General features: G+C 34.1%; 40 protein-coding genes and 5 pseudogenes. 29 read left to right on the top strand and 16 right to left on the bottom strand.

The features are described 5' to 3' along the window. Positions 1-686: pseudogene (locus GWI68_RS20200) on the bottom strand (IS3 family transposase); the annotation flags it as partial. 387 nt (positions 687-1,073) lie between these two features. Here GWI68_RS20200 and arnT point away from each other — a divergent pair. Beyond that, positions 1,074-2,720 carry a lipid IV(A) 4-amino-4-deoxy-L-arabinosyltransferase gene (gene arnT, locus GWI68_RS00280; RefSeq protein ID WP_166539057.1) on the top strand — a complete coding sequence of 549 codons (1,647 nt, stop codon included), beginning with the start codon at positions 1,074-1,076 and terminating at the stop codon, positions 2,718-2,720. Positions 2,721-3,180: 460 nt separating this feature from the next. Here the strand turns inward: arnT and GWI68_RS00275 are convergent, their stop codons facing one another. The 7 genes and pseudogenes from GWI68_RS00275 to GWI68_RS00245 form a co-directional block, all read right to left on the bottom strand. Continuing rightward, on the bottom strand, positions 3,181-4,530 hold the full coding sequence (locus GWI68_RS00275) for a TolC family outer membrane protein (protein ID WP_208105076.1): 1,350 nt from the start codon (positions 4,528-4,530) through the stop codon (positions 3,181-3,183). Between the two features lie 2 nt (positions 4,531-4,532). Next, positions 4,533-5,858 carry an HlyD family type I secretion periplasmic adaptor subunit gene (locus GWI68_RS00270; protein WP_166539056.1) on the bottom strand — a complete coding sequence of 442 codons (1,326 nt, stop codon included), beginning with the start codon at positions 5,856-5,858 and terminating at the stop codon, positions 4,533-4,535. A 16-nt stretch (positions 5,859-5,874) separates the two neighbouring features. Then, the gene (locus tag GWI68_RS00265; RefSeq protein WP_109409417.1) at positions 5,875-7,614 is read right to left on the bottom strand and encodes a type I secretion system permease/ATPase; all 1,740 of its coding nucleotides are present in this window, start codon (positions 7,612-7,614) and stop codon (positions 5,875-5,877) included. Between the two features lie 163 nt (positions 7,615-7,777). Then, positions 7,778-9,205, bottom strand: a complete 1,428-nt coding sequence (locus GWI68_RS00260) for a serralysin family metalloprotease (RefSeq protein ID WP_166539055.1) — start codon at positions 9,203-9,205, stop codon at positions 7,778-7,780. A gap of 334 nt (positions 9,206-9,539) precedes the next feature. After that, positions 9,540-11,330, bottom strand: a complete 1,791-nt coding sequence (locus GWI68_RS00255) for a M10 family metallopeptidase C-terminal domain-containing protein (RefSeq protein WP_166539054.1) — start codon at positions 11,328-11,330, stop codon at positions 9,540-9,542. A gap of 140 nt (positions 11,331-11,470) precedes the next feature. After that, positions 11,471-12,633: pseudogene (locus tag GWI68_RS00250) on the bottom strand (nucleoside permease). Positions 12,634-12,717: 84 nt separating this feature from the next. Next, on the bottom strand, positions 12,718-12,945 hold the full coding sequence (locus GWI68_RS00245; protein WP_347877514.1) for a hypothetical protein: 228 nt from the start codon (positions 12,943-12,945) through the stop codon (positions 12,718-12,720). A gap of 85 nt (positions 12,946-13,030) precedes the next feature. Here GWI68_RS00245 and GWI68_RS00240 point away from each other — a divergent pair, with 85 nt between their 5' ends. Beyond that, on the top strand, positions 13,031-14,227 hold the full coding sequence (locus tag GWI68_RS00240) for an ROK family protein (RefSeq protein ID WP_166539053.1): 1,197 nt from the start codon (positions 13,031-13,033) through the stop codon (positions 14,225-14,227). A 272-nt stretch (positions 14,228-14,499) separates the two neighbouring features. Then, entirely contained in the window at positions 14,500-15,384 is an 885-nt protein-coding gene (locus GWI68_RS00235) for a helix-turn-helix transcriptional regulator (protein ID WP_072070687.1), read from the top strand. On the opposite strand, the gene GWI68_RS00230 is transcribed toward GWI68_RS00235, so the two are convergent. Then, on the bottom strand, positions 15,378-16,634 hold the full coding sequence (locus GWI68_RS00230; protein WP_166539052.1) for a M20 family metallo-hydrolase: 1,257 nt from the start codon (positions 16,632-16,634) through the stop codon (positions 15,378-15,380). The two genes, GWI68_RS00235 and GWI68_RS00230, sit on opposite strands and share 7 nt — an antisense overlap. 753 nt (positions 16,635-17,387) lie before the next feature. On the opposite strand from GWI68_RS00230, the gene GWI68_RS00225 reads away from it, so the two are divergent. Further along, entirely contained in the window at positions 17,388-17,900 is a 513-nt protein-coding gene (locus GWI68_RS00225) for a DUF4225 domain-containing protein (protein WP_166539051.1), read from the top strand. Further along, entirely contained in the window at positions 17,872-18,327 is a 456-nt protein-coding gene (locus GWI68_RS00220; protein WP_166539050.1) for a DUF4225 domain-containing protein, read from the top strand. Before GWI68_RS00225 ends, GWI68_RS00220 begins: the two co-directional genes overlap by 29 nt. Positions 18,328-18,594: 267 nt before the next feature. Here GWI68_RS00220 and GWI68_RS00215 read toward each other — a convergent pair whose 3' ends face one another. Further along, a complete protein-coding gene (locus GWI68_RS00215; RefSeq protein ID WP_166539049.1) occupies positions 18,595-19,068 on the bottom strand; it encodes an Hcp family type VI secretion system effector in 474 nt (157 codons plus the stop codon). Positions 19,069-19,477: 409 nt separating this feature from the next. Between GWI68_RS00215 and GWI68_RS00210 the strand changes: the two are divergent. The 5 genes and pseudogenes from GWI68_RS00210 (at position 19,478) to GWI68_RS00190 (ending at position 25,021) form a co-directional block, all read left to right on the top strand. Then, a pseudogene (locus GWI68_RS00210) lies at positions 19,478-20,355 on the top strand (ParA family protein). 96 nt (positions 20,356-20,451) lie between these two features. After that, entirely contained in the window at positions 20,452-21,804 is a 1,353-nt protein-coding gene (dnaB-PI, locus tag GWI68_RS00205; RefSeq protein WP_166539048.1) for an SPI-7-type island replicative DNA helicase, read from the top strand. Continuing rightward, positions 21,794-23,206, top strand: coding sequence for a ParB family protein (locus GWI68_RS00200; protein WP_166539047.1), 1,413 nt, complete (start codon positions 21,794-21,796; stop codon positions 23,204-23,206). The genes dnaB-PI and GWI68_RS00200 overlap by 11 nt, the downstream gene beginning before the upstream one ends. Before the next feature lie 88 nt (positions 23,207-23,294). After that, positions 23,295-23,819 carry a DUF2857 domain-containing protein gene (locus GWI68_RS00195; protein WP_166539046.1) on the top strand — a complete coding sequence of 175 codons (525 nt, stop codon included), beginning with the start codon at positions 23,295-23,297 and terminating at the stop codon, positions 23,817-23,819. Continuing rightward, positions 23,819-25,021 carry an STY4528 family pathogenicity island replication protein gene (locus GWI68_RS00190; RefSeq protein ID WP_166539045.1) on the top strand — a complete coding sequence of 401 codons (1,203 nt, stop codon included), beginning with the start codon at positions 23,819-23,821 and terminating at the stop codon, positions 25,019-25,021. The genes GWI68_RS00195 and GWI68_RS00190 overlap by 1 nt, the downstream gene beginning before the upstream one ends. Positions 25,022-25,774: 753 nt before the next feature. On the opposite strand, the gene GWI68_RS00180 is transcribed toward GWI68_RS00190, so the two are convergent. Next, complete coding sequence (locus tag GWI68_RS00180; protein WP_166539044.1) at positions 25,775-26,224, bottom strand: hypothetical protein; 450 nt, start codon at positions 26,222-26,224, stop codon at positions 25,775-25,777. Positions 26,225-26,452: 228 nt separating this feature from the next. Here GWI68_RS00180 and GWI68_RS00175 point away from each other — a divergent pair, with 228 nt between their 5' ends. From GWI68_RS00175 to GWI68_RS00160, 4 genes are all read left to right on the top strand, one after another. Further along, on the top strand, positions 26,453-26,716 hold the full coding sequence (locus GWI68_RS00175) for a hypothetical protein (protein ID WP_166539043.1): 264 nt from the start codon (positions 26,453-26,455) through the stop codon (positions 26,714-26,716). A 439-nt stretch (positions 26,717-27,155) separates the two neighbouring features. Beyond that, positions 27,156-27,713, top strand: a complete 558-nt coding sequence (locus tag GWI68_RS00170; RefSeq protein WP_166539042.1) for a recombinase family protein — start codon at positions 27,156-27,158, stop codon at positions 27,711-27,713. Positions 27,714-27,950: 237 nt separating this feature from the next. Beyond that, positions 27,951-28,919, top strand: a complete 969-nt coding sequence (locus GWI68_RS00165; RefSeq protein ID WP_166539041.1) for a DUF2971 domain-containing protein — start codon at positions 27,951-27,953, stop codon at positions 28,917-28,919. 719 nt (positions 28,920-29,638) lie between these two features. Beyond that, complete coding sequence (locus GWI68_RS00160; protein WP_166539040.1) at positions 29,639-29,917, top strand: hypothetical protein; 279 nt, start codon at positions 29,639-29,641, stop codon at positions 29,915-29,917. A 355-nt stretch (positions 29,918-30,272) separates the two neighbouring features. Here GWI68_RS00160 and GWI68_RS00155 read toward each other — a convergent pair whose 3' ends face one another. The 3 genes from GWI68_RS00155 to GWI68_RS00150 are packed head-to-tail and all read right to left on the bottom strand — an operon-like array spanning position 30,273 to position 33,065. Further along, positions 30,273-31,133 (bottom strand): HNH endonuclease, encoded by an 861-nt coding sequence (locus GWI68_RS00155; RefSeq protein ID WP_166539039.1) that lies wholly within the window; start codon positions 31,131-31,133, stop codon positions 30,273-30,275. Further along, positions 31,126-31,779 (bottom strand): AAA family ATPase, encoded by a 654-nt coding sequence (locus GWI68_RS20125; protein ID WP_243733270.1) that lies wholly within the window; start codon positions 31,777-31,779, stop codon positions 31,126-31,128. Before GWI68_RS20125 ends, GWI68_RS00155 begins: the two co-directional genes overlap by 8 nt. A gap of 20 nt (positions 31,780-31,799) precedes the next feature. Then, positions 31,800-33,065, bottom strand: coding sequence for a hypothetical protein (locus tag GWI68_RS00150; protein ID WP_208105074.1), 1,266 nt, complete (start codon positions 33,063-33,065; stop codon positions 31,800-31,802). A 249-nt stretch (positions 33,066-33,314) separates the two neighbouring features. Here GWI68_RS00150 and GWI68_RS00145 point away from each other — a divergent pair, with 249 nt between their 5' ends. From GWI68_RS00145 to GWI68_RS00120, 6 genes are read left to right on the top strand one after another with little or no spacing between them, the layout of a single operon-like run. Continuing rightward, a complete protein-coding gene (locus GWI68_RS00145) occupies positions 33,315-33,869 on the top strand; it encodes a PilL N-terminal domain-containing protein (protein ID WP_166539038.1) in 555 nt (184 codons plus the stop codon). Continuing rightward, a complete protein-coding gene (locus GWI68_RS00140) occupies positions 33,866-34,570 on the top strand; it encodes a TIGR03759 family integrating conjugative element protein (protein ID WP_166539037.1) in 705 nt (234 codons plus the stop codon). The genes GWI68_RS00145 and GWI68_RS00140 overlap by 4 nt, the downstream gene beginning before the upstream one ends. Further along, positions 34,552-35,097 carry an integrating conjugative element protein gene (locus GWI68_RS00135; RefSeq protein WP_166539036.1) on the top strand — a complete coding sequence of 182 codons (546 nt, stop codon included), beginning with the start codon at positions 34,552-34,554 and terminating at the stop codon, positions 35,095-35,097. The genes GWI68_RS00140 and GWI68_RS00135 overlap by 19 nt, the downstream gene beginning before the upstream one ends. Next, positions 35,094-37,160 (top strand): type IV conjugative transfer system coupling protein TraD, encoded by a 2,067-nt coding sequence (traD, locus tag GWI68_RS00130; protein WP_166539035.1) that lies wholly within the window; start codon positions 35,094-35,096, stop codon positions 37,158-37,160. The genes GWI68_RS00135 and traD overlap by 4 nt, the downstream gene beginning before the upstream one ends. 14 nt (positions 37,161-37,174) lie before the next feature. Beyond that, entirely contained in the window at positions 37,175-37,915 is a 741-nt protein-coding gene (locus tag GWI68_RS00125) for a TIGR03747 family integrating conjugative element membrane protein (protein WP_166539034.1), read from the top strand. 41 nt (positions 37,916-37,956) lie between these two features. After that, positions 37,957-38,163 carry a hypothetical protein gene (locus GWI68_RS00120; protein WP_115370429.1) on the top strand — a complete coding sequence of 69 codons (207 nt, stop codon included), beginning with the start codon at positions 37,957-37,959 and terminating at the stop codon, positions 38,161-38,163. A 434-nt stretch (positions 38,164-38,597) separates the two neighbouring features. Here the strand turns inward: GWI68_RS00120 and GWI68_RS00115 are convergent, their stop codons facing one another. Next, positions 38,598-39,368 (bottom strand): phosphoribosyltransferase, encoded by a 771-nt coding sequence (locus GWI68_RS00115; protein WP_166539033.1) that lies wholly within the window; start codon positions 39,366-39,368, stop codon positions 38,598-38,600. A gap of 360 nt (positions 39,369-39,728) precedes the next feature. Here GWI68_RS00115 and GWI68_RS00110 point away from each other — a divergent pair, with 360 nt between their 5' ends. From GWI68_RS00110 to GWI68_RS00070, 9 genes and pseudogenes are all read left to right on the top strand, one after another. Beyond that, the gene (locus tag GWI68_RS00110) at positions 39,729-40,043 is read left to right on the top strand and encodes an RAQPRD family integrative conjugative element protein (RefSeq protein ID WP_166539032.1); all 315 of its coding nucleotides are present in this window, start codon (positions 39,729-39,731) and stop codon (positions 40,041-40,043) included. Further along, a complete protein-coding gene (locus GWI68_RS00105) occupies positions 40,036-40,272 on the top strand; it encodes a TIGR03758 family integrating conjugative element protein (RefSeq protein ID WP_166539031.1) in 237 nt (78 codons plus the stop codon). Before GWI68_RS00110 ends, GWI68_RS00105 begins: the two co-directional genes overlap by 8 nt. A 35-nt stretch (positions 40,273-40,307) precedes the next feature. Then, complete coding sequence (locus tag GWI68_RS00100; RefSeq protein ID WP_166539030.1) at positions 40,308-40,676, top strand: TIGR03745 family integrating conjugative element membrane protein; 369 nt, start codon at positions 40,308-40,310, stop codon at positions 40,674-40,676. Positions 40,677-40,684: 8 nt separating this feature from the next. Then, the gene (locus tag GWI68_RS00095) at positions 40,685-41,071 is read left to right on the top strand and encodes a TIGR03750 family conjugal transfer protein (protein ID WP_166539029.1); all 387 of its coding nucleotides are present in this window, start codon (positions 40,685-40,687) and stop codon (positions 41,069-41,071) included. Beyond that, positions 41,058-41,714 (top strand): PFL_4703 family integrating conjugative element protein, encoded by a 657-nt coding sequence (locus tag GWI68_RS00090; protein WP_166539028.1) that lies wholly within the window; start codon positions 41,058-41,060, stop codon positions 41,712-41,714. Before GWI68_RS00095 ends, GWI68_RS00090 begins: the two co-directional genes overlap by 14 nt. Then, positions 41,714-42,508 carry a TIGR03749 family integrating conjugative element protein gene (locus GWI68_RS00085; protein WP_166539027.1) on the top strand — a complete coding sequence of 265 codons (795 nt, stop codon included), beginning with the start codon at positions 41,714-41,716 and terminating at the stop codon, positions 42,506-42,508. Before GWI68_RS00090 ends, GWI68_RS00085 begins: the two co-directional genes overlap by 1 nt. Before the next feature lie 3 nt (positions 42,509-42,511). Then, positions 42,512-43,927, top strand: a complete 1,416-nt coding sequence (locus tag GWI68_RS00080; protein WP_166539026.1) for a TIGR03752 family integrating conjugative element protein — start codon at positions 42,512-42,514, stop codon at positions 43,925-43,927. A 9-nt stretch (positions 43,928-43,936) separates the two neighbouring features. Then, on the top strand, positions 43,937-44,338 hold the full coding sequence (locus GWI68_RS00075) for a TIGR03751 family conjugal transfer lipoprotein (protein ID WP_109402675.1): 402 nt from the start codon (positions 43,937-43,939) through the stop codon (positions 44,336-44,338). After that, a pseudogene (locus tag GWI68_RS00070) lies at positions 44,338-44,913 on the top strand (TraC family protein); the annotation flags it as partial. The gene GWI68_RS00075 and the pseudogene GWI68_RS00070, both read left to right, overlap by 1 nt. 15 nt (positions 44,914-44,928) lie before the next feature. Here GWI68_RS00070 and GWI68_RS00065 read toward each other — a convergent pair. Then, positions 44,929-46,097, bottom strand: a pseudogene (locus tag GWI68_RS00065) (IS3 family transposase). Positions 46,098-46,168 lie beyond the last annotated feature (71 nt).

Genomic DNA, 46,168 nt, shown 5'->3' with positions numbered 1-46,168 from the left:
AAAACGATGATGGCTTAAGGTTGTTCGATGATAAGCCCGTTTATTAGGCACCAGTAACTGATGTTCTTTCAATAAAGAAAATAGCCGATCACGACCAATAACCATCTGTTTTTGCTTTAAAATAAAATGTAATTTACGCCCACCCAGTCGAGGTTGTAAGACTCGTTCAGATTTAACAACATCAATAATGGCCGAATCTGCTTTCTTTCGTTCCTCAGTTCTATCCAGCCTCTTGTAATAAGCCTGTCGGCTGATCTGCATAAAACGGCAAGCAATTGTTACGGTGAGGTTTTTAACCGTTTTTTCTTTAATAACTCGGCTTTGCGCTTTTTTGACAAACGAACTCCAAAGTCTCTATCCATGACTTTAACCACAGCTTCGAAAAAATCGGATTTAAGCCGAGCTTCTTCAAGTTCCTTTTCAAGGATCTTAATGCGTTGTTCCGGCGTTTGTTGTTTAGAAGATTGGGTCATAGCTGAACCTCTATAAAAAGTATCAGGGGTACCGTTTGACCAATCTAACCTACCATGCTTACGAAGCCAAACTAAAACAGTAGAGCATCCTTGTATACCATAGTGATCTTGGGCTTGTTTATAGGTTATTTCGCCTTTTTCAACTTGGTCAACAAGCTGTAATTTAAAAGCGAGAGAATAATCGCGTTGAGTCCGTTTAGTGATTGGTTTCATTACATTCTCCAATTTCAGATTGGAAAAGTGTCAACCTTATTTAGGACGGGTCAAACTAAAATAAAAAGGCCAGAATAAGTTCATTCTGGCCTTTTTATTTCTTATAGCTTGTTTATTTTTTGTTTAAGTTAAAAGTAGTGAAATAAAAATATCTATTATTAAAAATAGATTAATAATAAATTAAAAAATGATGAATTAAAGCAATCAACTCTATCAGTATATATATGTTTTGTTTTATAAATTGTAATTATTTCAATGTGTTGCGTGTCATTGTTGCTGTGTTTTAGTTAATTATAAATTAATGAATAATAATTGAATTTTTTATAATATAACCATTCTAACTAATTAGTTTTTGTAAGGTGAGTTTTCTATTTTAATGAGGAATGTATGAGCGTCAGTTTTATAGAAAGATATAAATGGTTTCTACTTTTTATTTTTATATTATTAACTTATTTCATTCCTTTAGAAACGCGGCTATTGTGGCAACCAGATGAAATTCGTTATGCCGAAATTAGCAGGGAAATGCTGACATCAGGTAATTGGTCTGTGCCTTATTTGCTCGATATTCGCTATTTTGAAAAACCGGTTTTAGGGTATTGGCTAAACAGTATTGCACAATGGTTATTTGGAGGTGGTCATTTCTCCGTTCGCATTGTTGTTGTCACCTCAACGTTATTAACCAGCCTATTTGTTTATCGAGCTGCTTTGTTAGTTTGGCATAATCAATCTCTGGCATTTAATGCATTAGTGGTATTTTTATCCTCTTTTCTTGTGTTGTCTATTGGCACTTATAATATCCTTGATCCTATAGTGACTATGTTTGTTACTATGGCAATGTATTATTTTTTAAGCGGATTATTGACAACAGATAAAAAATCAAAAATTTATGCTTCCTTTTTAGTCGGTATTTTTTGCGGTTTAGGTTTTTTAACTAAAGGATTTATTGCAGTTGTTTTACCCACATTAGTCTTTATGATTACAGCAATTAGCTTATCTCGTTTTAAAGAAGTCCTTTGTTATGCGCCAATAGCGCTTATCTCTATGTTTATTATTGCAGGTCCATGGGTAATTTCAGTTGCACTTCAAGCCCCAGATTATTGGCATTACTTTTTTTGGATTGAACATGTACAGCGTTTTATAGCAAAAGGATCAGCAAGATCACAACCTATGTGGTTTTACTTACCTATTATTGTTTTCGGCATTTTACCTTGGTTAGGGTTTCTATTCGGTACACTTAAATCTGCGCTTTTTTTGAAAAAAGGCACTCTCTATTTTTCATTTTGGCTATTTATCTTTTTTGCGTTCTTTTCAGCCTCTAGTGGCAAGTTATTAACTTACATGTTGCCTTGTTTTGTTCCGTTATCCATTTTGATTGCGAGTTACATGGAAGAATTGAAAAATAACCCAAATGAAAAAATTCATACTATTAACGCAATAATAAATACAGCCTTTGGAATAACAGGTGTTTCTATTATTATTTATTCTCTTTATTCATCTCGATTTACACTATATGAAGTAGATGAGCAGCATAAAGTGATGCTGGCGATAGGGGGATTTTTTATATGGAGTCTGATGGGAATTGCTTCATTCTTTAAATCAACACGTTTGCTAACTTTATTTTGTTCTGTTGGATTAAGTCTTGCTATTGGATATGCGATCCCACATAAAATTGAAAGTAAAAGCACTCCTGAAAAAGCAATTAATCATTATTATAGTGAGCTAGCAAATAAGCCTTATATTTTAGCTGATGAAGTCGGTATTGGAACGTCACTAGCATGGGGATTGAAACGTACAGATATTCGTCTAACTGAAACGAGAGGAGAGCTTGCCTATGGTTTAGCATATCCTGATGTGCAAAATAAATATTATGATCTTAAGCAACTGGTTAACTTAATTGAAAAGAATAACTATCAAGGTATTGCTATTGTTTTGGTCAGACCTGAGCGCAAAGACATATTATCCGTTATAAGCCAATTAAAGATAAAACCTATTGTAGAAAAACAGGGTGATCTAACATTTGTTTTCTTTAACTGACTGATTTTTAAATCTATTTATATGTTTTAAATGGGGGGCTAAAATGTTATTCAAGTTTGTCATGACTTAGATTTGATTTTTTGTGTTGTTTTTATGTGTTCTAAGTTAAAAAATAGATTTTGTTGATGAATTTATTTTGCTCTTTTCCGTTTTAATGGTAGGTTTAGATTGTGTCCATTAAATCGGAGTTAGCTAAGCAATATATGACAAGTCACTTTACTTTATCAGAACCCCCGCCCAAACAAAATGTACTTATGAATGGGGGTAATTTATGCTGATTTTCCTAGCTGAATGTTTTATCGGTCTAGCATCAATTGCTCTTACTCACCGTGTATTAACGTTGTACGGTACTAAAAAGAAGTGATGGCTCCCCGCTAGCTAAAATAAGTAATCAATGATTACTTATAATGTAAAGTCCTATATCCAACATGATGTAGGACTTTTTCGTTATATTAATATATTATTGAAAATAGCCTTCAATGAGTTTTATTTTTTCAATATCCAGAGTGTTGGTATATTGATGTAATAATGCCCAAGCTTGAATATAATCATATTTAGCTTTAATTAAATCTTGTTGAGCACGATATAATAATTCTTCAGCATTAAGAACATCCACCATGGTTCGTTGCCCGCCAATATAGCTTTTTTGAGTTGCATCTAATTGTAATTTAGCGGAGGAGACAGACTGTTCATATGCATTCAATTTTATATTACTGGTCGTACAAATTTGATATTGATGACGTAACTCTTGTGTAATTTGCTGAATAGTAGCATCCCTTTCAAAAGCACTCATCTGATACATCGCGGTAGATTGACGCATTGATGCTGTCGTTTTTCCGCCATTAAATAAAGGTAAACTGACATAAAATCCAATATTGGCAGATTGATATTTCTGATTTACCGTATTATTACTATCGGAATCACTATTAGAATAAGAAGCATAGAGTTGTACTGTTGGAAAGAATTCACCTCTGTTTTTTTCTACTTCTTGTTTCGCTATTGCCATTTCATAGCGTGCAGTTTGAATATTGAGGTTATTTTGCATCACTTCCATTTCCCAATCTTCATAATTGCTGGGGGTGATGGATTGTAATATAAATTTTTTGCTATTTAATTTTGCAATATGCTCATTATAAGGAAGTGGAGAACCAATCATTGAGCTTAGTTTATTTTTGGCATTTTCTAGTTCAAGTTGAATATCTGTGTATTGAGACTGAGTTAAATATAATCGCGTTTGGATTTCTGAAATATCTGTTTTTGTTCCTTCACCTAACTCAAATAAACGTTGGCTAGACGTAAGCTGTTTTTTATAAATTTCTTGCTGAGAAAGATTTAATAATAATTTATCTTGGGCATAGGCTAATTCAATATAATGATCAACCAACCTAATTACGAGTTCAGAGAATTTTACTTGAAAACGGCTATCTGATAGTAACGTTTGTATAACTGATGATTTGTAGTCACTAAAAGCAGTGTAATCAAATAGAGGTTGGCTAATAATCGCACTGACAGAGTGGCTTTGGTAATTTTGATATTCTGTTCTCTGTAATTCTCCTTGGCTAGTATTAATCGGATAAACTTTACGTTGCCAATTTCGTGGATTATTTTGGTAATTAACATGAACACTAGGAAGTAATTGGGATAATCCAATATTTTCATACTCTTTGCCTGCAACTTGTTCTTTGATTGCAGCATTAAAAGTAGGATCATTTTTTACAGCTAAAAAATAGAGATCAGACAATGTGATAGCAAAAGTATGAAAACTGAACATCCATATCAATATAATAGTAGAAAGTTTTTTTATTAGCATAATTACTCTTCCGTTAAAGAAGTATGAACTCTATCTAATACAGGTTTAAAGAGATAATTGAGTAATGAACGATCGCCTGTATTAATAAACACATCAACGGGCATACCAGCCTTTAATTTATTTTTATTATCAGCAAGAAGTGTATTATCTTTTACATTAATAAATACTTGATAATAGGGTTCCGTTGTTCTGTCATCAATAAGTCTGTCTGCTGAAATTAAAGTAACTTCACCCGGAATTTTAGGTGTTGTATTTTGATTAAAAGCACTGAACATTAAATCAACAGGAAGTCCGGGAGTTACTTTGTCAATTAAATGAGGAGCTAAACGAGCCTCAATAATTAATTGATGATCTTGAGGAACAACTTCCATCAATGTTTGTCCTGTTCTAACAACACCGCCTTGTGTAAAAACAGATAAATCCATTACTGTTCCTGAAATAGGGGCAGTAATTTGCATTTTGGCCAGTTTATCCAATTCAATAATAAGTTGTTTTTCAGTTTCACTTATTTGTAATTGAATTTGATTAAGCTCAGTACGTGCTGATTGATAAAAGTTAGCATTACGTTGTAATATCTTCTGTTCATACTCTAGTTTTTGTTTTTCTAAGGTACTAATTTGTCCTAAGGTATCATTAAGATGATTATTATTTTCAGCAAGTTCACGCTCAACCTCTTGATAACGATGACGGGGAATATAGCCTTCAGTAGCAAGAGTGCGTAAATCTTTTATTTGACTCTGCAAACTATTAATTTGGTTTTGTTTGTTTAGTATTGATCTTTTTAGATGAATTAAACGATTAGAAATACCATCAATAATGGCGTTATAACCATTTATTTCACTATGCAATTCAATATATTTTTCATTAAGTAATCTATTTTGTAGTTGTAAGTGTTTATTTAAGCTCTCTGATGATGAATAGTATTTTTCGGTAGAGTCTAAAATAAACTCTGTTTTTTCATTGAGTTGAGCATAAAGGCGTTGTTGAGTTATAAGTAAATTGTCATATTGATCTGATAGGGATTTTACTAAGGCTTTTGATTGAATGGGGCTTAATTGAATAAGTGTTTGGCCTTCAGTCACACTATCCCCATTCTTCACTAAAATATCCGTGATAATGCCTTCCACGGATGCTTGAACACTTTTTTTGTTGCCTGAAATGGAAACATTACCTGTGGTGGAAACCCCTTTGTCTAAAGGTGCAAATGCAGCCCAAAAAATAAAGACAGCTAAGCCTAAAAGAATAACAGACCATCCTATTATTAAGAATTTTTTAGGATCATCGGAAATGTTTTTGACTATATTAATTTCATTTTTCTCTGTGATCATTGTTATTTTCTCAATATTAAGAATTACTTTGAGTAATAGGTGTATTTGATGGTGTTTGGGTGTTTTTTATTATTGATGAGTTATTTAATTCAGCAATAACGGCGGTTGTGGAACCAAATAATTTAGTGTGTCCATCAAAAAGAACTAAGAGTTTATTGGTCACTGAAAGCAATTGCTTTTGATGAGTAATTAAAATAACTGTTTTTTTATTTTTCTTGAGTATTTGAATTGCTTGTATTAATGCTTTAATACCCAAATCATCTAAATTAGAGTTAGGTTCATCTAAAACGACTAATGTAGGATTGCCATATAATGCGCGAGCTAATGCAATACGTTGTCGTTGCCCTCCAGATAAACCTTCACCATGAGCACCAATAAGAGTTTCATACCCATCAGGAAAACGTAAAATCATTTCATGAACATTGGCCATTGTTGCAGCCTGAATAACTTTTTGTGAGTCTATTTCTGAAAATCGGGCAATATTTTCAGCGATAGTGCCTGGAAAAAGAGCAATTTCTTGAGGTAGATATCCAATATATTGGCCTACTTCATTTTTATTCCATTGATATATATCTGCATTATCAAGGCGAATTGAACCTGTTTTAACTTCCCATATACCAACAATAAATTTAGCTAAGGAAGATTTACCTGAAGCACTAGGACCGATAATTCCTAACACATCACCAGGAACTAGTGAGAAATGTATATTATTTAATAATACTTGTTCAGTTTGGGGATATTGTGCCTGATTAATGTTAACTGTTAATTCACCTTTAGGTGAGGGTAATGCCATTTTTTTATTTTCTTCAGGGTAGGTTTTTAGTAATGTCGTCAATCTTTTATAGGCTTCTTTACTACTGTCCCAGTTTTTCCATACACCAATAACTTGTTCAATCGGTGCTAAAGCACGACCTAATAATATTGATCCTGCAATCATCATTCCTGGGCTAATTGTATTGTCTATTGCAAGCCAGCCACCTAATCCTAGCATTAAGGATTGCAATGCCATACGAGTGACTTTCGTTATTGCATTAACTCCCGCTGCGTTATCACTTGCCTGAGTTTGTGCTTGTAGATATTTAAAGTGGGTAATTTGCCATTGTGTTCTTAAATAATTTAACATTCCCATTGCTTCAATGGGTTGTGGATGTTCGAAATGATGGCCTTGTATGACTTGTGCTTGATTAGCAAATTCATTAGCTTTTTTTAATGATGTTCTAGACAAGTATTCATTAAGAATAGCTAATGAAAATAAAATTAGCGCACCACATAATGCAAATAACCCTAACCAAGGATTAAATAAAGCAATAACAAGAAGGTAAATAGGAAACCAAGGTAAATCAAAAAAGGCAAAAATAGCATGGCTTGTAATAAATTGACGAATTGTGACTAAATCATTAAAAGCTAAAGAAGAATTAATACCCGGTGTTTTATTTAATCTAGCTTGATATGCGGCGGTATAAATACGCGAATTAAGTGATAAATCAAGCTTGTTACTCATCCTAATTACAATGATACTTCTTAAATATTCTAGTCCACCCATAAAAATAAAGAGAGCTAACATAATAAGTGTTAGCATCAATAATGTCATTTCATTACCAGAAGGTAATACACGGTCATACACTTGCAACATATAGATTGAAGGAACTAGCATTAAAATATTTATTAGTGCTGTAAATATTCCAATGGAAAGAAATACTTTTTTTCTCTCTTTTATAATACTGGTTATTTCATTGTTATGTTTGCTTTCTGGCATAATATTATTCCTGATTTTATTTTTATCTACTTATTTATACTTGTAATTTTTTATCTATACGCATGATAATTTATATTTATTTTTTTTAAAAAATATAAAAATAACTCCATGTAAGTAAAAGAGGGCAGGAGAATACTATTTCTCCTACCCAATAAATCACGACTTAAACAATAAAATCAGTTTCGTAATTAACAAATCCTACAATATCAATTTTGAAATCAGCGCTAGAGTCATAACCATAAGCATTAATAGCGAGTTCACTTGAGTTTGTTGATTGATCATATTTAATGGTTGCCTCACCTGAGCGACCTGTAAAATTATCAACAAAATTAAGGAATTTATGACTGAAGGTATTTTCGATTAGCTCTGATAGATCAATCTTATCAATGCCTGATTTGAAATCCATAATCTTGTCCGCGGCTGAGACTAGAGAGTCGGAGATTTCTTTATAAACAAAGGTATTGCTACCTGTACCGCCCCATAATGTATCTTGGCCACCGCCACCATACAGTATGTCGTTACCACCACCACCGATGAGAATATTATCAGCATCATTTCCATAGATAATATCATTACCAGAGCCACCGATTGCGTTTTCTATTGTAACGCCTTGGGCAATAGAAACGTTTTTCTGTAGTCCGCCAACATCAGAGAAATGACCCTCACGTAAATCAATCACTTGATCTTGATAATATCCTGAGAAGTCAAATGTATCGTTACCACCACTGTCCCAAACGGAGAATATTAATTTATCGTTACTGCTTGTTGCAGTGTAATAATCAATACCTGTATTTGAGTTGAAGCCGTAAACATCATCACCTGTTCTGGTTGTTGTATTTGCACCATAGAGGTATTGCATTGCTGAAATATCATGAAGTAAAGGAGCACCCGCATAAGCACCTTGGAAGTGTGCACCAGTTTCATATTCATCCCAATAACTCATTACAGTATATTGGCGACTATCTTCAGCATAATCAGATTTTAAATAACCCGGTACGTTTTCTCCTGCGTTATAGTCTCCAGGATGCATTAAACCAAGTGCATGACCAATTTCATGAATAATAGTTAAGCGACCATAATTGCCTAATTCAGGCGTTGTATTACCCGCATAATAATAATCACTAAACCAAGCTTGGCCTGAAACATCACGCCCATAATAATCATAGGTATTTGGTAATGTTGCATAAGCTTGGAACTTGCCATATGGATCAGTAATGTTCCCAAAAGTAATGTCTGATTTTACATTTGGGCTTACTTCTGTAAATTTAATATTTGCGATATCAGACCATGCATCTAAAGATTGTCTTGCATGTTCTTTCTGTGTTGAATTAAATCCATAGGGATTTTTATCACCAAAGTCATTAAATTTTTTACCGGCCCAAGTTGGGAACGAATACGTTACTTCTGCCGCTTGTCCAATAACATATTTCCCATTCCATGTGGAATTTTCGCGTGCGATATGTTTTCCTGCGGTATCATAATCAAAAGAAGGTAGAGTCTTAGCTGAGAAATTATAAAAAATTCCACTCTTATCTAATAAATCAGAAACATTAGATAATCCTACTGCTTTTTTTAATAAAGAAGAACCCATAATATCCTCCGGATATCAAGTTTAGGTTAAGTTTATTTTCATATTGAAAATAGTTTAATTATCTGGTGAGTACCAGCGATAATAAAGATAGCTATTTATTGATATTAATCTAGAGGGGGAAAATATGTTTTTAAATAATTGTGAAGTGAGATGTGTTTTAAGTCAGAATAATTTAATGAAGTAAATAGATCATGGGTTATTTTATCTTTAGGTATTTTTTATAATGTTATTATATGATTACGTCATGATTTTATCATATTATATATTCCATTTTGTTATTATAAGGCTTAAAATTTTTAAACCTTATAATGTATTTATATTATTTTTAAATGTATTAAACATTGTTTAGAAAAAGATCTTCATAACTAAAATTACCCATAATATCTATTGTCAATTGATTATTTATTAGTTTGTCATTATTGGTTATTTCTAATGTGGTTTTCTTATTGTTATAAGAAATATTTATTTTATGATTTTCATCAGAAAACTCTTTTGTTAATGATGGTTTTATTAATACTTTATCTTTTGGTAATTGAAATAAAATGGCGTCTTCATTTTTGTTAAAATCATAAATAATGTTATGACCATAAGTATTATTCTCTAAGCTAAATATAAAAATATCCTTTCCTTGGCTACCAAACAATTTATTGTTACCCCCTTTGATAATAAAGGTATCATCATGGTATCCACCATCAAGAATATTGTCGCCTTCTATAGCTATTAATACGTCATTACCTGAGCCGCCATAAAGAATGTCCTGACCTCTTCCACTAAAAAGAGTATCATCTCCTTTTTCACCAAAAATAAGATCATCGCCATCGTCACCGTAGAGGGTATCATTATCAATGCCCCCATAAAGAGTGTCATCTCCATCCCCCCCATAAAGGATATCATCGCCTTGCTCACCATAAAGAGTATCATCACCTTTTTTACCGCTTAAGGTATCATTTCCCTTATTTCCTTTAAGATAATTATCAACTTGATTACCTAAAATATAGTTGTCTTTTAATCCACCTAATGCATTTTCAATAACAGTCCCGAAAGCAATTGAAATATTATTTTCTAATCCGCCTATACTAGAAAAAGCACCTTCATTAAGATCTATTTTTTGTTCAACATCATATTGAGAAAAATCTAGTGTATCGTTACCACCTGCATCCCAAATACAACTGATTATTACATCTCTATCTGTATTGAGAGTATAGGCTTTTCTTTCAGTGTTTGAATTAAACCCATATACAGTGTCACCTGTTCGAGTTGAGGTATTTTTACCATAAAGTTGTTGAATTAAATAAATATCAATAAGCATTGGGCTCATTGGGAAATTATCATGAAAATCAGCATATTCTTTTTGTGGCATATTGTATGCCATGACTGAATACTGGAAACTATTTTCTTTAATATTGAGATTGTTATTATCATTAAATGTATGTGGTAATCCTAAAGCATGGCCTATTTCATGTATATAAGTATAAAATTTATATGTTCCTTTTTTAGATGGTTCTAAATTATTTTCTAAGTGAGAATTAGCATTTAAATTTCTAAATAAATGAATATCATCTTCATTTTCAATATAATAATAATTTATATTATCGGATTTTTTCATGAAAGCATCTATTTTAGGTTTTCTTACTGGTGTAATATGTGATTTATTAACTGTTTTTATATATTTTGTTTCAGAAATATTTAACCAAACCTGCCCTGGTTCGCTATAGTCTGAAATGCTAGAGATTTCTTTTTCTGGGTGTTTTTCTTTTGTAGGGTATGTTGAAAAACCGCCTATTTTAAAAGAATGTTTTTCATAATATTCAAACACATTATTATAAAGACCAATTCTTATATCAGTATCATGTCCAGCTTCTTTTTCTATGAATTTAATATTAGTGATATCAGCCCATAACTGTAATATCTCTTTTGCTAAAGCTTGTTGAGGTTTGTTTAGTGTAGTTATTGTATTATATTTATCTGTTCTTAATTCAGTATATGTTGGAAAACTAAATGATATCTCTGTAAATTTATGGCTAGGATGTGATTTTTCCCATATAGCAATATCAATTCTATTTTCTTTCATTACATCAATGATAGAGTAAAATGCTTTTGTTTTTTTTATAGTAGATGAACTCATGGATATAATTCCTTTTACATGAAGTGTAAAAGAAATTTTATATTACTATGATTTTTAATCTTTTAAAATAAGACCAAATAAAAATGGTAATAAGTTTAAAATTATCTTACTACCATTTTCTAAAATAGAAGTGGAATTAATTAACTATGAACTAAATTTCTTTTCTCTTTAAAAGCAAATACAAAAATAATTGCTAGAATTAATGTATATGAAGCAAATATTAACCAAATAGAGTGCCAGTCTTTTATTCCATCGATTGTAAAATGATCTACGACCATGCCACTTAAAATGGAACCCGCGTATGCACCAACACCATTGACCATAGTCATAAATAACCCTTGAGCACTGGCTCTTATTTCAGGTTTTACTTCATTTTCGATATAAATAGAGCCTGAGATATTGAAAAAATCAAATGCACAACCATAAACAATCATTGAAAGCATTAGCAACACAAAACCCCAAGGAGAGGGATCACCATAAGCAAATAATCCAAAACGTAAAGTCCATGCAATCATACTAATTAACATGACTTTTTTTAATACCAAAACGTTTGAGAAAGAAGGGAATTGCTAAGATAAAGGCCACTTCAGCCATTTGTGATACTGATAATAAAATTGATGGATATTGAACAATTAAACTATCAGCAAATTCAGGGTTTTTAGCAAAATCATGAATAAAAGGACTACCAAATGTATTAGTAATTTGAAGTACTGCACCTAATAGCATGGCAAATAAAAAGAAGACGGCCATTATAGGCTTTTTAAATAAAACAAAAGGAATAGAGTGCCAAACAAAGCGAAGCGACTGATGCAATATATAGTTGAGTGTTGCTGAGTTCTAATTTAAGTAAGCTAACACACCACATGGCGATAATAAAACCTATCGTGCCAAAAACACGAATAGGGGGGAAATTAGCAACAGAATCTAATTTGTGTTTCTTTAAACAGAAATAGCCAATTGAGTTTGAAAGTGCAATTGTTGGCATAAAAGCTAATGCATTAATGAACATAACCCAGAACATGATGGTAGGATCAGTCACTGATGCTGAAAAAAATAAAGCAATAGCACAAATAATATGACAGATAATATATAAACGATTAGCGGGAATAAATTTATCTGCAATTATTCCGAGTAAACCAGGCATAATGAGGGCGGCAATACCTTTTGAGCCATAAACTAACCCCACTTCAACCCCAGTGAAATGTAATGTTTGCATCATGTATGCACCTAGGGTGATTAACCAACTTCCCCAGATAAAATATTGCATAAACATCATGCCTTTGAGCTGTATTTTTATTCCCATAACAATCTCCACTGTTGGGGGATAGGATTAGAGTGGAATATAGGCAGCTATCTATATTCCACTTTTTCTTTAATTGATAAAAAGTTATAAACGTGCGATCACTTCACTAATAAGTTTTAAGAAGGTAGATTTTACGCGCTCTGCGGTTTCAATCACTTCATCATGGCTAAGTGGCTGTTCTAAAATCCCACAAGCCATATTGGTTAAGCATGAAATACCTATGGTGTCTATGCCTGAATGGCGAGCAATAAGTGCTTCTGGTACCGTTGACATGCCAACGGCATCAGCACCCAATGTTCTTATCATGCGAATTTCAGCCGGTGTTTATTACTTTTTTTACAGTAAGATAGCGATATTCCTCTTTAACTAGCGAAATAATTTAATAAAGGAAATAGCTATGCTATTGAAAAATTTAAAAGAACTTCAGTCTTCTAAGACATCAAAAGCATTAAAACTGAAAAGCCTTTATAAATTAATCGCAGAAAATGGCCCGATAAAAACAGAAACGCTGACTGAGTTAGCACAAATGAAACCGGCGACTTGTGCCCGATTACTTGACGAATTAAATGCTCTTGAATTAATTACAACTGCAGAATTAGGTGAGTCAACCGGTGGACGAAAACCTATTTTGTATAATATAAATACAGAAGGGGTGTTTTTAATCGGTATTGAACTAAGCAAGGTCTATTCAACAATTGTCTTAATGGACCTAAAGCTTAATATGTTAGATAAAATTAAAATCTCACCTGAACCTTATTTGTCTGCCTCTGAAATGACAGACAAACTATTGCCTAAAATTGATGCTTTATTATTAAAAAATAAAATTAATTATGAAAAGGTGCTGGGATTAGGGATCTCTATTGAGCATGTTGTTGAACATCAACTAGCTTCTGAATCTCTTGATGAAGAATTTCGTGAGTTAGAGATATTATTGCGTAAAAAAATTCCTACTTACGTAACAGTAGGGAGTGGCGTACATTTTGCTGCATTAGCTGAGTTTCGTTTATATTACCGCCAAAAAACACAACGGTTTTTATTTACATCTTGTGATACCGAAGTCAGAGGTTGTGCAATTATTGCTAACCAGTTTTTAACTGATACATCAGTAACGATGAATTGTTTTGGCCATATGACAATCGATGTAAAAGGGACTTTGTGTGAATGTGGCTCTTATGGTTGTTTAAATACACTCTGTTCTTTAGATGCTATAAAAAATAACGTTATTCATCAAATAAGACGAGGAAAAACCTCCTTATTAACATCGCTTGTTAGTGTTGATGATGAAATTAATTATCACACTATTTTTCAGGCAATTGAAATGCGTGATCCTTTGTGTATTGATGCATTAGAAGAAGCTGCTTATTACTATGGATTGGCTATTGCAAACTCTATTTTAATGCTACAACCTGATATAGTTGTGTGTGGCGGTACGTTAATTCCTAAATATACATTTTTTGATACCGTGAAAAAGACGATTGAAACTAAACTCCCACTTATCCCAAATATAAAAACAGAAGTTTATCCCGCAAGTCACGCTTATGAAATCGTGTCTCAAGGTGCAGGAGCAATGGTATTGGAACATTTAGTCAATTAATAAATGAAAAAGGCGCTGTAATATCAATTACAACGCCTTTTAGTTTTTTATTGTTGTTTGTTTTTACTGCTTAACCCTGGTGAGGTTACCTGCTAGGAGACAGGTTTATTGATATAGACTAACTTTTTACTGCAAACTTCTTTTATTTACCTCATTGTGAGGAAGGTGATTCTTTTTATTTTTGGTTTAATTTAAACTATCTCAACTAACATCCTATTGTTGTGACGTTACTTTACCCTGGTACTTTGTGCATTTGGGAGCCAATTATAAATATGCCTTACATACCTAGAGAAAAAATAGATTATCAGTCCATTGGCTATCGACTACGAGCTTACCGTATAGCCTCTTCATTAAAAGCTGAAGATGTTGCAGAAAGCTTAGGTATTTCTCGTGCTGCCGTATATCGATTAGAAAAAGGCGAAATTGTTAAGATTGAAACTCTCGATAATCTTGCTAGATTATTAAATACTTCATTAACGAGTTTATTAGGTATTAATACCGAATATTACTCAAGTGCGAATGGTTTTTTCGAACGAATGCGCCAACTTGAGACTCAATCTTCACATATTTATACTCACTTCGAACCCTTTTCTTATTTATTAACTTCAGATTGTTATGATAAAACATTGGTTGAAATGCTAACAGAAGCATCACCTTTAAATCTTTTATCTGAAAAACAACAAGAAGTTTTATCTATTTTAAAAGAGCGTAAAAAACATCAATCCTTGCATTCACCTCATATTTATAACCTTATTAGCCAACAACAAATCGAGAAATTTCTTTATGTTGGTATGCTAGGTTCAGTTAATTTAACGAAAACATTGCAACAAGAAAGAAAACAGCGAGCAAAAAGCGAAATTCTTCATTTAATTGAAAAGCTAGAGCAAAAAAATAATTATCTTAATATTGCCATTATTTCAGATACTATGCCGTCTTTAACTTTCCAACTATTTTATCAAGATAAAGTACCTCTTTCTTTAGCCGTTAGCCCGTTCCGTTTAGGTGAATTTCCTAATGTCAGTACGGGCATTGCCACCGTAACTTCTTCAACTGAGGCGATATTTCAATATCAATCTCTCTTTGATAAATTATGGTTAAAAGCGACCAAAGGGGATGATGCAATTAACCTTTTAAAACAAATAGTCAGTCATTATTGATTTGCTAATGTACCTAATGTTTCTGCTAATAAATCTGCAGCGACAGCAATATCACTAAACTCGGTAAATTCATCAGGATGATGACTAATACCAGCAACTGAAGGTGTAAAGATCATCGCAGTTGGATAAAGCGACGCCATATTCATTGAGTCGTGGCCTGCACCACTTAACATGGTCATATAGTCGATATTGTGTTTTTGGCATAAGCTTTCAATAACTTGGCAAATTGAATCATCTAATTTAACTGGCGATTCAGCAGAAATTGGTTGAACATCAATAGCAACACCAAAATCTTTTTCTGCTTTTTCAACACTGTTATTTAAACGTTGTACAACACGCTGAATACTTTCAGTATCAATACCACGAATATCAACAGAGAATTTTACTTGTCCTGGAATGACGTTCATGGAGTTCGGAATAACGTTGAGTTTACCCACTGTACCTACAGTGCCATAAACGGCTTCAGTACAGGCTGCACGGTTGATATCGGTAATAATCCCCGCACTTGCCACTAATGCATCTTGACGTTGATACATTGGTGTTGCACCAGAGTGATCTGCATGACCATTAACAGTGACTGAAAAGCGTGTCGGTGCTGCAATACCATTAACAATACCAATGGTTTTCTTGTCATTTTCAAGGCGTTTACCTTGTTCAATATGAAGCTCAACAAATGCACTATAACGATCTTCTTTGACTAAACAACTATCCAAATTATCGTGCTGATAACCTAATGATTTCAAAACTTCAAAGAAGTTATTGCCATCATCATCTCTATTTTGCTCCCAGCGAGCTTTGTCAATTTTTCCTGTTAATACCTTACTGCCAATACATGAAAAGCCAAAACGGCTAGATTCTTCAGCACGAAAAACAACAAGCTCAAGGTCGCGTTTAAGTTGCTGTGGTTTGTATTGCATTAAGGCATAAAACCCAGCAATCACACCCAAGGCCCCGTCATAAGCACCACCTTGAGGTACGGTATCAAGGTGAGATCCAGTACCTACTGCAGGTAGTGAACGATCTTTACCTGGTAAGCGTGCGTAAAGTGTACCAATACCATCACGATAAACTTCAAGACCGGCTTCTTTCATTAAACCCGCAAGATACAGATGCGCGGCTTCATCTTCTTCGCCATAGGCAATACGAGTGACCCCTTTGACACTGTTATCTTTTTTATAAATTTGCATCGTTTCAATTAACGCTTTCATATCATTAATTGAATAATGAGTTGCTGTATCTTGTTGAGTCATAAGATAATTCTCCCGTGGTTTCTGTAATATCCCCTTGTCTAAAAAATGAGACAATTTAAGGATTAAAAAAGCCATCTTCAAAGATGGTCACTGTTTTTATGATCATTGCTTATTATATTTACTGCTGAAGCTATATTTCGTCAATGACAATTCAGGTGAATTTCATATTCTGTGAGATAGGTATTAATTAAAAAGAGATATATAGCGGGAGTATTTCTAAAATGAATTTAAATTGTATTATAAATGTTATAAAAGCGATCGCTTTTTATATTAAGCATATTTAAAATTATACTTTTAATTTAAAAATGAAAATAAGAATTATTATTAGTGGTGAATTTTTTATTTTAAAAATTACTTAAGTTATGATTTATATACTAATAATAAAGATGATTAAAAATATTCCTAACTTTTTTTATATTAATAAAGATATCAGTTTTTATATTAAATAATATTTATAACATTATCAGGTAAATGTTGGGTTTTTCTGTAAGTATCATAAATATCGTGTAAATATATAGAGGTATTTATATAAATTCAATTTTCCAATTGTTAAAATAGATAATGTCTTATCTTATATATCTGGGTTTATAGTCTATTTATTTTATTTTTTAGTTAAATGAATTTTTACTTCTCTAATAAGTAGAAAACCAAATATTCACTATTGATAAGGATTGTTAAGCATTACACTATAGTAGTCGATAATTCGGATGAGATATCACTTAAGTTTTTATTTTCAATAAGGATGTGAAAGAAATGACTGAGTATGAACTAGACTATAGTTATAGTGATGTGTATAGAGATACATTAAGAAGAGAATCCAGTTATTTAAGAAAAATAGCAATGAAATTTGCCTATCAATATATTGGTGATTCTTTTTCAAGAATGATGTTCTTAAATGATATAGAACAACTGATTGCTAGAACAGAATTAGAGGTAAGTAGTTATTGCTTAAGTTTATCAGCAGGATTAGATAATATCTCCGATGAAATTGAAAGGTTAGAGTTACAGGATAATTTACTAAAAAATCGAAGCATAATGCAATATGCGCTTTTTGAAATAATGCGTAAAAAAGAAGAAAGTGAGGAAAATAATAAATTAATACTCAAACAAGTAGGTTTTGTCAGCGGAGCAATGCAAATATATGGAGGGGGAGCTTCTTGTGTGGGATCTATCGGAACATTATGCAGTAGATTAGGGGTTGGAATGGTATCTCAAGGTGTAAATAGTATGATTGAAAATGGATATTATTTATTATTTATTATTTAGAGAGGAATATAGTGGACCTGTAAAAAACGGATATAGAGCAGCATTTAAAGCTTTAGGTTATGGCGATAATGAAGCGGATATATTTTATAATGTGGTTGATTTAAGTTTATTTGGTGCATCACTACTAAAACCAGTTCTTAAAGAAGATACATGGAAGTTATTTCATTATATTAAGAGTGATTTTATAACATCATGGAAAACTATGGATAGGGTGCCTCTTATTTCAGAGATTTTTTTGACGGTATGGCTATTTATTCTACATACGATTTATATGAAGAGGAAAATAAAAGTGAATAATTTTGATGTGTTATCACCTTTTCCTTTGGGCTGGTTGGGGATTTTTCTATTTTATCTATCTTCATTATTTTTATTTTTTATTTTATATAAAACTCAACTCTATATTCTTTGTAAAAAAATAGATTTTTAGATCTTATTTATCTTGCAGTTGTTGGTTTATGTGGAAGTTGTTGTCTTATTATATTCAAATTTGATGATAAATTTTTTATTAGCGAATTATTTATAAGTTCTGGTAATAAAGATATTATTCGCTATAGCTGTCTTTTTTTTGCACTTTACCTTTGTATCTCACTAACATTTGGCAAAAAAAAGTAATTTATCATATTGATATTTTATGAAAAATAAATTTAATTAATGGTGAATAAAGATATTAAATTCACCATTAAATTTTTACTGATTAACTTAGTTCAGAAATACTATATCCAGACGTTCCTGCCATTATATGGTTACAGGTAATACTTTCATATTGTATAGTGATAATTTCGCTAGGTAATGAATTACTTTGAGTTAAGGTACTTGCATGTATTTGTGAGTAATTGACAATAGAAGCATTTGTTAAAACAATCGTCATATATTTCTCTTGGGCGCCGGTATGAGAAGTTCTATAGTAATCAATTTCACACTTTAAAATTTCGTTATTTGTAATTGCCGTAATTAGTAATGGTGTTGATTTATCAACATGTTTGGTTATAGAAAGAGGGGCATGACTTAAATTTTGTCTTCTTGATATATCAAATGTGGACGCTATAACTAATATTTCATTTAAGTGAGAGCTTTGGTATTTATTGCCAAGTGAATCGTAAGAAGAGCATCCAGCTGAAATATTTCCTTGAACATTTCCATTTATTCTTAAATAAATATTATTAGACATTAATTATTTTCCTTTTTGTATAATTAAACTTCATGTTCACCTAAAGCCAAATTTATTCTAATGTTAATTACATTAGATTAATTTAAGAATTCATTATATTAAAAAGAGAATAGATTGCTATCTAAATACTATAGCAATTCACATGAAGTAATTATTAGATATCAGAAGCATAAAGAAAAAATAATATTTTGAGTGAACAAGTTAAGAATCAAGGTAGCAAGGCAGACTTTAAGAAAAGGAAACTCAAAAACTTATAAAGCGCAGAAAGCAAAAAACCAGCCCTAAGGTTGGTTTTTCTAAAGATGTAGCTCGAACTCGGAATCGAACCAAGGATACGGGGATTTTCAATCAGTTATGAGAAAAATATATTTGGCATCTGTCACTGATAATACTTTATCAGGTAACTTATATGCATGTAATTTCAGTTATTTCTACAAAAGGTGGAGAAGGTAAATCCACTCATTCTGCAAATCTTGCAGGAATATGTGCTGATGCAGGGTTAAAAACACTGCTTATTGATGCGGATTACGCACAGCCAACCGCTTCTAGTTATTACTCTTTACTTTATGAGGCTCCTTGCGGTCTCTATGAATTACTAATGCAAACAGTAGATCTTAATCATCCAGAGCGATTAATTTCTCATACTTGTATTGGTAATCTCGATCTTATTATCTCTAATGATCCTCATGAACAATTAAAAACGGCCATGATGCATGCTCCTGATGGTCGAATTCGTCTGCGTAATCTATTACAACACCCACTTTTTACTGCTTATGATGTGATTATCATCGACTCACAAGGTGCTCGTTCTATTATGTTGGAATTGGTACTACTCGCAACTAACCATATTGCTGTTGCGATGGTTAAGCCTGTATTGCCCGATGTTCGAGAGTTTTTGCGAGGAACGGTAACACTAATGGAAGAACTGTTACCGTATCAAGGTTTTGGTATTGAATTGCCACCGATGAAAATTCTGATTAATTGTATGGATTATACAGTCTTAGCAAGAAAAGCCCTTAAGGCACTAACTGCGATTATTCATAACAGCTCATACAGTCAAAAAAAATCCCACCTATCTCATTACTGCAAACCCAAGTTTATGATCTCGATATTTACAAATTAGGTCATAGCAAAGGACAACCGGCACATCGCCTAGAGTATCAAACAGATCGCAAAAGTTTACCTGCTGCACAAACAATGCATAACTTAGCTTGTGAATTATTCCCTCAATGGGAAGCGCGTTTCGATTTGGTTTTAAAGCATCAACCAAAGGAGAATGCACTGTGAAATTTTATTGTGTAATACTGAATATGCCGAACTCCCTGTGTCGAGGTGATGATTTATTTAATTCATCACATATATTCAATGCAATGGGAGATAATAATGAGTAATCAAAAACAGAAATTACCTCATCATTCTATTCATGCCGAGCAAGCTATATTAGGTGGACTCATTCTTGATAATGAACGTTGGGATGATATTTCATCGATCATTTCTGCGGACTATTTTTACTCTCGCCCTCATAAAATTATTTTCTCTGCAATACAGTCATTATTTCAACAAAATAAGCCCGTTGATTTGATTACATTAACTGAATCAATGGAACAGCAATCTATTCTAAATCAATGTGGCGGTTTTGGTTACCTTGCGGAACTTTCTAAAAATACACCTAGCTCAGCCAACATTGTGGCATATGCAGAGCATGTCGCCAATTATAGCCAAAAGCGTCAATTGCTGGCATTAGGATATGAACTTGTCACTCAAGCGAGTGATGTGAGTAGTGATTTATCTGGACTGTTAGAACAAGCAGAAAAACGTATTTTTAATATCACTGAGCAACAACATTTAGATGGCAATGTGGATCTCCCTTCATCAATTGAAACCTTTCTCAATGAACTAGAGCAACGTTGTAGCAATGAAAATTTGATCACGGGAACACCTACGGGATTTGAAGAATTAAATGATATGACCTGTGGTTTCCAGCCTAGCGATCTAATTTTATTGGCTGGTCGTCCATCAATGGGGAAAACTGCATTAGGTCTTACTTTCTGTGAAAGTGCATTGAATGAATGTGTTGATAAAACTGTACAAATTTATAGTTTAGAAATGCCAACCACGCAGTTATTAATGCGCTTTACATCCATGTTAGGGCGAATACCTTTACAGCATTTGCGTAACGGCAATATGCAAGATGAAGATTGGGCAAGAACCAGCAACGCAATGAATGTATTGCTTGATGAATGGAAAGGGCGACTAATTATTGATGATTCAAGTTATATGACACCAACAATATTGCGCTCTAGAGTTAGAAAAAATATTCGAAAATACGGTTATCCCTCACTTATTTTAATTGATTATTTACAGCTTATGCGATGCCCAAATCAAGAAAACCGCACTCAAGAAATCGCTGAAATCTCTCGTTCGTTGAAAGCATTAGCCAAAGAAATGGGATGCCCTGTTGTTGCTCTTTCTCAACTTAATCGCTCATTAGAAAGTCGAGTAGATAAACGCCCTAACAATGGTGATTTACGGGATTCAGGCGCATTAGAGCAAGATGCTGATTTGATCATGTTTATTTATCGAGATGAAATTTATCACCCTGATAGCACAGAAAAAGGGATCGCTGAAATTATTTTAGGGAAGCAACGTAATGGCCCTATCGGTACGATAAAAGTGCAATATCAGGCAAATATCACACGTTTTGAAGATAGATTGAGTGGGCATTATGCAAGCTGAAAAAGTAATTTCTTTAGATGAAAAAATGCTTCAACGAGGTAGATCACCTAAACAGTTGGTATCAAAAAGTGTATTAACGGTAAGTGAAATACCGATAGTGTTGACTTTAGAGCAACTTCGTCCTAATCCAGATAATCCACGCACTTCACGTAATCCTAAATATGATGATATTAAAGCCTCAATTCGTGCTCGTGGTTTAGATTCCGTTCCTAAAGTCACCAAAGATCCTGATTGTACCGACGATATTTATATTTTTAGTGATGGGGGCAATACACGTTATGCCATTTTAACAGAACTCTATGCTGAAACAGGGGATGAACGTTTTCATTCACTTCAATGTATTGTGAAACCGTGGCCTGGTCGATTGCAATGTATGATTGGACACCTTGCTGAAAATGATATGCGTGGAGAGTTATCTTTTATTGATAAAGCATTTGGCATAAAGAGTACGCACACAATTTATGAAGAACAACTAGGTCGTGAAGTAAGTCAGCGAGAGCTATCCGAACTTCTCAAAAATACGGGATATCCTGTTCATCATTCCAATATCAGTCGAATGTTTGCAACAATTGAATATCTTTATCCTTGGATCCCCAATTTACTGAACTCAGGGATGGGAAGGCCTCAAATTACGCAGTTAATAGCATTACGGACATTGGCTGAAAAAGCATGGAAAATCTTTACTCAAAAGATAGTGTTATCACCAAAGCAAAGCTTTAATGATGTTTTTGGGCAAGTTTGTCACTCTTTTGATAATGCTGAATATTACTCAATAGAACTTCTAAAAGATGATTTGATTAACTCATTATTAGAGGTTATTCCTGATCCTTCTATTACTTATGAGAATTGGTTGATCGAGTTATCATCTAAAACTCAAAGCTCTTCTTCAGAGATTATCACTACGTCAATTAGGGATGATTATCACCAAGAAAACCAGCCTATTAAGCAACCTGAAAAATCGAGAACAAAAAAGCGAGAGATAAAACAAGAGCCTCAATCTCAAGCTATGCCTACTGTAAACGAATTAGAGTCTGTCACAGATATCTGGCATATCTCTGCATTACACGATGATATTGAGCATCTTCAAGATATTGCCTTTCGTTTAGCGTTTGAACTAGCCGAAGTGATGGGTGTTGAATCTACCATTCAAGAAAATAAATCAGCCTTAAGTGCTGGGTTTTCGCTTTCACACAATACTCAAAATGGACTTTTTGTCGCTTTAAGTGGTGATGAATCGAACACAACTTTAGCGCCATTTATGGACGCATTAATAGGAAATGAGAATTTACTTGGTGAGCCGTTGTTTGATGATGCTTACACGATGAAATTTCTGCGATTAATAAGGATTACTCGGCGATTACGCGAATTACAACGAAAAAATTCTGCTGAGATAAATGAATGAACCAACCAATAGTATCAAGGCTGATTGTGTTGTTATGTTTTGTTGTTTGGACGATCAATATTGTGATGATTTATGGAGGAATAACACAATGAATGCACTATTAACGGAAATCGTGATGAAACTAAAAGCAGGAAAAATTCGTCACATTGAATCAATGGGATTAACACTGGAGGAGATACAAGCGCTCGATAAATTGACGGTAGAAGATCTCTATTATCTTGTGAATACTCCTGTGCCATTTCTGACGTTAAATATCAATCATTGCAATTTTAACATGATGTTGAAACAAGCTCAGCAAGAGCAAAAACGGATCAAGTATATGAGTCGAGCATTAGCATTACAGGGTTCTATTGAGTTAATGCAGCACTTTTTTGGGCTTACTGCGATTGAGGTAAGTTCTCGACGTCGATTGGTAGGCATTGTTGCTAAACAAGGGCGCAATATCAATCCAACGGAAGAGCAGGAATTATTGATATGGCAACAATGGAAAATAGCAGAAATCCAGAATATTGATTCATTAGAGGCATTAGAAGTGATGATGGATATTGCTGAGCAACAAAAAATTCCGCTTGCTGTCGTCTGGTCACTAACTAAAGAGTGGAGTGCAATCTGATGGCAACTATGCCGGTCGATAATATTATTCAACAAACACTAACAAAGATGCAGGATCGGATTGAGCAAAAGGCGCAATCTGGCGATATGAGTAATGAGCAAAGTGGATTGCTGTTTTTAGGTAATGTACATGATGCTATTCCTCGTCGGCTATTTTTAGATAGCCGATTATCGCCATTAGATAAAATGGCTTGGGTCATGATCAGACTTTATGCTCAACAGAATGAGGGGGCTATTTTTCCAACCTATGATGAGTTACAAAGCCAGCTTGCATTACCTCATTCTGATAAAGCATCCCGAGAAACAATCAGTAGAGCCTTGTTGATGTTACGATTAACCGGTTGGCTAAGTTTATGCAAAAGAGTCAGAGATAAATCAGGACGTATTCGAGGTAATATTTATGCACAACATGATGAACCATTAGGTGTGTTTGAGTGTGAATATTTTGATCCCAGTTGGCTTGATACCGTTGCTCAAGCATGTAGCCATAGCAATAAAACAGTACGCTTAACAGCAATTGCCGTTTTACAAAGTATCAAAACCGAGAAACTAATGCGTCACCGACATGCTCGTGTCGCTCTTATCGAAGCGCGTTTATCATCACCACAAACACCACAACAAATGGTGACGGAAAAGCAGAAGAAAACAACCTCTTCTAAAATCGAACTCAGTTCAAAAATCCCTAGTTCGGAAACCGAACTCAGCAATGAAAACACCACTAAAATACCAAGTTCGATTTCCGAACTAAGCCGTAAATCAAGGGATTGCGACCCAGTTCGAAAATCGAACCGTTACGTACGTAGTTTTACACAAAGTGTAAAAGATACGTATACAGCAACAAACTCAGAGCTGTTTTGGTCAACTCAAGTCACTGAACGACTCAATCCAGAGGACAAAATGATGCTAGAGAGACAACTCAAGGCATTACCTGATGGACTAGGGCAACGGCTCCTTGATGATTTAGTCGATAGAATGAAAAAAACAACAGTCAGAAATCCCACTGCGTACCTGTTAGCCAACCTCAAACGCGCCCGAGAAGGACGATTTAATTTGGGCAACAGCGCTACCGATAAGCCATTGGAACAAATACAGCCAAAGCCTCCTGAAACCGTGTTAGTGGCAGAAAAAAGAGTGATTAAACGTGCAAGAAGAGAATATGTGTCAGGAGTTATGGCAGAGCTTAGGGAGGCCTATTTTAGGTAAGGAAAGGAGTGTTGACAGTGTCAACATGTGGGAAAAAGAAGTGGTAATGATAAACAATATTTTAAGGAAAACGGTTTAATTTATTATTTAAAAACAAATTTATTGTTGTTTTCGATGTGGAATTTGTATGTAATGAATGGGTTCGTTGTCGGTATCTTTATGTTTTAATTGGTTTATGTATATTATTTATAATAATTAAAGGTGTGTTATTTATAGACTTATCTTTTGCCAAGCCGGGAATTATTAACTGTCCACTTCTTATTAATTAATAAGAACGCTGAATTAAAAAATTTAAATGTTCATATTGAGGAGGCTTATTTTGTTATACAAACAAATATCTAAAAAGAAAAACGAAAATGTTGACTATGGTGCTATCAAAGCTTAAAAGAACGAATTGCTCCAGCGTTTTCAGCATGCTAAGAAGAAAGCAGAACAAGATAATCAACTTGTAGTGAAATAAATTTAATTTAGTAGACCTTTGAGGTTACTGTGAATAGCCACTAATTCCTAGCGATTCAACAACAAGGGGTAATGTAATGTCAGAGAAGCCAGACAAACATTAGATGATCTATAGATTGGTCGTGATACAAATGGAAAGGGTATACAGTTATATCAAATGCAGAATGTTACTTTATTTTGCATAGAGAAAATAAAGGCTCGCCCCATTAAGGGTAAATTTAGTTATTGGTGAAATAATTCTATTGCCTCAGCACATGTACAATTAACCCCATAGTTCATTATCACAATTGATAACTATCGACTACTACAATAATATTCGAAAGACTTACCATAGAAACTTCCAAAGCTCACTCCAGACCAAAGAGTATTGCGCTCCAATTTGGAGCTGAGTAGGTCACTTTTGAACTTATTATCTTCTGTGAAAATAAGTGCATTATCTTTGTAATACTCAGTGCTTGATAGCATCATTTGTCTAGTTTTGCAGTTCATATAAACATGTCTAATGGTCGCATCAAACTTAAATTTATTCCCAAAAGGGTCACTATAATCACTCAATTTATTCCCTTGATTAACATCAAAAAAAGGGGCATAAACAATACCATTCGTCTCAATATTCGGTTTTTGAATGAGGACCCACATATCTTCACCATTACCTATAATATGTTTTTTCCAAGGGGAGGAATGAACAGAAAATGAGGTGAAAATAATGAATGCAAATAAAATTAAAATGTACTTGTTTTTCATTTAATTTTCCTGTGAATAATATAGGTTGAATTAATTAATATCATAAATTATGTGAATGATAATATTCCCTTAAGATAGATTGGGCAATATTCGTTTTCCGAGAGTTAATTGATGTTTATATTAATTAACTATATTTACCTACTAAGTAGGAAATGTAAGTTTGATAGAGAAGAAGTTTGTACTAAATTGATTGAGATTTGAGTTTATATAACCGTTTATGGAGTTGTTATGAAAAAACCTAAAGTTACATGTGATTTAATCCTTGACCCATTTGCTGATTATAAAATGGAGTGGTGTCATGACCAAACTATTAGGAATTTCGAATCAGTCAAAGGATGGATTTATATTGGTTTAGATAATTGTGTACCTAACCGAGCAAAAGTAGGCCTGACAATGGATGACCTAGGATCTAGATCCTCTTGTTCGGGTAATCCTGATTATTTTTTGTTTTGTGCATTTAAATGTAAGCATGACATAACTAGCTCTCAATAACGATGATAGAGGCTGATTTGCTAACAAGGCTAGACCTGTATTACACAAGAATTAGGCATTTTGATTCACAAAGGTTATCTGAATGGTATGGTGGAATTGATACTCTGGTATTTTTACAGAGTGTTCCACAACATCCTATATACATACCATCACAATTATTTTCTTGTTAGCCAATTTGAAAATGAAGCAGAGGGTATTGAGGGGAATTTTCTTGATTGTATATTTAATGATATCTATACAATAGAGCAAGAAATGTTCTTTATAAGAAATATTCTAGAATGGTAATTCACGTTCATCCAATTTTAACGTACCAGGTTTTGGTTGTCTTATAAGTTATAATATTTCGGACGCTTAAAAATAATATAAAAAGAGTGTCTATTAATTCGATATTTTCAATTAATAGACACTTGTTGTCTGATAATGATTTAGGAGACATATTTTGCGCCTATTTGGTTATGCTAGGGTATCTACTAGCCAGCAATCTCTCTATATTCAAAAGAAAGCGTTAATTGATGCTGGGGTGGCAAAGCACCGTTTATTTAGCGATAAAGGATCAGGGAGTCATATTAACCGTGATGGATTGCAGTTACTTAAAATTAAAGTTGAATGCGGTGATATTATTCTTGTGAAAAAACTCGACCGCCTCGGACGAGATACCGAGGATATGATTCAGTTGATAAAAGAATTTGACTCCATGGGTGTAGCTGTTCGATTTTTGGATGATGGTATAAGCACAGAAGGGGCAATGGGAAAAATGGTGGTCACCATTTTATCCGCGGTGGCAGAAGCAGAAAGGCAAAGAATTTTGGAACGGACAAATGAGGGTAGGCAAGAAGCTTTGCTTAAAGGGGTAAAATTTGGACGTAAGCGTTCAGTGGATCGTGAAAGAATTATTGAGCTAAAGCGAAGTGGGTGGGGAGGAACCGCAATAGCCAAAGAAATGAAAGTTGCTCGTTCTACAGTCTATAAGATCCTGAATGCAGAAACACAAAAGTAGTGTATGAGTACTGAGATAGCAGTAATGCAAAAATAAATCTAATTTAATAGATTGCAATGTACCAGAAGGAGACGTTGATATTAATATAAAATTAAATAATGGAATGAAAATAAGTACCATTTTAGTGAATTACTATATATACAAAACTTATTTTTTTTATTAAAATTAAATAAGATATATCGACAATTATGTTTTGTGGTTTTTATACGAGTTTATTATATAGAATCGAAGGGAAATATGAATAAGCAAAAAAGAATAAAAAATCTAAAACGAAAAAATAAGTATCTTACACTAAAAATAAAAAATCTAATTAAAAGTAATAGAAATGATACTGGAGTAAAGACTGAAATTAATGAAAATCCTATTGCATATTACAAATATACATCTCAAAAAGTATTTTTACTTTTATTGAAAAATAAAACAATTAAAATTACAAATCCACTTAAATTTAATGATCCAATGGACTCAACAGTTCCTACCATCGAAGTTAATAATGATTGGATAAAAAAAATAACAAATTCAATAATTAAAGAACAATATCCTGAGTACTATAATGAATTTAAATCTGAATTTAATGAAAAATTTGGCTCAGAATTTAATAAGTTAAAAAAAGAATTTGAAATTATTAATAATAAATTAATGGCAGAGTGGCCAGAATTGATTAGTAATTTTAGAGTACTTTCTTTAACAACAAAAGAAAAAAATCTATTGATGTGGTCACATTATGCTGATGAACACAAAGGAGTAGTTATTAAGTTTAAACAGAAATCATCTTTAGGAAACCCTATTAAAGTTGATTATTACAATGGGTATCAAAGTTTGAATAATTTCTTTAAAAAAACATTTGCATATATAGCAATAAGAGAAATGAATAATGAAATTTCAGAAAAAAATATAGATAATATAACAAATATAATGATAAAAATAATGCTGAATTATTTTTTTATGAAAATGTCAGAATGGAGTTATGAGAATGAATATAGAATTGTTTATGAAAAGGAACATGAAAAGATAAAAAAAATTAACAACAATCTTGATGTTCTAAATATTTCAGATGAAGACATAGAATGTGTTATAATTGGAGCATCTGTATCTCCACTTCGGATCAAACGACTAAAGTTTGTGATCAATAAAAGATTTCCAAATGCTCAGATAAAACTCTTTCGTAGAGAAGGTTGGCATTTAAAAAGTGAACAATTAAATTAATACGTAATGCAAATAGTTTAAAGAGTTATCAGAGAGATACATATTATTCTTGAATAAATTTGTTTGTTTGCGAAGAATCTTAATAAGATAATGTTAAGTAGAATTGTTATAATTATAACTAAATTAGTTGTATAGAATGGGAATTATTGGTAACTGTAAATAATAATCAAGAATACTATTATAGTATTCCAAATATTCATTATAATAAGATGTTTTTTCTGCCGTGAGAAATTTTTTAGGGTAGTTAGGTTAATCGTAATAGGCAGAACGACTCGCTTTCATTAATTTGTAATGAGCATCTGTATGGATAATTGTCCTTCTTTTCTAGGAGGGCACTGATTTTTTAAGAGTTTTTTCTCCATATTATAAGTTCTTTATTTGTTAAGCCTTAATAATTCCATTTTGTATTATAATTCAATCTACCACCGAATTTATTATCTTCGAATTTAGATTTCTAGTTAATAAAGTGATTTATCCTCGATTCCCAAAGACGAAATGACTTTTGGTGCTGAACAGCCTTGTTTGGTGACTATACGACGGCTTCTAACTTGAAGTCGGTTGTATAATTATTATGATCCATTGTGTTACTTAATATCTAAATAATATAGATTATACCCTTTTATTAAAGTGCCTTGCTTGATTAAAGGAGAGCAATTATTTGAGTATTATTTTTATATTCAGTATCATTGGTGCTTTACATTGTTTGAGTATGAGTGTAAATGAGAATAATAATTGATGATTGTGACTTTAGTTTGAGCTGTATTTCACCTTCGACTAGAAATAAATATCTTGGAGTTTATTTATTACAAGGGATCGATGACAACTTAGCTAAATTCGCGGGTGATACGATAGAAAATAAGGTGTATTTCGATGTCAAAGTCTTAGATCAAGAGCGTTTAGTGCTAGTTGGTGAGAACTGCTTGTTCAGTAATCTTAATGTTCTCAATAAAACATTAAAACTGACGGTTAACTGGGTAGAATATTCACTTATTGACTAAGTCGATATCCTGTAAAAATCCCGGATTCTCAGCATAGACTAATTCCGAATAGAGTCCTTTTTAGTTACTTCTATCAGTAATTATACATTTTTTCTGTACAGAGTCCTGTTTTTCCTTCTGATTATGCCAATTATATAGGATAGCTTCGAATATTACTTCAGCTTGTACAACTGCGGATGCCATCATGTTGTAAGAGGGCTATAATTAAACTAGTATTTAATCCGCAGATTGGCTGATCATTTAAATTGGTGGATTGAATTACACCAGAATGTACGTAAATATGACATCAATATTATTACTCAATTTCTTTAATGCATAAAAATAATTATTTTATTAATTAATTTCTCTCAAAAAACTATTGGTAGCCTTTATTATTACAATAAATTCTAAATGCAGAACTATTTATTAACCCAAGGTATAATATTTGCTCCCAGTGATTTGTCCCAAAAATAATTTTATTATTATTAACTGCATCTAAAGCAGAGTTTAGTGCGGAAGAAAGCGATATATTAAAATTCTCTATATTTGAAATTATGATATTTTCAAATTGTGTTATTTTTTCATTTGACTTTAATTTGAATCTATTTAATAAATCAAGATTGGTATAATGTCTTTCAATTAGCATGAAAATATCTTCATTAATATTATTTTCATTTCTTAATTCAAAGTTAACATTGAAAGTATTACCAATTAAATTAATATTTGCAAAAAGATATTGTAAATTAGGTAGGTCATGAGAATATAAGTTTATAAACTCAAAGTTATTATTATTATCTAACCATTTCTTTGATTTTTTGCTGTTGCATTGACTACAAGCTGGAAATAAATTTTTAGGATGTACTGCATATTCAGGATACTTCTCTTTAGGAATAATATGATCTAATGTATTTACACTATTTAAAGTGCAATACTGACAAGTATCCATATCTCTACCATTTGGTAATTTTAATAATTTATTCTTAAAAATTGTAAATGGTTTTGAACTATAATTATATAGTTTGAGTAAATCTTCTTTTTCTAAATCTGAAAAAATAAGCGATTGTTGAATAAGATTTAAAGTATTATTATCAAAAGATGTATCATAACTTTGATAATATGGATTTAATGGGTTAAATAAGTTAGATATTCTATCTTTATAATCTCCTCTATTTTTTGAGTTTATAATTGAACGTAAAAAACAGATACTAGGATCAGAATATGGAGTTAAATTAATCATTATTTTTTTTCTCCATGTTTTGTAATAAAATTGAAAGATTTAAACTAAGAGGAACTCCATCAGATTGAATAGATTTTCTAATATCATCAATACTATATCCAATTTTAATTTGATCTTCTATTTTTTTTCTAAAATATTGAGGTGTGTCTCTCGCACCGAAAATATCATCAGTAATTTTTGACAAGTTTTCACCGAATGTTTCCAATGATGGATGTGTTGCACTTAATACTTGATTTTCATTTTTCATGACAAATATATTTTTAGATAAAATTCCTTGGACAATGATTGGAGAATGGGTTGCTATGATACAGTAGGATTTAAATTTATCAGCAAGAGAATGAATGCTATTAATTAACTGAGATATGGCATTAGGGTGTAAGTGTGTTTCTGGCTCATCAAAAATTATTAATGAATCATATCTTATATTAGCAATAATTTCAGTCATAATATATAAAAAAACAGCTTGTCCTGAGCTTAGTTTTTTTATTGATTTCTCTAATTCAATACGATTAATTTCATAACCAATATTATTGTTTGATAAATCTGATATGGGTTTTATCCAAGTGTTTATTAATTCAGGAGTAAAGAACTCATTATTAATATATATCCAATTTATTAATCTTTCTTTATATATAATATTTTTCATCGAATTGAAAAAACGAATTTTTAATTCTTGTTCTGATATGTAACTTTCTTCATCTTTATTTTTTTTCTTAATCCACAATAGATGTAATTTATTTTGGATGAGTTTTCAGGAATGGAAAATTTATCAAACATACTATATGAAACAGCTATTATCTTACTAAATAGTGGAACTTTACCTGAGAATAAACTTTTATTATCATTGGCGATATCACAAGGTAATTTTGATACCAATTGTGTCTTTCCTACACCATTATTACCAATTAATGCATATATTCTATTTTTTAAAATAGAATTATCATTAAAATTAAAAGTTAATTTTAATTTGCTATCATCGTCAAAATAATCAGGTTTGAATATATACTCAAAAGAATAAAGTTGACTTAAGTCGTACTCCCTTATTCGGTGGCGGGCCTGCCTTAATAATTGCTCTTGTTCGTCATATCTAATTAAGCTATCTTTAAATTGAGATAAGTGTTCAAATGACTCTTGTATTTTAGTAAAGAAAGCTACATCATTTAGTGCTTTGAGTATTGATAATGCATCACTCTGAAATATATCGAATATATTCTTATAATATTCAAATTTTTGGCCTAATGAACAATATTTATTATCTAATTTTAAAAAATTATCTTTTATCTCATTTGTTGTGCTTATGTTCTCTTTAGATATTATTTTTAAATCTCCAATGATGTGTTCTTTTTGGTTTTTATAATAAGTTAATAGAAATTTGTTATAATTTCCGTAATCATTCCAGTTATGTTCTTCTAATTTGAAATATTCATTTTCTTTGTTTTTATTATTTTTTATTATAAATAAAATATTATTATTTTTTATGTCTTTGAATTCATCTTCATTGTTTAAGATAGATAGTACATAAATTGGTGTGTTATTTTTATCATGTCCATTTAATTGATACTCCAAGTTGTATTTTATTAAAATTGAATTTAATTTTTTATAGATGTAAGAAATTTCATTTATACCTATTTTCATTATGGATGGTGATATCAATGTATTGAGTAATAAGGCAAATAACTCATCTGATTTTAAAAAGTCAAATCTTTCAAGGAGGATATATTCTAGAGTCCAATCATTATTATTAATGTAGTGTTGATTTAAATCTCCATATGCATCTTGATAGCGAGAATCTTCAGAAGCTAAAATTTTTAAATTTAAAATAGAATCAAAAAATTTTAAAGGGGAAATATTTTTAAATAATTCAGACTCAATTGTCGCTAAAGTATTAATAATTTCTAATTTGCATTTTTTATCAATAGATATAGTAAACATTTTATTGTCTTATGTAATTAGTGTATTTTTATACATTAAAATAAATTTATGAATTATGGAAGTGATATTATTTATTTTTATGATGTGTGCTGAATTTTTTAAAAAATTGAAATAAATTATTTTAAATTTTATACATCAAACTAATATCTTCAATAACTACACTTAATTCTACTATGTGTAGAAACACTTCCCCATTGCCCCCTAACCAACAATCCATCAAAGTCGGACTCTTTGTAACAGAGAGTCCTTATGAACAAATCCATCTCCTTTATAATCTGTTTCACTGCCTTATTTATAACGGCTTGTACTCCCAAAGAAAAACTTCAACAACCTGAAACTGAACCTAGTCCCATTATTCTCAATAAAAACACTCAAATAGCACAGGCCGATCTCTATTCAACGACACCAAAAGTTGTGCGTTATGATCGCTATTTATTAATAAATACATCCCCAACATTGGCTCAACGCGAACTACTAGAGCAAGTAATTGATATTCATATCCCAACTTCTCAACGTTCCACAGTGAGTGGCGCAATGCGTTATGTTTTACAACCTTCAGGATATTCTTTATGTAAGACAACACCGTCTAATCAAGTGCTCTATAATCAAAAACTCCCCGTTGTGCATCATCAATTAGGGCCTATGCGTTTAAAACAGGCTCTACAAGTATTAGCAGGTGTTGCATGGCAACTTGAGATTGATGGTGTTCAACGAATTGTTTGTCATTCATTACGTGAAGGCTATCAATTACCACCAGAAACACCCATAAACTCAACACTATCGGCTAATAGGATGTTGAAATGAAAATGCAGCCTATATTGAATTCTCAATTTCTAGTCTTATTGGGTATTAGTGTGTTGACAGTGTCAACAGAAGGAATGGCAAATCAAAGTCAGCATCAAGTTTTAAAAACAGAGCAACAAACATCAGAGCAATCGCTTATCGCTGAAAATGCTCAAGAATGGAAATTAACAGGGAAAGAATGGCAACGCTATGAAATGCTAAAAAAGAGGAAACGAGGGCTGTTTTCACCGAACTTAGATCCTTTAACTTTATTAGGCATTGAAGCGCGTAATTATGAAGAGCGACGTTATTTCGCTGAATTAGTGGTGAAGCAAGAATTTCAGCGCGTTGAAGCGGAATTGGCTTTTCAGCGAGAAGTTAATCAAGCGTGGCTTCGACTTTATCCTGAAATCTTACCGATTCAACATGAAATAAGAGAAAATCGTCAGGCTTTATTTGTGAAAGAAAATTGCCCTGTTTGTGATGTAAAGCTCACTCAACTTATCAAACAAAATCAACCTATTGATATCTATTTAGTGGAAAGTGCGGGGAAAGATAATGTGATTCGACATTGGGCTAAAAAACATCATATTCCTATCGAAAAGATAAGAAATCGGCATATCACATTAAACCATGATAATGGGATATGGCTAAAACATGGCAATGGAATGATGCCAGTCGTTTTACAACAAGGAGTGCAGGGATGGCAAAGAGCCGATTAGTTTTTCTATTTATTTCCGTTGGAATATCTCCTAGTTTTGCAGAAGTAATACCGTCACTCAATACGGAACAAACCGAATTAATTGTTGTTGCTGATTTAGGTGGGCAATCGACCGAAAACTATTTTCAAGCAATATCATCATCTGATGGTGAATATAAAGTTTCATCCCCTTCCGATGTGTTGACACTGTCAACACCCAGCCTAGTTAGCTTATTGCCTGTGAGTACACCAGAATTAACACCGGGCTATCAACCTAACCAAACTCTAAATTTAAGCGGAATGTCACCGCTGTTTTTAATTGGTGACGATGATTTTTCTCGACGTTGGTTAACAGAGAAAAGGGAACAACTGATTGAGCTTAATGCAGTGGGCTATGTTGTCAATATTGATACTGAAACGGCATGGAATGAGCTAAATGAATTAGCACAAGGACTGACATTATTGCCCGTTTCAGGAAGTGATCTAGCCCTAAGATTAGCACTTACACACTATCCTGTGTTAATCACTGATAAGGGATCAGAACAATGAGTGATCGCTATGTCATTGAAGCCTTATTACGTCCTGCGGTTGAGTTTAATACCGCTGTCGTGACAGCGTGTGCAAGTTATCTTTGTATTACTGCACCTTGGGCAGTAGCTTTAGCTCCATCTGTTAGTTATGTCACGGCATCAGGATTTGCTATTTTATCAATAAGGCGAGTTATTCAAGGGAGTCGTGTTTTACGTTATCGCCGTAATATTCGTCGTTTAAAACGTTATGCGATGTCGAGTAAAAATATTCCTATAAGCCACCATCAACTCTTCTTAGGAAAAGGATTCTTATGGGAACAAAAACATACACAACGATTACTCGATACGTTACGACCTGAAGTCGCTAAATATATTCGTCCACCTAAGCTGTATCGTGTGGCTCGTCAATTTGAACAACGCTATGAGTATCATTTCCCGTCACTATGTTCATTATTAGCATCCGATTCGATATTTAATTCCGTTCGCCCATTACCACCCGTTGGCGGAAACCCTGCTATACATGGGATTGAGTTAAAAGAGATAAATGTCTCTATGAGCTTAAGTGAACGAGTAGGGCATATGTTGGTGCTAGGTACTACGCGAGTGGGTAAAACACGTTTTGCTGAGTTACTGATCACACAAGATATTCAGCGAGGTAATGTCACCATTGTTTTCGATCCTAAAGGTGATGCTGATTTATTAAAACGAATGTATGCCGAAGCGCATCGAGCTGGGCGAGATAATGAGTTTTATGTTTTTCACCTTGGATGGCCAGATATCAGTGCTCGTTATAATGCCGTTGGACGTTTTAGTCGGATTTCAGAAGTCGCCTCGCGTATTGCAGGTCAATTAAGCCATGAAGGAAGTAGTGCGGCATTTAAAGAATTTGCATGGCGCTTTGTGAACATTATTGCCAGAGCATTGGTTGCATTAGGACAACGACCTAGCTTTAGTATCATTCAGCGCTATGTGAATAATATCGAATTATTATTTGAAATCTATGCTGAGTATTGGCTAACAAAGCATAAGCCTGAGTTATGGCAACTCATTGAAAACCTCACCCAGATATTAGATGAACGTGATATTCCTCGATATATGGAAGGGCGTTCCTTGCGTGTTGTTGCAATTGAACAAGTGCTAAATGGTAATGAAGGAAAAGCGATATTCGATCCGATATTAGAGAGCTTACGCTCTTCTGTTCGTTATGACAGAAAGTATTATGACAAGATAGTGGCAAGTTTATTGCCATTATTAGAAAAACTGACTTCAGGAAAAATCGCTGAATTAATTTCCCCTGATTACGCAGATATCTCTGATCCTCGCCCTATTTTTGATTGGCTACAGGTGATACGCAAAAAAGGCATTGTGTATGTGGGATTAGATGCCTTATCTGATCCTGAAATCGCTACGGCAGTAGGTAATGCCATGTTTGCTGATTTAGTGAGTGTTGCCGGGCATATTTATAAGTTTGGCATTAATGATGGTTTACCGAATGCAGATGAAAAAAAGGTATCAATTTGTCTACATTGTGATGAATTCAATGAATTGATGGGGGATGAGTTTATTCCGTTGATCAACAAAGGTGGTGGTGCCGGAATTGAAGTGACGGCATATACGCAGACTTTACCTGATATTGAGGCGCGAGTGGGGAGTGTGGCAAAGGCTGCACAGGTTGTGGGTAATTTTAATAGTGTGGTGATGTTGCGAGTGCGACATACTGAAACCGCGGAGCTATTGACGAAGCAATTACCCGAAGTTGAAGTGTATACCAAGATGCTGATTTCAGGAGTAACCGATATTTCTAATGCTGATATGGGCGGTGATTTTACTTCGAATACACAGGATAGGGTCAGCACAGTTAGAACGCCTTTAATCACGCCAGCAAATATTATCAATCTACCTAAAGGACAAGCTTTTGCATTATTAAATGGAGGGCAACTTTGGAAATTAAGAATGCCATTACCTTCAGATAAAGCAGATCCGTTAATGCCTGAAAGCATGAATCAAATTGTGGATTATATGCGACAACATTATAGAACGAGTGATACCTGGTGGTCTGATAGCATTCTCGCCAATCAGTAAATTTGAAACATGATATGTCGCAGATAAATACATCATCTACATTATCGCCAACATCACCAAAAAAACGTGGTTTTTTTACCACATTATTGTGGGATATACCTTGGCAGATTATTGGTGTTTTGTTGGCTTCACTTTTGTTTAGTTTGATATTGGAATATATTGGTATTTTCTTCTTTTGGGCGGAAGAGGGAGCACAACATAGTTACCAAATCATGCTGATTGAACGAACTTATTTTGCTGAGAGTTTTACACAAAGTATATTTTTATCCTCACCAGTAATAACAGTAATTTATTGGATCACTGATTTTTCGCAATGGATGCAGGATAGTTTGCTGAAAATACCATTATCTTCCATAAGAACGGGTAATGGTGTTACTGATGGGATTAATGTAGAAGTAATAAAAGCGATTCAAGCAGGAGAACAATATCTACTCGCGACATTCTTTGTTTTACAAATCGTGATGATGCGAGTCACGATCCTCGTGCTATCAATTCCATTGTTTATTTTGGTGATAATAGTCAGCGTTGTTGATGGTTTGGTCAGACGTGATTTACGTCGATATGGTGCAGCTTATGAATCGAGCTTTCTTTATCATCATGCAAAACGAATAATCAAGCCTGCAATTTATATTCCCTGTGTATTATATTTATCCCTGCCATTTGCAGTTTATCCGAATATCTTGTTGTTACCTTCTACCTTGTTGATAGGGATAGCTATTTCTGTGACAGTGGGGAGCTTTAAGAAGTATTTGTAGGGATTATTCCTTTTTATTAATTAAAATGCGATGGAAAGAATATGGTAACGAAAAAAAGAATATCGGTGATACCAGAACTTTCTTTTTTCCAAACACCGCAAATTATTCAGATTCGAGAAGATGGAAGTATAGTTAGCACTGCTTATAGTCGTAGTGGAAAAGAAGTGACTTTTATTACTCCAAAAGGAAAAAGGATCAGAGCATCACAGAATGAAGTTTTTAATACTTTATTGAAATCTATAAAATAAATATTTATTGGATGCAGAAAGAGAGCGTTTAGGCTCTCTTTTTGTATATATGGCGTAAATAGTGTGTTTTTATTACAAAATCAGTTTCTGATTACTCAATTTTTTATAGAGATGACCATTTTTGTAACAGTAGAGGGTTTTAATAAGTATTTATAAAGGGCGCGATAAATAGTAGTAACGAAATTTGAAAGGAAGAATGCTTTGTTAATTTTTCACATAAGATTAAAAAGTAAAAGGAGAACCTAAGTTCTCCTTTTGATATTTCTCTACGACAACAATGAGTGTTGAAGGATTAGCCGCTGCCTAATCGACTGATACTTGCTCTTTACAAGCTGACCTCAGTCAGGTGCTTACGCGGGTCTCATCTGGATTTTAAGAGCGGGGAGACTCAAGCACACTCTATAGCGCCTTTATACCCGTTTATCTTGATATTATCAAGTCTTTTTGTTTTGCCGTTTTATTGAGCTGAATAGGCAAATAGCATGTATAATGGCGTTTGGATACTGTTGTGCAATGATATCTCTAGCTGTAGTTAATGTTGTTCCTGTAGCCATAAGATCATCGACAAGCAATATTCTTATTTTTTCAGTATTGGATGATGATGGTGTACTTAAAACAAATGGTGGGAATATATTCCTAAATTCAGTAGGGATACTTTTTAGTGAAAATCCTCCTTTAAGTCCAACTTCTTTTGCTTGTAATTTAATTTTGAAACTAAGACTTTTAGTCTCCTCTATATTAACATCCGCTCTATCGAGAAGTTGAAAAGCATTATCGACTGTTATTTTTCTTAAAATATCAGTTAAATGTGTGGCATTAAATTTTTTTGCTAAACGTTTTGCGATAATATGGCTAATATTATGGGCTGAAGGCATTGATATTATTAATTGATATCCTTTAGGTTCTAATTCCATAAATTTATTGCAAATAACTTTGAAGCTATCATTGAGTTTTTTTATGCTAGAAATGTTTGTATATAAATCATCCTTTTTTTTCAAAGCATAAATCAAAGGACAGTTATCTCCCAGTTGACGTTGTTTTCTATTACGTCTTCTTTTACCTGAAAGGAATTGTCTTTTAAAAATAGCATAAATTTTTAAGCCATTGGTATAATCAATAGTTGGATTCCCTTCAGGCTGGGTTATTAGCCATTCAGGGCAATCATGATCGACAATAACACATAGCTCTTTAATTATTAACCCCATAAATATATATACCATTTTTAGAAGAGAAGAAAAGTATAACAGAGAGAAAATAGCAGAGCTATATTCAAATAAGGCAATGTATTATTTAGAGTAATATTTTTATATTAAGAATTTAAATTTAATTGACTAAGTTAAATGGAAGTAAATTTATATATTTTAAAATATAATAATTATTAAAATCAAAATCCCTTTCCCATAATGAATTTATTCGTTATGGGAAAGGGATTAAACAACTCACGCAGTGAGGCGTTAGTTCCCTATAAAACTCCCACTTTCCCATTTCTGTTTTTCTACTGCTTAGCCAGTTTTTTCCTGCCACTCTGCCTTCTTTTATACGACAGTATCTAAGAAGGTCTATTTATGCGAATTGTTCAAATGCGAACGTGGTGTTTATTGGGGCTATTAATAACACCATTAGCCTATGCCTCTGAATCAGATGAACTTGTTTTAGCTATAAAACAACTCGATTACCTTGATGCTAGATTAGCTTCAGCTCATGTTGAAGCCCTTAAACGTGAACAACCCACGCGTTTCTACTTGGATTATCAACAAATCAAACAGGATATTGAAGTAATACGCCAAGGACTTAAACACTATCTTAATCCCTCTCGTGCCCAGCCAAGCGCTTTAATTCCTTTTTCAGAACAATACCGCAAGAGCATCATCCATGAGTGAAGCACAAATTAATGCATTCAACATTGCGAGTGGCAATGTCGCACCGACATCACTGCATCCTTTATTTGCTGGGATTTTGATTGCATTACTTTTGTTATGGTCTGGATGGGGATTATTGCATGTTTATCAAGGGTATGCATTGGATCGTATTACGGAGCAAGGGCTGATCCGTTTTGTTATTCGTACTGTATTGCTGATTGTTATCAGCCTCTTTTTATTTGCTCAATAGTGTTGATTCTTTTTATTTTATATAAGGATATCTCGATGTATCAAAAGGGATTATTTTCTCTACGTTTTTTTTATCACTCTCTTATTCGTAGTTTTTCGCTTTTATTATTAGGTAGCTCGATGGCTTGGGCTGATTTGCCTACGGTGGAAGGCCCTAAAAGCAGTGCAGATAAAACCTTTTATGGGCAAATTTCGGGCTACCTTAATGATGGCATTGTGCTTGGTGGTTTAATTCTTTCCGCTGTGGCGATGTTAGCGGTTGGCAATGCCATTATTGCCACTTTTGCTGAAGTGCGTGACGGTAAAGCAACGTGGGCAAAGTTTGGCATGCTTTGTGTTGTTGGTGTGATTTTAATTGTTGTCGTGATTTGGTTAGCCTCAAAAGCAGCAACCGTGTTGCTCTAAGGAAAGATATGCCAACAATTGAGTTTATGCCTGATAGGCTAAATGCTGAGCCTGTTGTTTTTCGCGGTTTTACAACGCCAGAACTAGGAATAACAGCACTGTTGAGTGTTTTGGGTGGCTTGATTATTGCTATTCCCATCATGCCTTTTTTAGGTTGGATAGTTTTGCCGACTGTATCTTTATTAATGCCATTAATCACCATTATTTTAGGGGGAAGGTTACTAGTGCGTTTTAAAAGAGGCAAACCTGAAAACTACCTTTATCGCCGTATAGAGTGGTTTTTAAGCTCATGTGGTTTGGGGAGAAATCGATTAATTTGCTGTAGCCAAGTGTTATCACTACGGCGTTTACGTTCAGTGACTTTTTATTGTAAGGAGTCACATGAGTCGATTTAAGAATGCACTCAATGCGCGTGATCATCATGTTCTCACATTAAGAGTAATATGTGGCGTTCTCTGTTTTATTGTCGCACTCGCCTTATTGGGTTGGTTCACATCACCTCGCTATTTAACTATTCATAATCCGCCTGATTTACGTTCGGGAAGCACTCGGGCTTGGTGGGAAATCCCTCCGCCAACCGTCTATGCTTTTAGCTTTTATATCTTCCAACAACTCAATAGTTGGACGAAAAATGGCGATGTGGATTATCCCTATCGGATCAATTCATTATCGGCATATTTAACGCCAAATTGTGAACTGCTATTACAGCAAGATGCGAAACAACGTAAAGATCTGGGGGAATCTCGTGATCGCGTTCGTGGCGTATCTGAAATCCCAGAACGAGGCTATAAGGAAGAGAGTGTCACGATTGTTGATCGCGATAATTGGCGTGTTCGACTTGATTTAGTCACTGATGAGTATGTAAATGCAGAACCGGTTAAACGCTCATTAGTTCGCTATCCCTTAAAGGTCGTTCGTTGGGATAAGAACCCTGAAATCAATCCCTTTGGTCTAGCATTAGACTGCTTTTTCGATATTCCTCAACGTTTAGAAGTTGTTCCCACCATCAAGGATGAAAAGAAAGGAGTGCTTCATTAATGCGCTTGAAACAACATGTATTTTTTCTGCTCTGTTTTATTGTCTTACCCGTTCAAGCTGTTGAATTAATGAAGTGGGAACGCATTCCTCTAAAAGTTACTTTGCATGTAAATGAAGAGCGTATTGTATTTATTGAACGCAATGTGCGAGTCGGTTTTCCACCTGAATTAAAAGGAAAACTGAGAATACAAAGTGCTGGCGGTGCAGTTTATTTACTAGCGAAAGCACCGTTTTCTTATACTCGTTTAGTGCTTCAAGATGTTGAAAATGGTGAGATGATTTTATTAGATATTAATGCCAAACAAGGAAAAAAAGGCTTAGAGCCCGTGAAATTGGCATACCCACAAGAGAAAACGTTAGCAAAACAGCAAAATACGTCCACGAATAAACGCCCAAAAATACCACCGATCCCTATTGCGTTAACCCGTTACGCTTCACAAAGTCTGTATGCACCTCTTCGTACCCTTGAGCCATTGATAGGTGTGTATTCTCTTGCCATGCCATCACCTGAAAAACTGACATCATTACTGCCAAGTGAAAGTATTGAGATAAAACCATTAGGTGCATGGGGATTGCAAGGTTACAGCGTAGTGGCACTCAGTTTACGTAATCAACGAGCGCAAGAGGTATTGCTTAACCCTAAAGATCTACAAGGTGATTTTTATAGCGCAACTTTTCAACATAGTTGGTTAGGTGCAAAGGGAACACCTGAAGATACCACGGTTGTTTACTTGGTGACAAAAGGGCGTTTAGAGAATGCTTTTCTTCCTGAATTAACCATAAAGGAAGATTAAGTTATGCAAATAAGCTCAAATATCTTACTGAAGGTAATCGTTCCTGTCGTGTTATTGGTCGTGATTATGGTAAGCGTAAAGTCTTGCGATCACACTCAATCATCACAAGAGACAACTCGCCATTCTTCAATAACAGATTTAACACAAGAAGAATTACGCATTCTGGGTATTGAAGGTGATACAGCGCAAGACACCTTACGTACCTTGCTAGGGCGAATTAAAGCCATACAAATCAATCAGGAGAAATTAGAAAGACAAAGTAAGGCGTTACTGACTGAAAATACGCAGTTAAAAAACAGAAGTGATAATGTAGAAAGTCGAATTCATGAGGCAGTGACGAAAGCACAAGAGGAAGGTAATTTAGCCCAGCAAACGCTTTATCATGAACAGCAACGATTGGCTGATTTATTGGATATTTTAATTAATGAACAACAAAACATTAAGGCAAAGGAGACTGAATTACCCGTTGGTTTAGCGCTTGAGCAAACTGATCAACAAACAACACTCTGGATTGATCCTTTAGAGGGGATAGCTTATGAAAATAATGCAAAGCCGATAAATGGCACAAGTACATTTCAGTATCCTACAGCGTTTCGTCAATTAGATGATAATGAAATCAGCCGACAAAAAGCAAAGCTCGATCTTACGGCGAAAAAACAACAACACATTCCAGCTACAGAACATCCTGTTTATACCTTACCTGAAAATGCTACGCTGATGGGAAGCCAAGCGATGACGGCATTACTCGGTCGAGTGCCGATAGACGGTAAAGTCACCGATCCCTACCCGTTTAAAATCCTTATTGGTAAAGAAAATCTCACCGCAAATGGTATTGAATTACCTGATGTTGAAGGTGCTGTGGTTTCAGGCACAGCAACAGGCGATTGGGTATTATCTTGCGTTCGTGGTGATATTCATTCCATTACCTTTGTGTTTAAAGATGGCTCAATTCGTACTGTGCCTAAATCGGCAACATCAACAGATGGACGCCATGATAAATCGCAAGGGGGAAGTATCGGTTGGCTCTCTGATGAACAGGGCGTACCTTGCCTCTCAGGTTCTCGTAAAAGTAATGCCTCCACTTATTTACCGACTTTATTTGCACTTTCTGCCAGTAGTGCTGCATCGTCGATGATGGCGGAAAGCCAAACCACAAAAGCAAGTGACGGTTTATCAGTGATGAATTCATTAACGGGGAATGCAGGGAAGGCAGTATTAGGTAAAGCGCTATCGGGAGGAACTAACGAAATTGCAGAGTGGGTCAAAGCGCGATATGGCCAAATGTTTGATGCGATTTATGTGCCTCCTGGTGCACGAGTTGCGGTACATATTACTCGTACCATTCCTATCGATTATGAAGCGCAAGGACGTAAAGTTAAATACGATTTCGATATAAGCCAGCAGAATGAATTGGACTAAGGATGGTTAATGAAAGGAACTCATTTATCGTTAATAATGATATTACTATTAACAGGTTGCAGTACTTCTAAAGAGGAGATTTTACCCACAGGTAACAATACCATGCGTGATATTTGGCAAAGCAAAGTGGGTGAAATAAAGACAGAAAAAAGGCAAGAAAGAGCCATTCAGCGAGGCTTACTAGGATCAGATAATCCGCCTAATCATCTTATCAATAAGAGTGAGATCCAACAGGCTAAAAAGCATATCCAGCATCACTTCCCTCGTTTACCTAATCCCGATATGGTGATCTATATTTATCCGCATTTTGTGGGTTCTGAGCCTACGCCTATTCCCAGCTATAGCACGGTTTTTCCTTTTTATAGCAAAGTGCAATATGCCTTACCCAATGAACGATTGGAGGCTTATTGATGAAAAAGAGTGGTAAATTAACACAACAAGCCGTGAAGTCACTTTACCCTAATTATGCCTCATTTATTGATTTTCTCCCTTGGGTTGAATATTTACCCAATAGCCAATGTTTATTGTTGGATGATGGAGTCTCTGTAGGGGCGGTTTTTGATGTTATTCCTATGGGCACAGAAGGCAGAACTGAAGCAAGATTAGAAGAAATTCGCGATATTGTGGAAGATGCTTTTCAAGACAGTTTTGAAGAGCGCGATAGTCATCCTTGGGTGATCCAATTTTTTTGCCAAGATGAAGTCGATACATCAGGATATCTCGATAAATTACGTCATTACATTAAACCGTGGGCACAAGATTCTGCTTTTACAACGGCATATTTACAGGTCATTGAACGGCATATGCGCGGGCTTGCAGTACCTCAAGGCTTGTTTGTTGATAAGGCGGTAACAGGAGCATCGTGGCGAGGTCAGCAACGACGCACTCGTATGGTGATTTATCGTTATGTTAACCCGAATTCAATAGAGCCTTTCTCACCTGAAGAACAACTCAATCAAGTCTGTGAGCGTTTATCTTCCGCGCTGTTAGGTGTGTAGTGGTCAACTAAAACTGGCCATCGTTTTAGAGTTTTTCCAGTATCTCTTTTCGGATTCGTTTGGTGATAATCCTCCGTTATATTCGTGAGGTCTGTGTACGCTGTAATACCCGACAATATAGTCCGTTATTGCATGGACAGCATCACTAAAACTTATGTAGCCAGTCATGGGTACCCACTCGTTCTTCAGGCTCCTAAAGAAGCGCTCCATTGGACTATTATCCCAGCAGTTTCCGCGTCTACTCATACTTTGTTTGATCCGATATCTCCATAGTAACTGCCGAAACTGATTACTTGTATAGTGGCTACCCTGATCACTGTGGAACATCATCCCTGCTGGTTTATCCCGAGTTTCCCACGCCATTTTCAGCGCTTTGATGGTCAATCGACTGTCCGGAGAGAACGACATTGCCCAGCCCACCGGTTTTCTGGCGAACAAATCGAGAACAACGGCGAGATACGCCCAGCGTTGGCCTGTCCAGATATAGGTGACATCGCCACACCACACTTGATTGGGCTCAGTCACTGCAAATTGACGTTCGAGATGATTCGATATAGCAATATGTTCTTGTCCGCCACGTTTGTAGCGGTGTTTCGGTTGTTGACAACTTACAAGGCCGAGCTATTTCATGAGCCTACCGGCAAGCCAACGCCCCATTGGGAAGCCCTTGAACGTTGCCATTATGGCAATACTCCTTGCCCCAGCAGAGCCATGGCTGATGTTGTGTAGTTCCTGAACTTGACTGCGCAATACGGTGCGTCTTCTATCAGGCTGAATAGGACGGGCATTCCAGTATTTATAACTGCTGCGATGAACCCCGAATACATGGCAGAGAGTGGTTACGGGATAACGCGCCCTGAGCTTTCCGATTAACGTAAATTGTTCAGGGAGTCTGACATCAAGAGCGCGGTAGCCTTTTTTAATATTTCATTTTCCATTTCAATACGTTGAAGTTTCTTTTTGAGTTCACGTATTTCAATTTGCTCTGGCGTGATGGGAGAGGCTTTCGGCGTTTTGCCAGCCCGTTCATCGCGCAACTGTTTTACCCATCGGGTCATAGTGGAAAGACCGATATTCATGGCTTTAGCTGCATCAGCAACAGTGTAGTTCTGATCAACAACTAACTGAGCAGATTCATGTTTAAATTCTGCACTGAAATTTCGTTTTTTCATTAAGGCACCTTTATTGTTTGAGGTAAGCATATCACCTCTATTCAGGTGGCCAAATTTATTAAACCACTACA

The sequence above is a fragment of the Proteus sp. G2669 genome (assembly GCF_009915245.1).
In the GTDB taxonomy this organism is placed as follows: domain Bacteria; phylum Pseudomonadota; class Gammaproteobacteria; order Enterobacterales; family Enterobacteriaceae; genus Proteus.
Note: the sequence above shows the minus strand (reverse complement) of the source record. Positions and strands in the feature narration are given on the sequence as shown.

Bases quoted from the DNA above. Each gene is read 5' to 3' on its own strand.
- GWI68_RS00145 (WP_166539038.1), top strand. From the start codon at position 33,315: ATGAACAAATCCATCTCCTTTATAATCTGTTTCACTGCCTTATTTATA.
- GWI68_RS00075 (WP_109402675.1), top strand. From the start codon at position 43,937: ATGAAAGGAACTCATTTATCGTTAATAATGATATTACTATTAACAGGT.
- GWI68_RS00230 (WP_166539052.1), bottom strand. From the start codon at position 16,634: ATGACTCAACAAGATACAGCAACTCATTATTCAATTAATGATATGAAA.
- GWI68_RS00115 (WP_166539033.1), bottom strand. From the start codon at position 39,368: ATGGGGTTAATAATTAAAGAGCTATGTGTTATTGTCGATCATGATTGC.
- dnaB-PI (WP_166539048.1), top strand. From the start codon at position 20,452: ATGAGTAATCAAAAACAGAAATTACCTCATCATTCTATTCATGCCGAG.
- GWI68_RS00165 (WP_166539041.1), top strand. From the start codon at position 27,951: ATGAATAAGCAAAAAAGAATAAAAAATCTAAAACGAAAAAATAAGTAT.
- GWI68_RS00175 (WP_166539043.1), top strand. From the start codon at position 26,453: ATGAAAAAACCTAAAGTTACATGTGATTTAATCCTTGACCCATTTGCT.
- GWI68_RS00270 (WP_166539056.1), bottom strand. From the start codon at position 5,858: ATGATCACAGAGAAAAATGAAATTAATATAGTCAAAAACATTTCCGAT.
- GWI68_RS00155 (WP_166539039.1), bottom strand. From the start codon at position 31,133: ATGATTAATTTAACTCCATATTCTGATCCTAGTATCTGTTTTTTACGT.
- GWI68_RS00225 (WP_166539051.1), top strand. From the start codon at position 17,388: ATGACTGAGTATGAACTAGACTATAGTTATAGTGATGTGTATAGAGAT.
- GWI68_RS00140 (WP_166539037.1), top strand. From the start codon at position 33,866: ATGAAAATGCAGCCTATATTGAATTCTCAATTTCTAGTCTTATTGGGT.
- GWI68_RS00220 (WP_166539050.1), top strand. From the start codon at position 17,872: ATGGATATTATTTATTATTTATTATTTAGAGAGGAATATAGTGGACCT.
- arnT (WP_166539057.1), top strand. From the start codon at position 1,074: ATGAGCGTCAGTTTTATAGAAAGATATAAATGGTTTCTACTTTTTATT.
- GWI68_RS00190 (WP_166539045.1), top strand. From the start codon at position 23,819: ATGGCAACTATGCCGGTCGATAATATTATTCAACAAACACTAACAAAG.
- GWI68_RS00235 (WP_072070687.1), top strand. From the start codon at position 14,500: ATGCCTTACATACCTAGAGAAAAAATAGATTATCAGTCCATTGGCTAT.
- GWI68_RS20125 (WP_243733270.1), bottom strand. From the start codon at position 31,779: ATGAAAAATATTATATATAAAGAAAGATTAATAAATTGGATATATATT.
- GWI68_RS00120 (WP_115370429.1), top strand. From the start codon at position 37,957: ATGGTAACGAAAAAAAGAATATCGGTGATACCAGAACTTTCTTTTTTC.
- GWI68_RS00275 (WP_208105076.1), bottom strand. From the start codon at position 4,530: ATGCTAATAAAAAAACTTTCTACTATTATATTGATATGGATGTTCAGT.
- GWI68_RS00260 (WP_166539055.1), bottom strand. From the start codon at position 9,205: ATGGGTTCTTCTTTATTAAAAAAAGCAGTAGGATTATCTAATGTTTCT.
- GWI68_RS00090 (WP_166539028.1), top strand. From the start codon at position 41,058: ATGAGTCGATTTAAGAATGCACTCAATGCGCGTGATCATCATGTTCTC.
- GWI68_RS00110 (WP_166539032.1), top strand. From the start codon at position 39,729: ATGCGAATTGTTCAAATGCGAACGTGGTGTTTATTGGGGCTATTAATA.
- GWI68_RS00200 (WP_166539047.1), top strand. From the start codon at position 21,794: ATGCAAGCTGAAAAAGTAATTTCTTTAGATGAAAAAATGCTTCAACGA.
- GWI68_RS00255 (WP_166539054.1), bottom strand. From the start codon at position 11,330: ATGAGTTCATCTACTATAAAAAAAACAAAAGCATTTTACTCTATCATT.
- GWI68_RS00085 (WP_166539027.1), top strand. From the start codon at position 41,714: ATGCGCTTGAAACAACATGTATTTTTTCTGCTCTGTTTTATTGTCTTA.
- GWI68_RS00265 (WP_109409417.1), bottom strand. From the start codon at position 7,614: ATGCCAGAAAGCAAACATAACAATGAAATAACCAGTATTATAAAAGAG.
- GWI68_RS00150 (WP_208105074.1), bottom strand. From the start codon at position 33,065: ATGTTTACTATATCTATTGATAAAAAATGCAAATTAGAAATTATTAAT.
- GWI68_RS00160 (WP_166539040.1), top strand. From the start codon at position 29,639: ATGAGAATAATAATTGATGATTGTGACTTTAGTTTGAGCTGTATTTCA.
- GWI68_RS00105 (WP_166539031.1), top strand. From the start codon at position 40,036: ATGAGTGAAGCACAAATTAATGCATTCAACATTGCGAGTGGCAATGTC.
- GWI68_RS00080 (WP_166539026.1), top strand. From the start codon at position 42,512: ATGCAAATAAGCTCAAATATCTTACTGAAGGTAATCGTTCCTGTCGTG.
- GWI68_RS00215 (WP_166539049.1), bottom strand. From the start codon at position 19,068: ATGTCTAATAATATTTATTTAAGAATAAATGGAAATGTTCAAGGAAAT.
- GWI68_RS00135 (WP_166539036.1), top strand. From the start codon at position 34,552: ATGGCAAAGAGCCGATTAGTTTTTCTATTTATTTCCGTTGGAATATCT.
- GWI68_RS00180 (WP_166539044.1), bottom strand. From the start codon at position 26,224: ATGAAAAACAAGTACATTTTAATTTTATTTGCATTCATTATTTTCACC.
- traD (WP_166539035.1), top strand. From the start codon at position 35,094: ATGAGTGATCGCTATGTCATTGAAGCCTTATTACGTCCTGCGGTTGAG.
- GWI68_RS00240 (WP_166539053.1), top strand. From the start codon at position 13,031: ATGCTATTGAAAAATTTAAAAGAACTTCAGTCTTCTAAGACATCAAAA.
- GWI68_RS00095 (WP_166539029.1), top strand. From the start codon at position 40,685: ATGCCAACAATTGAGTTTATGCCTGATAGGCTAAATGCTGAGCCTGTT.
- GWI68_RS00125 (WP_166539034.1), top strand. From the start codon at position 37,175: ATGTCGCAGATAAATACATCATCTACATTATCGCCAACATCACCAAAA.
- GWI68_RS00195 (WP_166539046.1), top strand. From the start codon at position 23,295: ATGAATGCACTATTAACGGAAATCGTGATGAAACTAAAAGCAGGAAAA.
- GWI68_RS00100 (WP_166539030.1), top strand. From the start codon at position 40,308: ATGTATCAAAAGGGATTATTTTCTCTACGTTTTTTTTATCACTCTCTT.